Annotated in this window: 40 protein-coding genes and 1 pseudogene (1 of these 41 running past the window's edge); 29 read left to right on the top strand and 12 right to left on the bottom strand. The window is 68.6% G+C overall.

The genetic code is table 11. The features are described 5' to 3' along the window. From LI94_RS02615 to LI94_RS02605, 3 genes are all read right to left on the bottom strand, one after another. Positions 1 to 681, bottom strand: the 5' portion of a protein-coding gene (locus LI94_RS02615; protein ID WP_024440713.1) for a hypothetical protein. The gene continues 240 nt to the left of window position 1, outside the view; only the first 681 of its 921 coding nucleotides appear in the window; it begins with the start codon at positions 679 to 681; the stop codon falls past the left edge of the window. Positions 682 to 691: 10 nt separating this feature from the next. Next, complete coding sequence (locus LI94_RS02610) at positions 692 to 1,558, bottom strand: SDR family NAD(P)-dependent oxidoreductase (RefSeq protein WP_046300207.1); 867 nt, start codon at positions 1,556 to 1,558, stop codon at positions 692 to 694. A gap of 142 nt (positions 1,559 to 1,700) precedes the next feature. After that, complete coding sequence (locus LI94_RS02605) at positions 1,701 to 2,612, bottom strand: hypothetical protein (RefSeq protein WP_046300206.1); 912 nt, start codon at positions 2,610 to 2,612, stop codon at positions 1,701 to 1,703. Between the two features lie 155 nt (positions 2,613 to 2,767). On the opposite strand from LI94_RS02605, the pseudogene LI94_RS02600 reads away from it, so the two are divergent. From LI94_RS02600 to mbtN, 3 genes and pseudogenes are all read left to right on the top strand, one after another. After that, positions 2,768 to 3,043, top strand: a pseudogene (locus tag LI94_RS02600) (acyl carrier protein); the annotation flags it as partial. Beyond that, a complete protein-coding gene (gene mbtM, locus LI94_RS02595) occupies positions 3,040 to 4,620 on the top strand; it encodes a long-chain-fatty acid--ACP ligase MbtM (RefSeq protein ID WP_046300205.1) in 1,581 nt (526 codons plus the stop codon). The pseudogene LI94_RS02600 and the gene mbtM, both read left to right, overlap by 4 nt. Before the next feature lie 10 nt (positions 4,621 to 4,630). Next, a complete protein-coding gene (gene mbtN, locus LI94_RS02590) occupies positions 4,631 to 5,797 on the top strand; it encodes a mycobactin biosynthesis acyl-ACP dehydrogenase MbtN (protein WP_164517924.1) in 1,167 nt (388 codons plus the stop codon). On the opposite strand, the gene LI94_RS02585 is transcribed toward mbtN, so the two are convergent. Beyond that, positions 5,758 to 6,387 carry a GNAT family N-acetyltransferase gene (locus LI94_RS02585; RefSeq protein ID WP_024440707.1) on the bottom strand — a complete coding sequence of 210 codons (630 nt, stop codon included), beginning with the start codon at positions 6,385 to 6,387 and terminating at the stop codon, positions 5,758 to 5,760. The two genes, mbtN and LI94_RS02585, sit on opposite strands and share 40 nt — an antisense overlap. 128 nt (positions 6,388 to 6,515) lie before the next feature. Between LI94_RS02585 and LI94_RS02580 the strand changes: the two genes are divergently transcribed. Genes LI94_RS02580 through LI94_RS25030 form a run of 3 tightly spaced genes read left to right on the top strand, consistent with a single transcriptional unit; the run spans position 6,516 to position 11,488 of the window. Continuing rightward, on the top strand, positions 6,516 to 9,095 hold the full coding sequence (locus LI94_RS02580) for an ABC transporter ATP-binding protein/permease (protein ID WP_046300203.1): 2,580 nt from the start codon (positions 6,516 to 6,518) through the stop codon (positions 9,093 to 9,095). Beyond that, on the top strand, positions 9,092 to 10,831 hold the full coding sequence (locus LI94_RS02575) for an ABC transporter ATP-binding protein (RefSeq protein ID WP_046300216.1): 1,740 nt from the start codon (positions 9,092 to 9,094) through the stop codon (positions 10,829 to 10,831). The genes LI94_RS02580 and LI94_RS02575 overlap by 4 nt, the downstream gene beginning before the upstream one ends. 36 nt (positions 10,832 to 10,867) lie before the next feature. After that, entirely contained in the window at positions 10,868 to 11,488 is a 621-nt protein-coding gene (locus LI94_RS25030) for a DUF3060 domain-containing protein (protein ID WP_046300202.1), read from the top strand. A gap of 15 nt (positions 11,489 to 11,503) precedes the next feature. Here LI94_RS25030 and LI94_RS02565 read toward each other — a convergent pair whose 3' ends face one another. Beyond that, positions 11,504 to 13,042, bottom strand: coding sequence for an AMP-binding protein (locus LI94_RS02565; protein WP_082105635.1), 1,539 nt, complete (start codon positions 13,040 to 13,042; stop codon positions 11,504 to 11,506). Between the two features lie 86 nt (positions 13,043 to 13,128). Here LI94_RS02565 and LI94_RS02560 point away from each other — a divergent pair, with 86 nt between their 5' ends. After that, positions 13,129 to 16,554, top strand: coding sequence for a non-ribosomal peptide synthetase (locus tag LI94_RS02560; RefSeq protein WP_046300200.1), 3,426 nt, complete (start codon positions 13,129 to 13,131; stop codon positions 16,552 to 16,554). A 24-nt stretch (positions 16,555 to 16,578) separates the two neighbouring features. On the opposite strand, the gene LI94_RS02555 is transcribed toward LI94_RS02560, so the two are convergent. From LI94_RS02555 to LI94_RS02545, 3 genes are read right to left on the bottom strand one after another with little or no spacing between them, the layout of a single operon-like run. After that, positions 16,579 to 17,829 (bottom strand): HNH endonuclease signature motif containing protein, encoded by a 1,251-nt coding sequence (locus LI94_RS02555; protein ID WP_046300215.1) that lies wholly within the window; start codon positions 17,827 to 17,829, stop codon positions 16,579 to 16,581. A 59-nt stretch (positions 17,830 to 17,888) separates the two neighbouring features. Beyond that, positions 17,889 to 18,992 (bottom strand): 5-methylcytosine-specific restriction endonuclease system specificity protein McrC, encoded by a 1,104-nt coding sequence (gene mcrC / locus LI94_RS02550; RefSeq protein WP_046300199.1) that lies wholly within the window; start codon positions 18,990 to 18,992, stop codon positions 17,889 to 17,891. Beyond that, positions 18,989 to 20,824 (bottom strand): AAA family ATPase, encoded by a 1,836-nt coding sequence (locus tag LI94_RS02545; protein ID WP_239651139.1) that lies wholly within the window; start codon positions 20,822 to 20,824, stop codon positions 18,989 to 18,991. Before LI94_RS02545 ends, mcrC begins: the two co-directional genes overlap by 4 nt. A gap of 290 nt (positions 20,825 to 21,114) precedes the next feature. Between LI94_RS02545 and LI94_RS02540 the strand changes: the two genes are divergently transcribed. Then, positions 21,115 to 21,804, top strand: a complete 690-nt coding sequence (locus LI94_RS02540; protein WP_024440701.1) for a cutinase family protein — start codon at positions 21,115 to 21,117, stop codon at positions 21,802 to 21,804. 8 nt (positions 21,805 to 21,812) lie between these two features. On the opposite strand, the gene LI94_RS02535 is transcribed toward LI94_RS02540, so the two are convergent. Next, complete coding sequence (locus LI94_RS02535; protein ID WP_024440700.1) at positions 21,813 to 22,184, bottom strand: nuclear transport factor 2 family protein; 372 nt, start codon at positions 22,182 to 22,184, stop codon at positions 21,813 to 21,815. Between the two features lie 211 nt (positions 22,185 to 22,395). Here LI94_RS02535 and LI94_RS02530 point away from each other — a divergent pair, with 211 nt between their 5' ends. From LI94_RS02530 to LI94_RS02495, 8 genes are read left to right on the top strand one after another with little or no spacing between them, the layout of a single operon-like run. Beyond that, positions 22,396 to 23,142, top strand: a complete 747-nt coding sequence (locus tag LI94_RS02530) for an alpha/beta fold hydrolase (RefSeq protein ID WP_046300198.1) — start codon at positions 22,396 to 22,398, stop codon at positions 23,140 to 23,142. Beyond that, positions 23,135 to 24,460 (top strand): polyketide synthase, encoded by a 1,326-nt coding sequence (locus LI94_RS02525; protein ID WP_046300197.1) that lies wholly within the window; start codon positions 23,135 to 23,137, stop codon positions 24,458 to 24,460. The genes LI94_RS02530 and LI94_RS02525 overlap by 8 nt, the downstream gene beginning before the upstream one ends. Next, positions 24,454 to 27,402 carry an SDR family NAD(P)-dependent oxidoreductase gene (locus LI94_RS02520; protein WP_046300196.1) on the top strand — a complete coding sequence of 983 codons (2,949 nt, stop codon included), beginning with the start codon at positions 24,454 to 24,456 and terminating at the stop codon, positions 27,400 to 27,402. The genes LI94_RS02525 and LI94_RS02520 overlap by 7 nt, the downstream gene beginning before the upstream one ends. Beyond that, a complete protein-coding gene (locus LI94_RS02515) occupies positions 27,395 to 34,009 on the top strand; it encodes a non-ribosomal peptide synthetase (RefSeq protein WP_082105634.1) in 6,615 nt (2,204 codons plus the stop codon). Before LI94_RS02520 ends, LI94_RS02515 begins: the two co-directional genes overlap by 8 nt. After that, entirely contained in the window at positions 34,006 to 38,409 is a 4,404-nt protein-coding gene (locus tag LI94_RS02510) for a non-ribosomal peptide synthetase (RefSeq protein WP_046300195.1), read from the top strand. Before LI94_RS02515 ends, LI94_RS02510 begins: the two co-directional genes overlap by 4 nt. After that, on the top strand, positions 38,406 to 39,698 hold the full coding sequence (gene mbtG, locus LI94_RS02505) for an NADPH-dependent L-lysine N(6)-monooxygenase MbtG (RefSeq protein WP_046300194.1): 1,293 nt from the start codon (positions 38,406 to 38,408) through the stop codon (positions 39,696 to 39,698). The genes LI94_RS02510 and mbtG overlap by 4 nt, the downstream gene beginning before the upstream one ends. Then, positions 39,679 to 39,909, top strand: a complete 231-nt coding sequence (locus LI94_RS02500) for an MbtH family protein (protein WP_024440694.1) — start codon at positions 39,679 to 39,681, stop codon at positions 39,907 to 39,909. The genes mbtG and LI94_RS02500 overlap by 20 nt, the downstream gene beginning before the upstream one ends. Positions 39,910 to 39,945: 36 nt before the next feature. After that, the gene (locus LI94_RS02495; protein ID WP_152664734.1) at positions 39,946 to 40,464 is read left to right on the top strand and encodes a hypothetical protein; all 519 of its coding nucleotides are present in this window, start codon (positions 39,946 to 39,948) and stop codon (positions 40,462 to 40,464) included. A gap of 17 nt (positions 40,465 to 40,481) precedes the next feature. Here the strand turns inward: LI94_RS02495 and LI94_RS02490 are convergent, their stop codons facing one another. The 3 genes from LI94_RS02490 to hisN all read right to left on the bottom strand — a co-directional run bounded on the left by LI94_RS02490 (position 40,482) and on the right by hisN (position 44,567). Then, the gene (locus tag LI94_RS02490; protein WP_046300193.1) at positions 40,482 to 42,026 is read right to left on the bottom strand and encodes an FGGY-family carbohydrate kinase; all 1,545 of its coding nucleotides are present in this window, start codon (positions 42,024 to 42,026) and stop codon (positions 40,482 to 40,484) included. Beyond that, positions 42,023 to 43,417, bottom strand: coding sequence for an aspartate aminotransferase family protein (locus LI94_RS02485; protein ID WP_046300192.1), 1,395 nt, complete (start codon positions 43,415 to 43,417; stop codon positions 42,023 to 42,025). The genes LI94_RS02490 and LI94_RS02485 overlap by 4 nt, the downstream gene beginning before the upstream one ends. 370 nt (positions 43,418 to 43,787) lie before the next feature. Continuing rightward, the gene (gene hisN, locus LI94_RS02480; protein ID WP_046300191.1) at positions 43,788 to 44,567 is read right to left on the bottom strand and encodes a histidinol-phosphatase; all 780 of its coding nucleotides are present in this window, start codon (positions 44,565 to 44,567) and stop codon (positions 43,788 to 43,790) included. A 233-nt stretch (positions 44,568 to 44,800) separates the two neighbouring features. Between hisN and LI94_RS02475 the strand changes: the two genes are divergently transcribed. The 13 genes from LI94_RS02475 to LI94_RS02415 form a co-directional block, all read left to right on the top strand. Beyond that, positions 44,801 to 46,213 (top strand): ethanolamine ammonia-lyase subunit EutB, encoded by a 1,413-nt coding sequence (locus LI94_RS02475; protein WP_046300190.1) that lies wholly within the window; start codon positions 44,801 to 44,803, stop codon positions 46,211 to 46,213. After that, positions 46,210 to 47,025 (top strand): ethanolamine ammonia-lyase subunit EutC, encoded by an 816-nt coding sequence (gene eutC, locus LI94_RS02470; RefSeq protein WP_046300189.1) that lies wholly within the window; start codon positions 46,210 to 46,212, stop codon positions 47,023 to 47,025. The genes LI94_RS02475 and eutC overlap by 4 nt, the downstream gene beginning before the upstream one ends. 44 nt (positions 47,026 to 47,069) lie before the next feature. Further along, positions 47,070 to 48,008 carry a LysR substrate-binding domain-containing protein gene (locus tag LI94_RS02465; RefSeq protein WP_046300188.1) on the top strand — a complete coding sequence of 313 codons (939 nt, stop codon included), beginning with the start codon at positions 47,070 to 47,072 and terminating at the stop codon, positions 48,006 to 48,008. A gap of 45 nt (positions 48,009 to 48,053) precedes the next feature. Next, entirely contained in the window at positions 48,054 to 49,097 is a 1,044-nt protein-coding gene (hrcA, locus tag LI94_RS02460) for a heat-inducible transcriptional repressor HrcA (protein WP_024440686.1), read from the top strand. A gap of 33 nt (positions 49,098 to 49,130) precedes the next feature. Continuing rightward, positions 49,131 to 50,288, top strand: coding sequence for a molecular chaperone DnaJ (gene dnaJ, locus LI94_RS02455; RefSeq protein WP_046300187.1), 1,158 nt, complete (start codon positions 49,131 to 49,133; stop codon positions 50,286 to 50,288). 7 nt (positions 50,289 to 50,295) lie between these two features. Continuing rightward, positions 50,296 to 51,045 (top strand): 16S rRNA (uracil(1498)-N(3))-methyltransferase, encoded by a 750-nt coding sequence (locus LI94_RS02450; RefSeq protein WP_046300186.1) that lies wholly within the window; start codon positions 50,296 to 50,298, stop codon positions 51,043 to 51,045. A 137-nt stretch (positions 51,046 to 51,182) separates the two neighbouring features. Beyond that, on the top strand, positions 51,183 to 52,235 hold the full coding sequence (locus LI94_RS02445; protein WP_024440683.1) for a PhoH family protein: 1,053 nt from the start codon (positions 51,183 to 51,185) through the stop codon (positions 52,233 to 52,235). Beyond that, positions 52,232 to 52,768, top strand: coding sequence for an rRNA maturation RNase YbeY (gene ybeY, locus LI94_RS02440; protein WP_024440682.1), 537 nt, complete (start codon positions 52,232 to 52,234; stop codon positions 52,766 to 52,768). Before LI94_RS02445 ends, ybeY begins: the two co-directional genes overlap by 4 nt. Then, positions 52,765 to 54,063, top strand: coding sequence for a hemolysin family protein (locus LI94_RS02435; protein ID WP_024440681.1), 1,299 nt, complete (start codon positions 52,765 to 52,767; stop codon positions 54,061 to 54,063). The genes ybeY and LI94_RS02435 overlap by 4 nt, the downstream gene beginning before the upstream one ends. A gap of 90 nt (positions 54,064 to 54,153) precedes the next feature. Further along, the gene (era, locus tag LI94_RS02430) at positions 54,154 to 55,062 is read left to right on the top strand and encodes a GTPase Era (RefSeq protein WP_046300185.1); all 909 of its coding nucleotides are present in this window, start codon (positions 54,154 to 54,156) and stop codon (positions 55,060 to 55,062) included. 85 nt (positions 55,063 to 55,147) lie between these two features. After that, positions 55,148 to 55,822 (top strand): DUF5642 family protein, encoded by a 675-nt coding sequence (locus LI94_RS02425; protein ID WP_024440679.1) that lies wholly within the window; start codon positions 55,148 to 55,150, stop codon positions 55,820 to 55,822. Positions 55,823 to 55,825: 3 nt separating this feature from the next. Further along, a complete protein-coding gene (locus LI94_RS02420; RefSeq protein WP_024440678.1) occupies positions 55,826 to 56,692 on the top strand; it encodes an SDR family oxidoreductase in 867 nt (288 codons plus the stop codon). After that, positions 56,679 to 57,671: NAD(P)/FAD-dependent oxidoreductase (locus LI94_RS02415; RefSeq protein WP_046300184.1), on the top strand; the 993-nt coding region annotated here is incomplete at its 3' end. The genes LI94_RS02420 and LI94_RS02415, both read left to right, overlap by 14 nt.

Below are 57,671 nucleotides of genomic sequence, written 5' to 3'. Positions count from 1 at the left end.
ATCCAATCCCATACCGATCACCTCGTTGCGAATCCGGTTGAGCAGCGGGATCGAGATCAGGGCTCCCACGATCAGCGACGGGGAGGCGACGGTACCGACGAACTCGATGGCCAGCCGACGGGCATCGGCATGGCCGATCATCTCGAGCACCTCGAAATCAACGGCAATGTGGCGGGATTCGTCATTGTTGATCTTCTCGAACACCTGGTGACAGACCGGGTCTTCGACCTCGTCGAGCAAGAACTTGAGCAACGCTCCGTCGAGTGCGACTTCGAGCATCGGGATCACCGTGCCCAGCACCGACAGCGGCAGGTCGTCGGAGTAGTCGTCGAGCCATTGCATGGCCAGCCGGATGTTGACATTGGGTTCGGGCATTTCGCCGTCTTCGAGCATGCCCCAGCGCTTCATCAGCGCCAGCTCGGCGTTGGCGTGACGTTGCTCCTCGGCATGGAAGTAGCGGTATATCTCGGCCAGTGTCGCGGTGGGCGCCTTGCGTGCCATGGCCGCGAAGCCGCGGGCGCCGATGTTTTCGATCCAGCACAGGTCGGCCATGAACTTCTTGAGCTTGGGTTTCATCTCGGGGCGGATCAGCTCGGCTCCCGGCGCGTCCCAGTCGATATCGGCCAGCGCCCATTGCCGATTCTTGATCTTGGTGAGCATGACGTCCATGTCGAGAGCCATCGTGATCTCCTTAGTCGGACCTACCTGGCAATGCCGCACTGGCACGGAATGCCAGTCCGATGGTTCGGGTGAAGGTCTCCGGTGCGAAACGTTTGATGTTCCAGCCGATCTTGGCGTCCAGCTGGGGCATGCAGTAGAGGCCGCCGCGATCGTGGGTGTCCAGGCAGTCACGGGCGACCCGTTGCGCAGAGAGCCCGGTCCAGCGCATGAGTAGGTTCGCGGCCTCACTGGATTGAGAGGTGATCCGGCCGGATTCGACGATGTTGGTCTTCACGAAAGTCGGGCACAGCACCGTGACCCCGATACCGGTACCGGACAGCTCGGCGGCCAAGGTCTCCGACAGCGACAACACGCCGGCTTTGCTGACGTTGTAGGCGGCCATGTCGGGGGCGGCGCCGAACGACGCGGCGGAGGCGACGTTGATGATGCCGCGGGGCTGACGGGATTGCTCGGGGCTACCGTCCCGCAGGATCGGAGTGAAGACGTGGCAGCCGTGAATCGGGCCCCACAGGTTGATGCCCAGCGTCCAGTTCCAGTCCTCCAGGGCCATTAAGCCGATCGGCTGCCCGCCGGCGCCGACACCGGCGTTGTTGATCACCAGGGTGGGGGCGTGGCCGAACCAGGACTGCGCGGCGTCGGCCAGCGCGCTGACCTCGTCGATCGTTGAGACGTCGCAGTGCACGGCGGTGGCGCGACCGCCCGCGTTCTCGATGGCCTCGACGGTGCTGCGGGCGGCGTCATCGTCGATATCGCTGCAGACCACGGCGCTGCCGCGGCGGGCGAGTTCGATGGCGAACGCGGCTCCGATGCCGCTTCCGGCGCCGGTGACGACGGCGGAGGCCCCATGGCTGCGTTTCGGCGATCGGCCAAGGATCATGTGACTGAGTCAACAGCTAATGGTGCCATTAGTCAATGGCAATGTTTTGAGCCGGGCCCGCGTCGGTGGCGGCGCGAACCCGGCCCTGTCTCGTGCGGGCTGTGGTTGCCCGCAGCCCGCACGAAACGGTTGTGCGGTCCTGCTAGTTGAACATGCTGTCGAGCCAACCGAAGTCGAGCAGGCTGGCGGCCGCGGCTGCGTCGCCGGGGTCGACGTCCACGTCGGGCACCGGGATGGTCGAGGTCAACGCCTCGGCGATCTTGCCCGGCAGGATGTCGAACAGGTAGGCGAAGGTGCCGTTCTCGGTGAGCAGACCGGTCCACGGTGCGCGGGGAACGCCGCCGTCCTCATCCCACACGATGTAGCCGTTGAGCAGTGCGTCGAACGGGTCCTGAGCCACGTGGTCAGGGTTGTTGGTGAAGTTCTCCGCCAGCGCGAACTGGAAGCCGAGGAAGGGCTCCCACACCGACTTGGCGGCGCTCTTCCAGAAGCTGAAGTCGTCGAACAGGTCCTGCACGTTGGTCCAGACCTGGCTCATGTCGGTGCCGATTCCCATGATGCCGGTGATCTCTTCGCCATCGACCACGCGGTTGAACAGCGGCTGGAAGATGTACTGCGCGCCGAACACCATGTCCCAGTTGATCAGGTTCCAGGCGTGGGTGACGTCACCCTCCTTGAGGAAGTCGATGATCTCCGGGAGGGTGTTCTCCAGGCCACGGATCGGGCCGATGCCCGACCACATGCCCTCGATGCCATCCCATGACCCCTGCAGGCTGTCGTTCGCGACCTGGCCGTAGTAGCCGGACAGCTCGCCGATGGCGGAGAAGATCGGGTTCGGGCCGGAGAGCAGCTCCATGAGCGCGTCGAGATTCTCCGTGGTCGTCGCCGTGAGCTCGACTGCGGCGTGGTGGCTGGCCGAGGCGGCCGTCGGAGCGGTCGGCACGGCGATCAGGCCGGCGCCGGCTAGGGCGATCCCGGCGGCCAGGAGTCCGGTGGCCCGGGTGGTGGATACAGTGCCGGGATCGGTCGATCCTGCGGCCAGGGCGAGCTGCATTGCATCTCCTTATCGTGACCTCAACGTTTATGAGGTTTTTGTCATGCGGAACGCGGGTTGACATTAATCGCGACTTTAGATGCGAGGCAAGCCTAACCTAACGTTGTGTTGGACGTCACAGGTAGGGCAAGCCTAACCTTACTTCGAGCTTTGGTGTAGCGTCGCTCACCATGAGCGTTTCCGTCCCCGATGCCATCAACGTCGCTCTGCGAGAGATCCTGCGCGACGACCTGAACGTCGATCTCAACCGGGTGACGCCGGAGTCGCGCCTGGTCGACGACGTGGGCCTTGATTCGGTGGCGTTCGCGATCGGCATGGTGGCCATCGAGGACCGTCTCGGGGTGGCGCTGTCCGAGGAAGACCTGTTGACGTGCGACACAGTCGGGGATCTCGAGGCCGCCATCCGGGCGAAAGCCCCTGCCGACGCGTGAGCGTGCTGGCCGACGCCCTGACCCGGGCGATGACCGGGTCGGCGCATGACCTGGTGGTCTTCGACACCGACACGGGCGTATGGCAGCGCCATCCGTGGCAGCAGGTGCACGCCCGCGCCGAGAGTATCGCGGCCCGCATCCTCGACGGCGACGACGACGGGGCCGTGGGGCTGGTAGGCGAGCCGACCGCAGACATGGTCGCCGCCATCCAGGGCGCCTGGCTGGCCGGCCGTAGCCTGTCGATCCTGCCGGGACCGGTCCGCGGCGCGGACCCTGGGCAATGGGCGCAGGCCACGCTGGATCGCTTCCACGGCGTTGGGGTCAGCACGGTGCTCAGTCACGGTCCTGTGTTGGACCTGCTGGGGGCGGAGGAGGCCGGCCGCGCACTGGCGGTGGCTGATGTCGCAGCGGCGGCCGGCGCCGGACGCTCGGTCACACCGGTGACCGCGGACGCCGATATACCCGCGGTGTTGCAGGGCACCGCCGGGTCCACCGGCACCCCGCGCACCGCCCAGCTGTCACCGACCGCGGTGCTGGCGAACGTCTCCGGCTTGAGCAAGCATGTCGGTGTCGATCCGGCCGCCGATGTCGGCTGCAGCTGGCTGCCGCTCTATCACGACATGGGACTGACCTTCCTGCTCAGCGCGGCACTGACCGGCTCGGAACAGTGGCTGGCGCCGACGGCGGCCTTTGCCGCTTCGCCGTTTCGTTGGCTGAGCTGGTTGCACGACAGCCGGGCCACCATGACCGCCGCACCCAACTTCGCCTACAGCGTGATCGGCAAATACGCCCGGCGTGTCCCCGACGTGGACCTGAGTCGGCTGCGGGTCGCCATCAACGGCGGCGAACCGGTCGACTGCGAGGGACTGGAGCGATTCGTCACCGAGCTGGCCAAGTTCCGTCTGGACCCCGGTGCGCTGATGCCGTCCTACGGCTTGGCCGAGGCCACCTGCGCGGTGACGGCGCCGCGACCTGGCGCCGGCTTGGTGTACGACGAGGTGACCAACCCGGCCGGCGAGGACGCTGCGACCACCCGCCGACACGCGGTGCTCGGCGAGCCGATCCCCGGGATGCAGGTCCGGATCCGCCCGGTGGTCGACGACCACGAGGAGCTGCCGCAGCGCGAGGTCGGTGAGATCGAGATCCGCGGAACCTCAATGATGTCGGGCTACCTCGGCCAGCCGACGCTGGACCCGGACGCCTGGTTTGCCACCGGCGACCTCGGCTACCTCACCGACGCCGGCCTGGTGGTCTGCGGCCGGGCCAAAGAGATCATCTCAATCGCAGGTCGCAACGTTTTCCCGACCGAGATCGAACGGGTCGCGGCGCAGGTGCGTGGGGTCCGGGAGGGCGCGGTGGTGGCAGTCGGCACCGACGGGATCCGTCCGGGACTGGTGATCGCCGCGGAGTTCCGTGGCCGCGACGAAGCCGCAGCGCGTGCCGCCCTGATCTCCCGGGTGGCATCGCAGTGCGGGGTGGTGCCCGCAGAGGTGGTGTTCCTGGCACCGGGCGCACTGCCCCGGACGTCGTCGGGAAAGCTCCGGCGGCTGGATGTCAAACGCAACCTGGAGGCCTGAAGTGACCGACGTGACCGCCGGATCCGATATCGACAGCTACCGGGTCTTGCTGGATCAGGTCTTCGACCAGCAGGTAGTGGACTGGACCGCGGAAGCCGAAGCGACCGAGCGTTTCCCGCGCGCGCTGATCGAACACCTGGGGCGCAGTGGGGTGTTCGCGGAGAAGTGGAGTAACGGTCAGCATCCCGACGTCGCCAAGCTGGTGGCCCTGGCATTCAAACTGGGCCACCTGCGGTCGGCCGGCATCGGGGTCGGGGTGAGTCTGCACGATTCCGCCATCGCGGTATTGCGCCGATTCGGCCGATCGGAGTATCTGCAGAGCATCTGCGCGCAGGCCATCGCGGGCCAGGCGGTGCTCTGCATCGGCGCCTCGGAGGAGTCCGGCGGTTCGGACCTGCAGATCGTCGAGACCGAAGTTCGTTCGGCGCGAGATGGTTTCGAAGTGCGTGGCCGTAAGAAGTTTGTGTCCCTGTCGCCGATCGCCGACCACATCATCGTGGTGGCGCGCGGTGTGGACCATGACGCGAACAGCCGGCACGGCAACGTCCTGGTGATCGCGGTCCCGATTTCCCAGGTGCACGTCAACGAGCCCTATCGCAAGGTCGGTGCCGGGCCGCTGGACACCGCCGCGGTCGACATCGACACCTGGGTGCCCGCTGATGCGCTGATCGCCCGCCCGGGCACCGGGCTGGCCGCCATCTCCTGGGGGCTGGCGCATGAGCGCATGTCGATAGCTGGGCAGGTCGCGGCATCATCCCAGCTGGTGCTGGGGCTCACCCACGCCCGGATGATGCGACGCCGGCAGTTCGGCGCCACTCTGTTCGAACATCAGGCGTTGCGGATGCGGGTGGCCGACCTGCAGGCCCGGGTCGACATGCTTCGCCACGCGCTCAACGGCATTGCTGCCGACGGCCGGCTCGATCTGCGTGCGGCCGCGGCCATGAAGGTCACCGCGGCCCGGCTCGGTGAAGAGGTGTTCTCCGAGTGCATGCACATCTTCGGCGGCTCCGGCTACCTCGTCGATGAGACCCCGATCGGACGCTGGTGGCGGGACATGAAGCTGGCTCGCGTCGGCGGCGGCACCGACGAAGTGCTGTGGGAGTTGGTCGCGGCCGGCATGCGACCCGACTACGACGGCTATGCCGAGCTGTTCGAGAGTGGATCGTCCTCGGGGTAGCGCAGCACCCCGTAGAGCGCCATGCGGCGGTAACCCATGTCGTGCTCACCGAGAAAGGTCCCGCCCACATACTCGGCCAGCCTGCGCATCGCCGTGTTGCGGTACTCGGGCTCGAACATCATTCGCCGGCAATGCGGTTCGAGCTCGAACACGCTTTTCATGACGCGCGGGAGCAGGATCGCCGCGAACCCCCGATTGACCGCTGCGAGGTCGGCGACCGCCCCGTGCATACCCAGGTCGTAAGGGTGGGCGGCGTAGTACTTGGCGATGGAATCCTTTGACGCTCGGTACAATTCGATGTAGCCGCTGTCCTGCCCGTGCCGGCTGACGATCAAGGGGCGCGTGAAGCTGCCTTCGACCAAGGCGCTCAGGTAGGCGTGCCAGCGCTCCGGCGGCCAGGCGGACTCCCATGTCTCGGCCAGATGTGGCCGGTTCATCCACTCGGAGATCATCTCCGCGTCGCCGTCCGGGTCGGCGACCCGGATCGAGTAGGGAGCGGCGAGAACCGGGATCGGCGGTGCGGGAACGCGGCGAACGTCCTCGGGGACGTCCGTCAGTTCACGGTGCACAATGTTGGCGGCGTCTGTCATAACGAACGGTCAGCCTACCCCGAGCCCCCCTGCCAATAAGTGAGGGTAGGGTAACCTAGGTTCCACTTTGGCGGCGGGGCGCCGAGCTCCACTCCGCGGGGTGGGCCACCGTCGGCGAAAGGACCGGGATGGCGCGCGGCTTGCAGGGGGCGATTCTGCGGGGCTTCGGTGCTCGCGACCACACCGTAACGGTGCTCGAGACCGCCTGGATCGCTCCACATTGCATCCGGGTCTGGATGCATTCGTCCACCCTGTTCACCGACGCGGCCGTCGAACCCAGTGCCTGGCTGCGATTTTGGTTCCCGGACCCGGATGGATCGGACACCGAGTTCCAGCGCGCGTACACGATCGCCGAGGGCGACGCGGAGAGCGGACGCTTTGCGGTCGACATGGTGCTGCACGAACCAGCCGGGCCGGCCACCCGCTGGGCCCGCACCGTGGAACCCGGAGCCACCATCGCGGCGATGTCGCTGATGGGCTCGTCGCGCTTCGAGGTGCCCGATGCCGACGCCCAGCCCGCCGGCTACCTACTGATGGGCGACTCGGCGTCGATTCCGGGAATCAACGGAATCATCCGCACCGTCGCACCCGATGTACCGATCGAGCTCTACCTCGAACAGCACCACGACGACGATCTGTTGATCCCGTTGCAAGCGCACCCCCGGTTGCGGGTGCACTGGGTGCCCCGCCGTGACGCGGGCTCGCTGGCCGCGGCGATCGAGGCCCGGGACTGGTCGGACTGGTACGCCTGGGGCACGCCGGAAGCCGCGACGCTCAAGGCGCTGCGTACCCGGCTGCGCGACGAGTTCGGCTTCCCCAAATCCGAAATCCACGCGCAGGCCTACTGGACCGCCGGACGTGCCATGGGCACTCAGCGCGGGCCGGAGCCTGCGCCGTTGACGCTGCCGTCACCAGACAACACTGCGAGTGAGACGGCTGGGGAGCGCACAGCCAACGCAAAGGGAGCGTGGCGTGCGCAGGCCGCGGGTCGGCTGCTCGGTCCGCTGCGGGGGCCGCTGATTCTCTCCGGTGTCCTCCAGGCCCTGATCACGTTGCTGCAGTTAGCCCCGTTCGTGCTGCTGGTGGAGCTGGCCCGACTGTTGGTTGCCGGCGCCGACGAGTCACGGCTGTGGACGGTGGGAATCACCGCACTCTCGTTGCTGGGTTTGGGCACCTTGCTGGGCGCGGGGCTGACGCTGTGGCTGCACGTCGTCGACGCCCGCTTCGCGAGCGCGCTGCGGACCCGATTGCTGAGCAAGCTGTCCCGGCTGCCACTGGGCTGGTTCACCGCCCGCGGATCCGGCTCGATCAAGCAACTGGTCGCCGACGACACCCTGTCGCTGCATTACCTGGTCACCCATGCCATCCCGGACGCCGTCGCCGCCGTGGTGGCACCGGTCGCGGTGTTGGTCTACCTGTTCGTGGTGGACTGGCGGGTGGCACTGGTGCTGTTCGTGCCCGTGCTGGTCTACCTGGTGCTGATGTCGGTGATGATGACCCAATCCGGCCCCAAGATCAGCCAGGCGCAACGCTGGGCTGAGCGGATGAACGGCGAAGCCGGCACGTACCTCGAAGGTCAGCCGGTGATCCGGGTGTTCGGCGGGGCCACCGCCTCCGTCTTCCGCCGCCGCCTCGACGACTACATCAACTTTCTCGTGGACTGGCAGCGACCCTTCATCGGCAAGAAGACGCTGATGGATCTGGTCACCCGCCCGTCGACCTTCCTGTGGCTGATCATGCTGACCGGCACCCCCCTGATCATCTCCGGCCGAATGAACCCGGTGAACCTGCTGCCGTTCCTGTTGCTGGGCACCACTTTCGGCGCCCGACTGCTGGGTATCGGCCTGGGGGTCGGCGGTATTCGCGGCGGCATGCTGGCGGCACGGCGGCTACAGATCGCCCTGGACGAGCCCGAGCTCGCCGTCGAGCAGCACGATCCCACACCGGTAGACGCGCCTGGGACGGTGCGCTTCGAGGCAGTCACCTTCGGCTATCGCCCCGGTGTCCCGGTGATCCGCGACGTGTCGTTGACGCTGCGGCCGGGTACGGTGACCGCGCTGGTGGGCCCGTCGGGTTCGGGCAAGTCGACCCTGGCGGCACTGCTGGCCCGGTTCCACGACGTCGAGTCCGGATCGATATCGGTTGACGGTCACGACATCCGGTCGCTGACCGCCGACGAACTCTACCGCCGGGTGGGATTCGTCCTGCAGGAAACCCAACTGGTGCACGGTAGCGTGCGCGACAACATCGCGCTGGCGGTTCCGGATGCGACCGATGCGCAGGTGCAGGCCGCCGCCCGCGAAGCCCAAATCCATGACCGCATCTTGCGGCTGCCCGACGGCTACGACACCGTGCTCGGCGCCGCCGCCGCGCTTTCGGGCGGGGAACGCCAGCGGCTGACCATCGCCCGCGCCATCCTCGCTGACACGCCCGTGCTCATCCTGGACGAGGCCACCGCGTTCGCCGATCCAGAATCGGAATACCTGGTGCAGCAAGCGCTGAACCGGCTGACCCGGGATCGCACCGTGCTGGTGATCGCCCACCGGCTGCACACCATCACCGGCGCCGACCAGATCGTCGTGCTCGACCACGGGGGGATCGCCGAACAGGGCAGCCACGACCAATTGCTGGCAACCGGCGGTCGCTACCAGCAGTTGTGGCAGACCGGCCGCGCCGCGGTCACCGTCGGGGCGGAGGCCGGCCGGTGATCCGCACCCTGATCCAGCTGATTCCGCACGACCGCCGTGGCCGGATGTATGGCTACGCCGCGCTGACGGTGCTGTCGGTGGCGGTGCGGGCAGCGGGGACCGTGCTGCTGGTCCCGCTGGTGAGCGCGCTCTTCGCCAGCACGCCGAGTCAGGCGGTGGCCTGGCTGGGTTGGTTGACCGTGGCGACCGTCGCCGGTTGGCTGATCGACTTCGCCTGCGCACGAATCGGATTCGGCTTGGGATTCGCCGTCCTCGATCACACCCAGCACGACGTGGCCGACCGACTGCCGGGCATCCGGCTGGGCTGGTTCACGCCCGCCAACACCGCCGACGCGCGACAGGCGATCGCTGCCACCGGCCCCGAACTGGTGAGCCTGGTGGTCAACCTGCTGACCCCCCTAATCAGTGCGATCTTGCTGCCGCCGGCGATCGCACTGGCCCTGCTCGGGGTGTCCTGGCAGCTGGGTCTGGCCGCCCTGGGCGGGGTACCGCTGCTGCTGGGGGCGCTGTGGGCGTCCAACCGGCTCAGCGCCCGCGCGGACGCCGCGGCCGGCGACGCCAACACCGCTTTGACCGAACGAATCATCGAGTTCGCCCGCACCCAGCAGGCGCTGCGCGCGGCGCGACGCGTCGAACCCGAGCGCAGCACCGTCGGGCAGGCGCTGAGCGCCCAACACGGCGCGGCGATGCGGCTGTTACTCATGCAGATTCCGGGGCAATTGCTGTTCAGTCTGGCCAGCCAGGGCGCCCTGATCCTGCTCGCCGGCAGCACCACCGCGTTGACCGTGACCGGCACGCTCAGCGTTCCCGAGGCCATCGCCTTGATCGTGGTGGCGGTGCGCTACCTGGAACCGTTCACCTCCATCAGCGAACTGGCGCCCGCGCTGGAGTCGACGCGGGCCTCCCTCGAGCGGATCCGTGCTGTGCTCACCGCGCCGGAGGTGACGGTCGGCCCCGGTCATGCCCCCGAGGCCCCCGGCGCCACCCGAATCGAGTTCGACGATGTCACCTTCGGCTACGACTCCGCGGGCGCCCCGGTGCTCGACCGGGTGAGCTTCACCCTGCAGGCCGGCACCACCACGGCCATCGTCGGACCGTCCGGCTCGGGCAAGAGCACCATCTTGTCCCTGATCGCCGGGCTGCATGAGCCCACCGGTGGGCGGGTGTTGCTCGACGGGGCGGACGCCACCGAGTTGGACGCCGCGTCACGGCGCGCCGCCACCAGTGTGGTGTTCCAGCATCCGTACCTACTCGACGGCACGATCCGCGACAACATCCTGGTCGGAGACCCCGACGCCGATCAGGAAGCTTTCCAGCGGGCCGCCGCACTGGCCCGCGTCGACGAGCTGGTTGCCCGACTGCCCGACGGCGCCGAAACCCGGGTGGGTGAAGCCGGCGCGGCACTGTCTGGCGGGGAGCGCCAACGGGTCAGCATCGCCCGGGCGCTGCTCAAACCCGCACCGGTGCTGCTGGTCGACGAGGCGACCAGCGCACTGGACACCGAGAACGAGGCCGCGATCGTTGCCGCGTTGAGCTCCGAGCCGCGCCAGCGTACCCGGGTGATCGTCGCGCACCGGCTGGCCAGCATCTCCCAGGCCGACCGAGTGCTGTTCATCGACGACGGCCGCGTCATCGAAGACGGGACGATCGACGAATTGCGCGCGGCCGGTGGGCGTTTCGACGAGTTCTGGCGGCAGCAAAATGATGCCGCCGGATGGCAGATCCACGCCGGCTAGCACGCAACGGGCCACTTTAGTGCGATCATCGAAGGCGTGAACGCCGACGATGACCCCGAGGCCCGGATCCGGGAATTGGAACGCCCGGCGTCGGACTTCGCCGCGCCCGTGGAACTGACCTCCCCGTCGATCGGTACCGAGGGGCGCACGTTACCGCCGCGAGGCCGGGGGATCGCCGTCGTCGCGATTGCGGCGGCCCTCCTGATCGGCGTGGCCCTGGCCATGTTCCTGATCGTCGGAGGCCAGACGACTACGACGCAGGGGCATCCGACCGCTACTCGCGGTGCCGCGCCGGAACCGTCCACGGAGCCGGTCGAGGTTCCAGCGCCCGAACCAGCGCCCATTCCGGCGCCGCCGGTCGCAGCTTCGCCTGCTGTGCCGGCGCCGGACAGCAGCGTCACCCTCACCATCTCCGGGGCCGGGGAGAACAAGACCTTGGTCTGCGACGGCCGCTACGTGTCGGTGAGCGGGGTCAGCAACACCGTGGAACTCACCGGCCAGTGCGCCGGGCTGACGGTGTCGGGCATCGGCAACGTCATCACCGTCGAATCGACGCCCAAGATCACGGCATCCGGTCTCAACAACCGGGTCACCTACCGCTCCGGGAACCCGGACGTGAGCACCTCGGGGTTCGACAACGTCGTCGAGCGTGGCTAAGTCCGCGAACTCGGTTCAGCCGAGCTGGCGGACCAGCGCTTTCTTGTCGATCTTGCCGACCGCCGTGAACGGCAGCGCCGGCAGCGCCGTCAGCTGATCGATCCGGACGTGGGTGGCGACCCCACACTCGTCGAGGTGGCGGTTCAGCTCTGCCAGCGTCAACGGTGCTCCGTTGAACACCACTGCAGCGCAAACCTTTTCGCCCAAATATTGATCCGGTTGGCCGACCGCGGCAGCCGATCGAACCGCCGGATGGACCAGCAGGTGCGCCTCCAGTTCGTCGGCAGCGATGTTCTCGCCGGCGCGCACGATCACGTCCTTGATCCGCCCGGTCACCTCCAGGTAGCCGTCTGCCAGGCGGCGGACCCGGTCCCCGCTGCGGTAGAACCCATCCGGGCTGAAGGACCGCTCATTGGCCTCGGCCGCGTTGTAGTAGCCGTTGATCGTGTAAGGCCCGCGCACCATCAGCTCACCCTCGGATGTCTCGGTGCCGTCCTCGTCGACCACCCGCAACTCGTCGTCGGCGCACAACGGCCGGCCCTGGGTGGTGTCGAGCAACTCCGCCGAATCGCCTGGGCGGGTGTAGCAGAGCAACCCCTCGGCCATGCCGAACACCTGCTGCAGCCCAGGGGTCAGCGTCTCCCGAATCCGGCGGGCGTCGCCCGCGGCGAGCTTGGCGCCACCGACCTGCAGCAACCGCAGCGTCGTCGGCTTCTGCGGCTCCCAGTCGCAAGCCTGCGCCCACAGCGTGGCCAACGCCGGCACCAGCGCGGTGACCGTCACCCGGTGCCGGGCGATGGTGGCGAAGGCCGCCTCCGGGCTGGGGTCGGCACCGAAGACGGTGGCTGCGCCCACCGACATGGCGCCCAGCAAGCCGGGGCAGGCCAGCGGAAAATTGTGGGCGGCCGGTAACGCCGCGAGGTAGACGTCGTCGCAGGTCAGCTCGCACAGCTGAGCGCTGGCGGTGGCGTTGTAGACGTAGTCGTCATGGGTGCGGGGGATCAGCTTGGGCATACCGGTGGTCCCACCGGAGACCAGCAGCAGTGCCGGTGCGGCCGGATCGGGGGTGCCTCGCGGCGCGGGGGAGTCCTCGGGCGCCTCGTCGATGACGAGCCGCCGCAGCCCCAGTTCGGCGGCCATCGCCGGATAGTCGAATCCCGCAGTGGCATCAGGGATCACGATCCCGACGGCTTCGCTGACCACAGCCAGATGCCCGATCTCGGCAGCGCGGTGCCCGGGCAGGCACAGCACCGGGAGGGCACCTACCCGCAGCAGCCCGAACAGCGTGACAGCGAACGCGCAACTGTTGGGCAACTGCAGCAGCACCCGGTCACCGGCACCGACACCCAGCCGGTGCAGGCCCGCCGCTGCGCGATCGGCGGCCGCATCCAACTGCGCGTAGGACAGCGTCGCGTCTGTATCGATCACCGCCGGACGCTCGGGCCAGCGGGCCGCGCCGTCGTCGAGCAGCGACGCCAGCGGCCGCCCGCTCCAGTAGCCGGCCGCACGATAGGCGGCGGCCCGCTCGTCAGGAAACGGTACGAACCCGTGCATGTGTACTCCCTGGCTTGCCGACGACCGAACCTGGATAGAGTAGCTTCGAGAAATTAGGGCAGCCTAACGAAGGGTGGGGTCACGCCGTGGGGCCGGACGAGATACGCGCGCAGGTCGCTGACCTGCTCGGCGCCGACACCAACGCCGTCGATCCCGACGCGGACTTGGTCGGGCAGGGTCTGGATTCGATCCGGATGATGAGCCTGGCCGGTCGCTGGCGCAAGCAGGGCATCGACGTCGACTTCGCGGCACTGGCCGCTGACCCCCGTATCGCCGCCTGGCAGGAGCTGTTGGGCGACCGGGGCGCACCGGCGCCGGACACCGCACCCGCGGTCGACCCAGCCGATGCCTGCGCGCCCTTTCCGCTGGCACCCATGCAGCACGCCATGTGGGTGGGACGCGACGACGACGTCGCGCTCGGCGGGGTGGCCGGGCACCTGTATGTGGAGTTCGATGGGCGTGTTGTCGACCCGGACCGGTTGGCCACCGCCGCGGCCGCACTGGCCGCCCGCCACCCGATGCTGCGGGTGCAATTCTCACCCGACGGCACCCAGCACATCCGGCCCGATGCCGAACTGCCCGTCGCGGTGCAGGACCTGCGTGGCCTGGACGCCACGCAGGTGGCCCAGCGGCTGGACGCCACCCGGGTGGCGAAATCGCATCAGCAACTCGACGATGCGGTCTTCGAGCTCACCGTGTCGTTGCTGCCGGACGGCACCGCACGCTTGCACGTCGACCTGGACATGCAGGCCGCCGACGCCATGAGCTACCGCACCCTGATGGCGGATCTGGCCGCCGCCTACCGGGGGGAGACGCTGCCGGAGCTGGGCTACACCTACCGGCAGTACCGCCAGGCCACCGCCGACCGCCAACCGGATGAGAACCACCGCCAGTGGTGGGCGCAGCACATCCCCGACCTGCCCGACCCGCCCAAGCTGCCGCCGCCCGCCGGCGCCCCCACCGACCCGCGCCGCAGCACCCGGCGGTGGCACTGGCTGGACCCGGACACCCGCGACGCGCTGTTCGGTCAGGCCCGCGCCCACGGCGTCACCCCGGCCATGACCCTGGCCGCTTCGTTCTCCCACACCCTGGCCAGTTGGTCGGACGTACCGCGCTTCCTGCTCAATGTGCCGCTGTTCGGCCGCGAACCGTTGCACGACGACGTGGACCGGCTGGTCGGTGACTTCACCTCGTCGCTGCTGCTGGATGTGGATCTGAGCCAGGCCAGCACCGGCGTGCAGCGCGCGCACGCGGTGCAGGACGCCATGCGCACCGCGGCCGCACACGCGGACTACCCCGGCTTGGCGGTGCTGCGTGATCTGAGCCGCCACCGCGGCACGCAGGTGCTGGCACCGGTGGTGTTCACCAGCGCGCTGGGACTCGGGGAGTTGTTCGCCGATGAGGTCACCGCCGCGTTCGGCACCCCGGTCTGGATCATCTCTCAAGGCCCCCAGGTGCTGCTGGACGCGCAGGTCACCGAGTTCGACGGCGGCATCCTGGTGAACTGGGATGTGCGCGAGGACATGTTCGCGCCGGGCGTGATCGACGCCATGTTCGCCCACCATATCGCCGACCTGACTCGGCTGGCCGGCCGTGACGGCTGGGCGGAACCGGCGGCGGCAGCATTGCCCGCCGACCAGGCGCAGGTGCGCGAGTCGGTGAACGCGGGCACCGCCGAACCCAGCGGGGAAGCCCTGCAGGACGGGTTCTTTCGTCAGGCCGACCGCGATCCCGGGGCGGTCGCGCTGCTGCACGGTTCGGGGGAGCTGAGCTACGGCCGGCTACGTGATCAGGCGTTGGCGGTGGCCGCTGCGTTGCAGCAGCGTGGTGTGCGACCCGGTGACACCGTGGCGCTGCTGGGGCCCAAGGGGGCCGAGCAGATTCCGGCGTTGCTGGGCATCCTGGCCGCCGGTGCGGTCTATCTGCCGATCGCTGCCGATCAGCCGCCCGGCCGCCGAGAGCGGATCCTGACGCTGGGCGGTGCCGTGCTGGCCCTGGTGACCGGGGAGGCGTTGCCCGCGTTGGAGATTCCGGTGCTGGCGGTCTCCGATGCCGTGCAGCACTCCCGCCTGGCGGACCCGGTTCGCACCGCTCCGTTCGAGCTGGCCTACGTGGTGTTCACCTCCGGCTCCACCGGCGAGCCCAAGGGAGTCGAGGTCAGCCACGACGCCGCCATGAACACCATCGAAACCCTGAGCGCGCGTTTCGGATTCGCTCCGGGTGACCGCAGCCTGGCGCTGCTCACCTTGGATGCCGACATGTCGGTGCTCGATGTCTTCGCCATGCTGCGCGCCGGTGCGGCGATCGTGATGGTCGATGAAGCCGACCGGCGCAGTCCCGAGGTGTGGGCGCAGCTGGTGGCGCGGCACCGGGTCAGCGTGCTCAACCTGATGCCGGGGGCGCTGGAGATGTTGGCCGCCACCGGCGGGGAACTGTCGTCGGTGCGTGCGGTGTTGACCGGCGGCGACTGGGTGCGCCCCGAACTGGCGCGACGGTTTGCGGCACTGGCACCCGGGGTGCGCTTCGCCGGGCTGGGTGGCGCCACCGAGACCGCCATCCACGCCACGCTGTGCGAGGTCGAGGGTGACCCGCCGGCGCACTGGGCCGCGGTGCCCTACGGCATCCCGCTGCCCAACATCGCCTGCCGGGTCGTCGGCGCCGACGGAACCGACCGGCCGGACTGGGTGGCCGGCGAACTGTGGGTCACCGGGCGCGGCATCGCCTCGGGTTATCGCGGCCGGCCCGATCTGACCGCCGAGAAGTTCGTCGAGTACGACGGCCGAACCTGGTATCGCACCGGGGATCTGGCCCGCTACCTTCCCGACGGCACCCTGGAATTCGTCGGCCGCGCCGATCACCGGGTCAAGATCAGCGGCTATCGCATCGAACTCGGCGAGGTCGAATCCGCACTGCGCCGGCTGCCCGGGGTGGCCGAGGCGGTGGTGGTGGCGCTGACCGAGCCCGGTGGGCGTGAGGTGCTGGCGGCCGCCGTGCGCGCCGGCGATTCCGCGGTGAGCGTTGCCGGGTTGCAGGCCGAGCTGGCCGAGTCGCTGCCCGAGCACATGATTCCGCGCCAGCTGCACGTGGTTTCGGCGATTCCCTACACCGTCTCGGGCAAGATCGACCGGCGGGCGGTGACGGCGGAGCTGGCGGCGGCCGTGGCGGCCGGCGACGGCTACCGGGAGCCGGCCGGTCCGCTGCAGCGCGCCCTTGCCGCGATCATCGCCGAGGTGCTCGGCGCCGCCCGGGTCGGAGCAGACGACGACTTCTTCGGCCTGGGCGGCGATTCGGTGCTGGCCACCGCCGCCGTGTCACGCATCCGCACCTGGCTGGACGTCCCGGGCGCGGTGGTCGCCGACATCTTCGCCGCCCGAACCGTCGCCGGGCTGGCTGCTCGGCTGGCAGCGGCCGAGGCCGATCCGGGCCGACTGGACGCGGTGGCCGAGGTGTATCTGGAAGTGGCGCAGCTCGATGCCGCCGAGGTGGCCGACGCCCTGGCCGATATCGACTGACTCACTTGCCAGTTCGTGACGAATCTAGTTAGTTGCTGGTGGCGCTTGGGCTTGGAAGGGTTGGTACCACCACCATTGGGCGCGTTCGCCGGTGGGTCCGGGGCAGGGGGCGACCGCTGGTGGCGAGGTTTTCGGTGTGCGGGCTAATGATGCGGGGTGGAGTTTGTGGCCGTCGGCGTCGGTGACGACGAGGCTGCTCGCTGGTCCGGTGATGGTGATGAGGCCGCGGTGGTGCAGCCGGTGGTGGTAGGGGCAGACCAGCACCAGGTTGTGCAGTTCGGTTTCGCCGCCGTCTTCCCAGTGCCGGATGTGGTGGGCGTGCAGTCCGCGGGTGGCCCCGCAGCCGGGGACCACGCAGCAGCGGTCGCGGTGCTCGAGGGCTCGGCGTAGCCGACGGTTGATGGTGCGGGTGGATCGACCACAACCGATCACTTGGCCCTCGCGTTCGAACCAGACTTCGCAGGTCGCGTCGCAGGTCAGGTACTGGCGCTCGGCATCGGATAACAGCGGGCCCAGGTGCAGAGCGCCGATCTGCTGCTCGACGTCGAGGTGCGCCACCACGGTGGTGTGCTGCCCGTGGGGGCGGCGGGCGGCCTCGGTGTCCCACCCTGCCTCGATCAGGGCCAGGAACGCGTCGGCGGTGTTTGGCAACGGTGGCCGCTGGGGTGCTGCGGCGTCGCTGTTGTCGTGATCGCGCTTCCATGCGGCGACGAGGCTATCGAGATGAGACCGCAGGGCGGCGTCGAACTTTGCCGCGTCGACGTGGTCGAGTTTGATGCGCCAACAGCTGCCATGTTCGTTGCTGGTTTTGGTGATCGCTCTCTGTGGTTCTGGGCGGGGCTCGGGGTCGGGTCGCGGTTCGAGCTTGACCGCGGTGCGCAGTTGGGTGACAGTGGCGACGCCGGCCAGCTGCGCGTAATGCTGGTCGGATCCGTCAGCGGCTTGCTGTGCGATCACGCCGACCTGGTCCAGTGAGAAGCGACCTTCGCGCATTCCCGCAGCGCAGCGGGGGAACTCGGCAAGCCGGTGCGCCACCGTCGCGATGGTGCCGGCGTTGCTCGGTGACACCCCGGTCTTCCAGGTCACCAGCGCTGTAATTGACCGTGCGCCGGTAGCGCCCCACAGTTCGCCGCGTTCGATCTCGGCGACGATCTCCACGATGCGGCCATCGATCGCGTTGCGCTGACCGGTCAACTCCGCCAACTCGTCAAACAGCACGTCAAGGTGCTGGGCAGGAGCCGCCTCCAAGGTGCTGGCCAAGGCGGTCGTTGACATGACTTCATCATCGCAGTGGGGTCTGACAAGTCCGGGCGGGCGCGGGGCCGGGTCGATGGTCATCCTGATTTCAACGCACCGCGAAATGGCACTTCCAGAAGCGCGTCGCGGATGGCCGAAGCGCTGCCGGCCAAGTCGACAGTCAGGAAACGGTACCGATGGCCTTGAATCGTGGCCGACTCATCGAGGTGCTGGCCGACCACTGGGTATAGCAGCACCCCATCGGCGGTGGTCGACAGCGCGTCCCGGCCGTGCTGCGATTGCACATAGGCATACAGCTGAAAGATGTGATTGCGGGCAATCCGGGCCTGGCCGTACTGGTTCGGCTTGAGCGCGTCGGCGAACTTCGTTTCGACGATGATTCTGCGGTCCGCGCTCTGCAGCACGGTGTCGGTCTTCATGATCGGCAGAACCCCGACGAGCCCGGCGGTGGCGTCGGTGATCGGCCAGTGATGCCGGGTTTCGCCCGGATCGACGGTCCATTCCGAGCCCAGGGCTGTCCGGTAGAAGCCCCGTACCGCGGCCTCGTAGAGCTGCCGAATCTCGGCGGCGTCGCGTTCGGGGTCGCGGGTGCTGGTTCTGCCGGCCTCTTCGGTGGGAACGGTCATCTCGAGCAGCAACCGTGCTGCGTCCAGAGCCTCGATGTCGTCTTGTTCGTTGCGGCCCAAGGTCAGTTGGGCCGCCTCGCGCGCGGTGGTCAATCTGGTGGACACCCCATACGTGGTGAGCACTCCGGCGAGTCGGTGTGCGCGGTGCTCCAGCGTCGCGTCGCTCACATGCCGGGCCGCCAGGATCAGCGCCGTCCACAACAGTTGGTTGCGCGGGTTATCCACCGACAGCTCGTCGTAGCGGCAGGCCACCCGGCCTTGGGCGAGGAGCCTTTTCGACTCGGTGCCCAGTAGATCGATTCGCCCGCGCACCCGGGTCAGCGTGGCGGCGCATTCCCGGTATTGGCGGCCCGGGCTGCGCTGCAGACGTCGTTCGACGGCGGTGACGAGGATCTCGGTGACCAGGTTGAACAGCTCATCAGGGGTGTCTTCGACGTCACGGTCCCGGAACAATTCATTGCGCTGGTAGAGCCGGGAGGCGTACAGCATCAGCAGCCACAGGTTGCGTACCGGGATTGCGGTGCTGCCGCTGACAACGACGCCCGGAGAGCTCATCGGGATCCGGTCAGCGCGGCGGACTCGGTGCTGACCCGTGCCGGGTCGTCGAACCAGTATTCGGCCAGCAGCGGGCGGATCTCCTGTTCGACCACCTGGCGGATCCAGCCGATGGCGTCGTCGACGGCGGTGTCGTGGGCCGGGGTGAAGAAGCTGTGCCCAATGCGGTATTGCTCGCCGAGCGATCGGTCCTCGGTGATGCGCTGGTTGAGCACGCCGACCCGTTCCGCCAAGGCTGCAAGTACGTCAGCACCGATCCCGTTGCGGCGCGATACCCATTGCCGCCACCGGTCGTTGAACTGCGGTGTGAGGTCGGCGAAAGCGAACCGCCGCCGCAATGCGAAGTCGACGATCGCCAGGGAGCGGTCCGCCAGGTTCATCGTGCCGATCACGTACAGGTTCTCCGGGATATAGATCGCGTCCTCGCCGGGTTTGCGGTAGGTCGGAGTCAACGCCTCGGTCGGGTTGCGTTTGTCGGCTTCCAGGAGGGTGAGCAGTTCACCGAAGATCTGCGCGAGGTTGCCCCGGTTGATCTCCTCGACCACCAGGACATGCTTGTTGCCGGGGGCGGCTGCAGCCTTCTTGATGATGTCGAGGAACAACCCATCGGCCAAGGTCAAGGTGCCGTCGCCGCTGGGCCGCCAACCGCGGACGAAATCCTCATAGGACAGCGTCGGGTGGAACTGCACCGCCTGCAGCAGATCGGCCGGCCCCTGCCCGATCAACGCACGAGCGAGGCGCTTGGCGAGCCACGTCTTTCCGGTTCCCGGCGGCCCCTGCAGGATCAGATTCTTCTTGCGTTCCAATGCGTCCAGATAACCGCGCAATGTCGACTCCGGCAGGAAACAGCCGTCATCGAGGATGTCGGCGACGGTGTAGGCCGGCCCGACCACAGTCTCCTCTTCGGTGGTGTCCTCCTCGCCCTCCTCGTCAACCTCGGGGGCGGTGTCGCCAAACCGGTCCGACCAGTACGGGGAGTTGCGGAACCGGTCGTAGTCTTGATCGGCGTCCTCGAAGGTGAACTCGATGAGAGCCCGCGCCTCCCAACCGGCCGGCTGAACCCGCCACACTGTGCGCTGATTGGTGTAGAAGTACCACTCCCGCACTGATTCGACAGGATCCCACGCGACGTCGACGGCGTGCCCGTCGCCGTGATTTCCGGTGATGGTCCCGGTGGCTTTGATCGCCATCACCGATACCCGGTTGCCCTTCGGATCGAAGGGCAGATCATGCTTACGGGTGAACGCCGCCTTGATCGCGATGCGGTCGCCGGCCTTCATCATCTTCACCAGATCGACGTACTTGTTCGGGTTGCCATTGACCCACTGACCCTCGCTGACGAACCGGTCGGTTTGGTCAGTGTCTGCTCCGTCGTGCCCCGCGGTGCCGCCGTAGAACGCGCCGACGAACCAGTAGTTCGGCAGCTTGTCGAGATCGGCGACCGATGCGGTGCTCGACCGCTTCTTTGGGACGTAGGCGAGGTAGGCCGGGATCTCCTGCAGCGCGGCCTCGGGGATCTCGACCGGGTGATCCTGCAGCAACTGGTCGCCGAGATCGGTGATCCGCGAATGACCGTTGCGCACCTTGTGCACCGCTGTTGCTCGCGTCAAGAACGACAACGCCCAGCCCACCCGGTTCTCGGCCTGCGCCTGACCGGAGTTCAGCGTGACCGCGCGCTGGGCCACGGAGAGCCCCACGCGGCTGATCACGGCCGCAAAAATATCGCTGGTCTTCCAGATCTGTCCGTCGCTGAGCACCTCGAGCACTGGCCGCATGAACTTTGGCCACGGTGGGACCTCAACGGCGCTGTCGGGGTTCGTCATCTCTGCCATGCTCACGCCGTCACCTGCAGCCCCTTGTAGATAGTCGGCACCAGCGCACCCATCAGCTTCTGCTTGATCTCGGGACTGACTCGTTGGCCTGCGTCATTGGATAGCTCTGCTCCTGGTTATTCACGGGTCCTGTGGAAATTACCGCGACCTGGCAACATCCGAGCGCCGAACGCGCTGGCGCGGTAGTCCCATCGTGGGACGCGCGGTGAGCTCGCTGGAAGGAAACAGGTCAGCTGAACCCCGCGATAAGGGCTGGTGGAGCGCGGTCACGGTGTGCCAGCATCGGTGATATGAAAGCGCGCCGATCGCTCCTGTTGCTCGGTGTTCCGGTGGCGATGGCCTTGGCCACGCTGCCCAGCGCACCGGTCGTCGTTCCCGCCGCCTCCGCTGCCGGCTGTCCCGACATCGAGGTGACCTTCGCTCGTGGCACCGCGGAGGCGCCAGGTGTCGGCGAAGTCGGCCAGAAATTCATCGACGCGTTGCGCTCGCAGGTCGGCGGGCGGTCCGTCGGGGTGTATGCGGTCAATTACCCCGCAGGCGAGGACTGGCCGCCATCGGCGTCCGACGGCGCCGGTGACGCGAACGCGCACGTGCAATCCATGGTGGCGACCTGTCCCGACACCAAACTGGTACTCGGCGGCTATTCGCAAGGAGCGATGGTCATCGATCTGATCACCATTGCGCGGGCATCGGTGGCGGGCTTCAACGCCGCGACCTTGTCGGCGGAGGAGGCCGAACACGTGGCTGCCGTCGCGGTTTTCGGCAATCCCACCGACCGGTACCTGGGTGGACCGGTCAGCGAGATCAGCCCCTGGTACGGCGCGAAGGCCATCGATCTGTGTGCAGACGGCGATCCGATCTGCACGCCGGGAGCCCTGGCGCTGCCTTCACACGACGAGATGTTCTCCGCGCCGCACCTGTCTTACGCGCAGTCGCCGATGCCGGCTCAGGCCGCGACGTTCGTGGCGAGCCATCTCTGACGCCGCGGTTATTCGACCACCTCGGAGGCCCAGTACTCACGCAGGCTGGCGATCCGCGCACCGGCGAATTCCAGGATGGCGACTTCCCGCATCCGCTTACGCACGTGCTGGATACGGTCGTCGAACGTCGCCTCCCACTCGGCGATCACCGTGGTGCCGTCGGTGGCGGTGTAGAGGTTGAGTAACCGGGCATCGATGTTGGCCTGGCCCTCGACGACCTTGTGCTGCCAATAGTCGCGGATTCCGGCGCGGGTGCGGATCGGTTCGCCCAGCACCCGCTCGTGGTAGGTGGCGTCGTCGGTGAAGATCGTGACGATGAGCTCGGGGTCCTGTTGCCTCCAGGCTCGCAGGTAGGTATCGATCGTGGTGCGGACGTCCATCAGGGCAGTCTGGCCCAGGGCGCGGCCCCGCCTTCGCCGAACGTGCATTCCGTGCCAGGAACCGCGCAGAAAACCGGCCTCCGTGCAGCCTGGTGCGGCGCAAGGGCTGGGACAGGCCCACCGACGCCCGGATTTCCGGCCCGCCGCCGGTAGGGGTAACCTGACGCAGGGAAATTAGGGCAGCCTTTACTAATACTTGCGAGGGGATCGGATGGCCGTCGACGACACCTCGGCCGTCGCGCAGTTCCCCTCCTGGATGGGCCGCTTTCCCGGCCCCGGCGCCCCCACGCTGGTCTTCCCGCACGCCGGCGGAACCGCGGTCAACTACCGCCCGCTGGCGCTGGCCCTGGCCGCCGGTGCCGACACCTACGTCATGCAGTATCCGCAGCGTGCCGACCGTTTCCGTGAGCCGGCCGCCGAAACCCTGCCGGAGTTGGCCCGCAGCCTGTTCGACGCCGCGCCCTGGCATCAGCTCGGGCCGCTGCGCCTGTTCGGCCACAGCATGGGCGCGCTGGTCGCATTCGAATTCGCCCGGCTGGCCGAAAGCCGCGGCATCGAGATCCAGCGGCTGTGGGCCTCAGCCGCCCCCGCTCCCGGCGTGGTGGCCGGGCTGCGCAAGGTGCCCACGGGGGATGCCGACCTGCGCGCCGAACTCGCCCAGCTGGGCGGAACCGACCCGCGAATCCTGGCCGATGAGGAGTTCCTCACCCTGCTGCTGACCCCGGTGCGCTCGGATTACCTGGCGTTCAACCGTTACCAGTGCGCTCCTGACACCACCATCGGCGCCGACATCACCGTGCTGGGTGGCCGCTCCGACGACCGGGTCGGCGCCGACCTGCTGGAGCGCTGGGCCGAGCACACCACCGGCGCCTGGTCGATGTCGCTGTACGACGGCGGGCACTTCTATCACTACGACCACATCGAGACCCTGGCGAAGCGGATCATCGCCGATGAATGATCGGCGCCAGGATCCGGTCGTCATCACCGGCCTCGGCGTCGAGGCGCCCGGTGGCATCGACACCGCCGAGCAGTACTGGTCACTGCTGGCCGACGGCCGCGAGGCCCTGAGTCCCCTTCCCGAGGACCGGGACTGGGCGGTGCGCGAACTCATCGAGGGATCGCACCGCGACGGGTTCAAACCGATCTGCAACGCCGGCGGATTCCTCTCCGGCGCTGCCGAATTCGATCCCGGATTCTTCGGTATCGCACCGCGCGAGGCCGTCGCGATGGACCCGCAGCAGCGGGTGGCACTGCGGGTGGCCTGGCGCGCCCTGGAAGACGCCGGCATCAACCCTGACGAACTCACCGGCCACGACGCCGGCGTGTATCTGGGTGCCTCGGTCACCGGCTACGGCCCGGACATGGCGCAGTTCAGCGCGCACAGCGGTCACCTGCTGCCCGGCACCGCACTGTCGGTGATCTCCGGCCGGATCGCCTACACCCTGGGCCTGGCCGGCCCGGCGATCACCGTCGACACCTCTTGTTCGTCGGCGCTGTCCGCGTTGCACCTGGCGGTGCAGGCGATCCAGACCGGTGACACCGATATGGCACTCGCCGGTGGGGTGTGCGTGATGGGCTCGCCCGGCTTCTTCGTGGAGTTCTCCAAGCAGCACGCCCTCTCCGACGACGGTCATTGTCGGCCCTACAGTGCCGCCGCCACCGGAACGGTGTGGGCTGAAGGTGCGGGAATCTTTGTGCTGCAACGAAAGTCGGCTGCGTTACGCGACCGTCGCCATATCTACGGCGAGATCATGGCCAGCCGGCTCAACCAGGACGGTCACACCCCCGGTCTGCTCACCCCCAGCGAAGCGGCCCAGCAGCGCCTGTTCCGGCGCGCTTTGGCCGACGCCGGCGTACATCCCAGCCAAGTCGGGATGATCGAGGGCCACGGAACCGGAACCCGGGTCGGTGACCCGGTAGAGCTGCGCTCGCTGATCAGTGTTTACGGCACCGACACGACGGCCGGCATCGGACCCCGGCTGGGCTCGGTCAAATCCAACATCGGGCATACCCAGGCCGCGGCCGGGGCGCTCGGGTTGACCAAGGTGCTGCTGGCCGCCGAGCACCAGGCGATCCCGCCCACCCTGCATGTGCGCGACGGCTGGCACGACGGCATCGACTGGGACGGTCACGGAATCGCGCTGGCCGAGACCATCACCCCCTGGCCGGCGAGTAACGGCCGCCGGATCGGCTCGGTGTCGGCGTTCGGGATGAGCGGCACCAACGCGCATCTGATCGTCGGGGTGGACGACGTTTCCGGGGTCGCCTCGTGCTGAACAACCACCCGACCACGCTGCCCGACGCCCGGATCCCCGTGCTGATCTCGGCACACGCCCGCGACCTGGTGGCTGCCGAGGCCGGCGCCCTGGCGCGCTACCTGCACACCCACCCGGCGGGGGTCCCAGCGGTATCCCAGACCCTGCGGGCAACCCGCCCGGTGCGCCGCTACCGCGCGGTGATCCGCGCCCGTGACGCCGCCGAGCTCCTCGCGGGCCTCGAGGCTCTCTACCGCGGCGTCGAACACCCGCTGGTGGCCCAGTCGCATCAACCCGAGGCCGCGCGCACCGCTTTCGTGTTTCCCGGCCAGGGGAATCAATGGCCGGGCATGGGAGCCGAACTGCTCGGCGTCGCGGCATACCGCGCTGAGGCGGACCGCTGCCATGAGGCCTTCCTGCGCGCCGGTCACGCCTCGCCGCTGAGCTATCTGCGCGGCATGGAGGACAGCGATCCCGTGGTGGTCCAAGCCGCCCAATTCACCCACGCCGCGGCGCTGGCCGCCACCTGGCGGCATTTCGGTGTGCTGCCCGACATCACCGTCGGCCACAGCCTGGGCGAGGTGGCCGCCGCCTACATCGCCGGCCTGGTGGACTTGGACGCCGCCGTGGCGGTGGTGGCCGCGCGGGCGCAGCTGACCGACCTGCTGGCCGCCAACGCACCGGTCCGATTCGGCATGGCGATGCTCGCCCTGAACGCCGACGCCGCCGCTGACCTCATCGCCGCCACCTCCGACTGGCTGGAGCTCTCGGTGGTCAACGGCCCCGAGTCCGTGGTCGTGTCCGGCGAATGGTCGGCCATACAGCAGATTCTGGAAGCCGCCGGCCGGCGTGGCGTGTTCGCTCGCGAACTGCCGGTGCGCTACCCGGCGCACACCAGCGCCCTGGAGCCGCTGCGAGACCAGCTGACCGAGCAGCTTCCCGATGCGCAATTCCACAGCGCTCCGGTGGAATTCATCGGATCGGTGTACGGCGGGCCGATCCCGCCCGGCACTACGTTCCGGCAGTACTGGTTCGACAATCTGCGCAGGCAGGTCCGGTTCGACTTGGCCGCCGCTGCCGCGGTGGCGCGCGGTGTCACGACGTTCATCGAGATGTCGGCACACCCGACCCTGCTGGTGGCGCTCGGCGACTCCGTGGGTGCCGCCCAGGTGCTGGGCAGCGCCGACCGTGACCAGCCGGCCAATGAGGCGCTGGCAGCCAACGTCGCCGCGGCGGCGATCGCCGACCCCGGCTACCGCTGGCGCGATTTCGCCCCGGCGCAAACTTCCGCGCCGCTGCGGCACTTCCCGCACGCACCGATGCACACCAACCGGCTGTGGGCCGGCGCGGAGACGTCGGTGCCGCGCCATCGGATGCCGGTGGTCATGACCGAAAGCTGGCTGCCGGTCACCGAGCCGCAACAGCGGCCCGCGCGGATAGCCGTCGTCGACTATGCCGGGCAATCGGGTGAACTGACCGCGCAACTGGCGGCGGAACTGGATGCCCTGGACGCCGAAGTGGTCGACCCCGCCGACGCCGAATTCCTGGTTCTGGTGGCTCCGCTCGCCGATGCGGTCGACATCGCCACCGCAACAACCGAGTTCGCCGGGTACGCCGCCAGCCAGACCGTGGTTCAGCCGGGACCGAACTGCCGCCGGGTATGGCTGGTGACCCGCGGCGCTGAGCAACTTGCCGGTGATCCGTCGCCGCGGCCAGGTGCAGCCGCCCTGGCCGCGCTGCACCGCAGCATCGGATTCGACTACCCCGATCACACGTTCGCCCATCTGGACCTGCCGGTGCAGCCCACCGCTGCAGACCTGCGAGCCGCCGGTGCCGCACTGTGGCTGACCGACACCGAGGTCGCGGTGCGTGCGGGGAGCCTGGCGACCCGCCGATTCGTCGAGTCCAGGGCCGCCGCAACCGTGCCGACGGTCCCGGAGACCGTGGTGATCAGCGGCGGAACCGGTGCGATCGGATTGGCCTATGCGGCGTTCTGCGCCGAACACGGCGCCCGCGACATCGTCCTGCTCAGCCGCAGTGGGGCCAGCGATGCGAGTACGCCGCAGTTGGATGCGCTGCGTGCGCGTACCGGGGCGCGTATCACCGTGATCCGCTGCGACATCACCGATGACGCCGCGGTCGCGGCGGTCGTTGCGCAATATCGACCGGCACGGGCGGGACTGCTGGTGCATACGGCGTCGGCCGAGGCCGTGGCCAGGTCGAAGGTGACCGCTGCGGCAGTCCGGGACGCGTTCGGCGCCAAGGTGATCGGACTGGGCAACCTGGCACGGCATTGGCCGCTGGACGCCGGCGCACGCGTGTTGGTCTGTTCCTCGGTGCTGGCGCTGTGGGGCGGGTTGGGACACGGACTCTACGCGGCGGCCAACCGGATGGCTGACACGCTGGTGGGACAGCTTCGGGCGCAGGGCTTGGGCGCCACCTCCATCCGCTGGGGGCTGTGGCGCAGCGTGGCCGTGGTCAGCGGCGAGGAGAAGGACCGGATCGCCCGAACCGGCCTCACGCCGATGGCCCCGGAAGCCGCTATCGCCGCCGGACTTCTTGCCGCGCCGCACGACCCGGCGATCCTGGCCGCCGATTTCGATCGACTGGCGGTGTTCTTCGACAGCCAGGGCGTGCCCTCGCCCTTCGACGCAGCACTGACCGGCGCAACGGTGGACGGCCAGGCCGACCGCCCGATCGGCGAGGTGGTGGCCGACGAACTGGTGACGGTGCTCGGCTTGGAAGGCCCCGACGACATCGACATGCACCGGGCGCTGGTCGACCTCGGCCTGGATTCACTGCTTGCGCTGGACCTGCGCAAGCGCTTGGGGCGGGCCACCGGTTTACGAGTGGCGCTCGGTCCACTGCTGGCCGGAATGACCGGAGCTCAGCTGACGGCGACGCTGACCGATGACGCAGCACCGGCCGCGGCTACGGAAAGGACTGTGTTCACCCATGACTGACACCGGCGGTTTAGCGAGGCTCGACGAAGGAGAGGCGAAGCTGGAATCGCCGCAGGGCACCGTCGAACAGGCGACCGACGCCAACGAGCTGCGGCTGGAACTGCTGCGCCGCAGACTCGCCGAACGGGGTCTGGCCACTGCATCTTCGGAGCCGCAGTCCGGGCCGGGCAACGGGTCTGCGCCGCCGGCCATGAGCGACGGACAGCGCCGTATGTGGTTCGTGCAGGCGCTCGACCCGGACGGCGCCCTGGCCAATATTTCGGTCTCCTACCGTCTCACCGGCCCGCTGGACGGCACCCGATTGCGGGCCGCGCTGGCCGCGGTGGCGGCGCGCCACCCCGTGTTGCGCACCGTCTATTCCGTCGATGACGCGGGCGAACCGCACCCGGTGATCTCCGAGGTCACGCCCGGCTTTGCCACACACGACCTGTCCGACCTCGCCGAACAGGCCCGCGCGCTGCGCCTGGAAGTCCTGGCTCAGCGCGAATTCGCCACCCCGTTCCGGCTGGATTCCGATGCCCCGCTGCGACTCACCCTGGTCCGGGTCGCACCGGACGGACACATCCTGCTGCTGGTGGCCCACCACATAGCCTGGGACGACGACTCCTGGGCGGTCTTCTTCGCCGACCTCACGGCCGCCTATGCCGACCCCGATCAGTTCGCCACCCGCGCCCCCGTACCGCACCCCACCGTTGCGGCCGGCTCGGGCCAGGACGCCGAGCTGACCTACTGGCGCACCCTGCTGGCCGACCCGCCGGACCCGCTGGAACTGCCCGGCCCGCACGGCTCGGCGATACCCAGCACGTTGCGCGCCGGACTGTGTACCCGCACCCTGCCGGCGGAGTTGATGTCCGACATAACCGAGCTGGCCCGCAGCAACGGCGCGACGCCCTACATGGTGATCGCCGCGGCCCTGTCCGCCCTGATCCACCGCTACACGGCCACCGATGACTTCCTCATCGCCTCACCGGTGCTCAACCGCACCGCCGGCACCGAAGGAGCCATCGGTTACTTCGGCAACACCGTGGTGCTGCGCGCGAAAGTGGACGCCGCCACCCGATTCAGCGAACTGCTGACGCACACCCGCGACGCTGCCCTGGGGGCGTTCGGAAACCAGGGCATCAACCTCGACCGGGTGGTGCGCGAACTCAACCCGGATCGCCGGCACGGGGGTGTGGAACGACTCACTCGGCTCAGCTTCGGTTTCCGCTCGGCCCAAGGGGGCGGCTTCCAGCCGGACGGGATCACCTGCAGCCGAGCCGATTACCGCGGCAAGGTCGCCCAGCTGCCGCTGGGAATCATGGTGGAGGCCGGGCCGGACGGCGCGCTGATCGAGGCCGAGTACCTGCACGACGTGCTCGACGAGGCGTTGGTGGAGCAGTTGCTGCGCCACTTGGTGCAGCTGTTGTCCGCCGCCGTGGCACAGCCGCAGACAACCGTCGGCGAGCTGGACATGCTCGGCGATGACGACCGGGCCTGGTTGGACGCGATCTCTCGCGGACCCGACTTCGTCCCGCCACCGGGGGCGCCGGCCACCCTGGGCGCGCTGGTGGCCGACCGGGCCGCGGCCACCCCGAACGCGATCGCCGTTGTCGACGATCACGGCCGGTACACCTACGCCGAGATCAACGCGCGCGCCAACCGGATCGCACACCACCTGATCGCCGCGGGCATCGGCACCGAAGACAAGGTCGCGGTGCTGTTCGGCCGTTCGACCGATCTGGTGGTCACCGCCCTGGGTATCGCCAAAGCCGGCGCGGCCTACGTTCCCGTCGACCCCGAGTATCCGCTGGATCGCATCGAATTCATCCTCGGTGACGCTCGACCGTCGATCGTGCTGCGGGAACCGCTGACCGAAGACGAGCTGGCCGGCCGGCCCGACACCGACCCGACCGACGCCGACCGGGTACGCCCGCTGCGTCCGGAGAATCTGGCCTACCTCATCTACACGTCGGGTTCGACAGGATTGCCCAAGGGGGTCGAGGTCTCCCACGCCCCGATCACCGAGTACCTGGTCTGGTTCGGCGGCGAGTACGGAATCGACGACACCGACGTCCTGCTGCAGGTCGCATCACCGAGCTTCGACGTGTCGGTCGGTGAACTGTTCGGAACCCTGGGAAGCGGTGCCCGGCTGGTGATTCCGCGCCCGGATGGTCTGCGCGACATCGGCTACCTGACCGACCTGCTGCAGCGCGAAGGCGTCACCGCCATGCACTTCGTGCCGTCGCTGCTCGGCCTGTTCCTGTCGCTGCCCGGCGTGAACCAATGGCGCACCCTGAGGCGCATCCCGATCGGTGGCGAACCGTTGCCGGGCGAACTCGCGGACAAGTTCCACGCCACCTTCGACGCCCTGCTGCACAACTTCTACGGCCCCACCGAGACCGTGGTGAACTCGTCCCGACACAAGGTGGAAGGCCCGCAGGGCAACCGGATCGTGCCGATCGGCAGCCCGAACATCAACACCACCATGTGGCTGCTCGACGACGCGCTGCAACCGGTCCCGGTTGGGGTGATCGGCGAGATCTACATCGGCGGAACACATATGGCCCGCGGCTACTTCGACCGCTCCGGTCTGACCGCCGAGCGTTTCGTCGCCGATCCGTGGACGCCCGGCCAGCGGCTGTATCGCACCGGTGATCTTGCCCGCCGCAATACCGCCGGCGAGCTGGAATTCATCGGCCGCGCCGACGACCAGGTCAAGGTCCGCGGCTTCCGGATCGAGCTCGGCGAGGTGGCCTCGGCCATCTCGGTGGATCCCAGCGTCGGCCAGTGCGTGGTCGTGGTTTCGGACCTTCCCGGGTTGGGCCGCAGCCTGGTCGCCTACCTGACCCCCGCCGGCCCGGGCGCCGGAGAAGACACCGTCGAGATCCCGCGGATCCGGGCCCGCGTGGCCGCGGCATTGCCGGAATACATGGCGCCGGCGGCCTACGTGGTGGTCGACGACATCCCGATCACAGCGCACGGCAAGATCGACCGGGCCGCGCTGCCCGACCCGCACCCGATGGAGAGCACCCCGTACCGGGAGCCGCAGACCGACACCGAACACGTGGTGGCGCAACTGTTCGCGCAACTGCTCTCCCGCGACCAGGTGGGTGCCGACGACTCGTTCTTCGACCTCGGCGGTCACTCGCTGCTGGCCACCAAACTGGTCGCGGCGATCCGCGCCCGCTGCGAGGTGGAGATCGGCATCCGGGAGATCTTCGAGGCCAGCACGGTGGCCCGGCTGGCCGCCGCGATCGACCGGGCCCCGGCCGCGCAACCCGGCGAGAACGGGGCCGGTCGACCGCCGCTGGTTGCCGTACCGCGCTCCGGCAACCTTCCGGTCTCGGCGTCGCAGCTGCGAACCTGGTTCGCCTACCGACTGGACCCGGGTGCCACCGGCGACAACATTCCGCTGACGGCCCGGCTCACCGGCCCCTGTGACACAGCCGCCCTGACCGCCGCCATCGGTGACATGGTGGGCCGCCACGACAGCCTGCGCACCACATTCCGCGAGATCGACGGGTTGCCACATCAGGTGATCAACGCCGGCGCAGCGGTGCCGGTGACCGAACTGCACTGCCCCGAAACCGATCCGGGTGCGGTCACAACATGGACGCGGGCCCGACTCGACGAGCAGCGCAGCATCGCGTTCGACCTGGAACGGGATTGGCCGATCCGGGCGGCGCTGCTGCACCTGCCCGGCGACGAACGGGTGCTGTCCCTGGTGGTGCACCACATCGCCGCCGACCACTGGTCGGTCGAGGTGCTCTTCACCGACCTGCTGATCGCCTACCGGTCCCGCGCCGCCGGCTCCCCCCCGGCATGGGAGCCGCCGGCGTTGCAGTACGCGGACTTCGCGCACTGGCAGGGCGAGTTGCTGCGCGACGAGTCCGGTCTGATCGAGGCGCAACGCCGTTACTGGATCGAGCAACTGGCCGGGCTGGCCGACGACACCGGGCCGCGGCCGGACTTTCCGCGGCCCGCCACCGCGAACGGCTCCGGCGACTCGGTCGCCTTCACCGTCCCCCCGCAGGTGCGAGCAGGGCTTGCGGCGCTGGCCCGCGAGACCGGCGCCACCGAGTTCATGGTGGTGCAGTCCGCGGTCGCGATACTGCTGCACCTGGCCGGCAGCGGCGACGACATCCCGCTCGGGGTGCCGATCGCCGGACGCACCGACAACGCACTGGACAACCTGGTCGGGTTCTTCGTCAACATCGTGGTTCTGCGAAACCGGTTGTCCGGCAACCCGACACTGCGCCAGGTGGTGGCCCGGGCGCGGGAAACCGCACTGGGTGCCTACGCGCATGCCGACCTGCCGTTCGACCGGCTGGTGGAGGCGCTCAACCCGGTCCGCACGCTGTCGCGCAACCCGCTGTTCCAGGTGGTGGTCCACGTCCGTGAGGCGGCCGACGTCACCCACGTCATCGACAGTGGGCGCAACGACGTTGAAGGCGACCTGGTATTCCGCACCGTGATGCCCACATTCGACATCGCGCACGCCGACCTGTCGGTGAATCTGTTCACCTCAACCGGCGACGACGGCGCCGGTTATGACGGGCATCTGATCTACCGCACCGACCTGTATGAGCGCGCCACCGTGCAGCGACTGGGCGACTGGCTTGGCCGGGTGCTGGCAACCATGGCGGCCGACCCGGGACGGGCGCTGCGCGACATCAGCCTGATCGACGACGAGCAGCGCGAGCGCATCCTGCAGCAGTGGAGCCGCGGTGCCGAGATTCCGGCGGACGACCCACAAACGATCGCCGACGTGCTGGCCCCCAGCCGCGGCTTCGACGGTGTCGCCGTGCGCTGCGCCGGAGCCGAGCTCACCTACCGGCAGCTACATGCCCGCTCCGACCGGCTTGCCGAACTGTTGATCGGCGCCGGCGTGAAACCCGGAACCCTGGTGGGCCTGTCGGTGCGCCGTGACCTGGATCTGCCAGTCGCGTTGGTGGGCATCATGAAGGCTGGCGCCGGCTACTTCCCGCTGGACCCGAGCTATCCGCGTCAGCGCCTCGAGTTCATGATCGAGGACGTTTTCGCGTCCGGCGGGGCCAAGGTGATTCTGGTCAGCGAGGCCACCCGCGATGCGATTCCGGCGCCGGACGGTGTGTCGCTGCTGTGTCTGGATGACGCCGACGTGCAGGTGGAGCTGACCAAAGACATTGTCGGGGTGAACCTTCCGGTGCCGCACCCGGAAGACCCGATGTATCTGGTGTTCACCTCCGGTTCCACCGGTCTGCCCAAGGGTGTGCTGGGCACCCACCGGTCGATGAGTGCACGCCTGAACTGGCAGATCGCCCACTACCCGGTCAGCGGTGCGGACATTCGGCTGGCTCAGTCGTCGATGACGTTCCTGGAAGGCGGCATGGAGATGCTGGCCGGGCTGGCCGCCGGGGCGACGCTGATTCTGGCCGATGACAACGACTTCCGTAATCCCGAAGCCCTGGCACGGCTGATAGTGGACGAGCGGGTGGCTCAGGTGACCGCGGTGGCCAGTCTCATCTCGGTGCTGGTGGATTCGGCCCCCGAGGCGGTCCGCGGTCTGCGCCGCCTGGTCTGCAGCGGCGAGCCGGTCTCGGCGGACCTGCTGGCCCGACTCGGCAGCGCACTTGATCCGCATGCGCAACTGCTCAACAACTTCGGTGCCACCGAGACCTCGGGTGCGGTGGTACGCGGCGAACTGGAGCCGCCCACCCCGAAACTGGGCCGGCCCACCCCCGGATCGCAGGCCTACCTGCTCGACGATGCGTTGCAGCCGGTGCCGCCGGGGGTGGTCGGCGAGGTCTATTACGCGGGCCCGCAGATCGTCCGCGGCTACTGGAAGCGGCCGGGACTGACCTCGACCCGCTTCGTCGCCAACCCCTTCTCAGACGAACCCGGTGATCGGCTCTACCGCAGTGGCGACCGGGCCCGTTGGACCCACGACGGGGTGCTGGAGTTTGTGGGTCGCACCGACCACCAGGTCAAGGTGCGTGGCTTCCGGGTGGAGCTGGCCGAGGTGGAGGCCGCGTTGCGTGGCGCACCGGGCGTGTCGACGGCCGCTGCCCGCACCTGGGAGCAGCGCGGTGTCACCACGCTCGCCGGCTACTTGGTGCCCGCGGCCCCGGTCACCGACCCGGCGGAATTCATCGCCTCGGTGCGTGCGGCCGTGGCCGCGACGCTGCCCGGCTACATGGTGCCGTCATCGTTGACCGTGCTCGACGCGATGCCGTTGACCGACTCCGGGAAGCTGAACCGGCCCGCGCTGCCGCAGCCGGCAGTGGCCACCCGCGGGGAGTCGGACCCACCGGTCACCGCCACCGAACAGACCCTGGTCGGAATCTGCGCCGAGCTGTTGGGCGTCGCGGCCATCGGGCGCAGCGACGGTTTCTTCGAACTCGGCGGCGACAGCATCCTGTCGGTGCAGTTGGCCGCGCGGGCGCGCGCGGCCGGGCTGGACGTCGACCCGCGGATGATCTTCGAGCATCCGACGTTCGCCGAACTGGCTGCCGCGGTCGACGCCGCGGCCGCGGCCGGTGGCACCCCGGAGGCCGCTGACACGGCGTTTGAGCCGATGAGCGTCTCGGGTCTGAGCAGCGACGCACTGGCCGGTCTGACCGCGGCATGGGGTGATTCGCCGTGACCGAGACCAGCCAGCGGGTTACCCCGGCGATCGAGGACGTGCTGGCACTCTCCCCGCTGCAGCAGGGACTGTTCTCGCTGGCCAAGCTCGCCACCGATGACGGAGGCGGTGTCGACGGCATCGATGTCTATACCGTGCAGTTCGTCATCGACATCGTCGGTCCCGTCGACGCAGGGCTGTTACGCCGCAGTGCCGAGACGATGCTGGCCCGGCATGCGAATCTGCGGGCATCGTTCTGGGACGTCGACCTGCCACACCCGGTCCAGATCATCCCGGCGACAGCGGTTCTTCCGTGGCGGGAAATTGAGGCTGCACCAAGCGAGTTCGATGAGCTTGCGCGCATCGAACGCACCACGAATTTCGACTTGGCCCGCGGACCGTTGCTGCGCTTCGTGCTGGCCCGGTCTGCCCCCGAGCAGTACCGGCTGGTCCTCACCGTGCACCACCTACTGATCGACGGGTGGTCGATGGCGGTGTTCTTCGACGAGATGGTGGCGATCTACCGCGCCGGCGGTGTCGACCCGCTGCCTGCCCCGCGCCCCTACCGCGACTACATCGGCTGGCTGACAAGCCAAGACACTGCCGCCGCGACACAGCGGTGGCGCGACTACCTAGCTCCGCTGAGCGGCCCGACCATGCTGGCCGGCGGAGAACGGCTCGCGGTGGGCAGTGCGCTCCCGCAGACCCACGAGGTCGCGCTGGACAGCGAGGCCACCGCGCGGCTGACCGAGTGGGCTCGCCGCCACGGCCTGACGCTGAACACGGTGCTGCAGTTCGCCTGGGCGGTGCTGCTCGGCCGGCTCACCGACCGGACCGACCTGGCGTTCGGCGCGGTGGTGTCGGGCCGCCCGCAACAGCTCACCGGCGTCGAGACCATGGTCGGTCTGTTCATCAACACCGTCCCGGTGGCCGCGTCGACGCCGCCGCGCGCCGAGGTGGTCGCCACCTGTCAAGCGCTGCAACGCGATACCGCTGCCATGCGCGACCTGGGCTATCTGAGTCTGTCGACGGTGCAGCGGGCCAGCAGCAACGCGGTCTTCGACACTCTGCTGGTATTCGAGAACGCGCCCATCGGCTCGGCGACAGCCGGGGTGACCACTGCGGACGGGGTGCGTTTCATCCCGGTGACGGTGGAAAGCCTCACGCACTACCCGCTGACGCTGGTCAGCTACCCGCCCCGCGACGGCCGGCTCACCGTGCTGCTCGAGGCGGTCCCGGATGCGCTGGGGGAGTTGTCAGTTCCCGATCTGGGGCAGCGGTTGCTGCAGGTGCTGCGCCAGCTTCCCGACCCGGCGCGGCCGCGCGTCGCCGACCTGGACGTGCTGCTGCCCGTCGAGCGGAGCCGCATCACCGATCCGGCGGACCGCCACATCAAACCCGAGTCCTCGGTGCCCGCGCTGTTCGCCGCGGCCGCCGCAGCGCATCCGGACAGTCCAGCGCTCACCGGCGAGGACCGCAGCCTGACCTACGCCGAGTTGGCGGCCGAATCCGCCGCACTGGCACGAACATTGGCCGCCCGCGGGATCGGCCCAGAAGACCGGGTCGCGATAGCGCTGCCGCGCTCGCTGGACTCGGTCATTGCGATTCTGGCGGTGCTGCAGGCCGGGGCGGCCTACGTTCCCGTCGACATCGGCCTGCCCGAGGTGCGCATCGACTCGATTCTGCGCCAAGCCGGCCCGAAGCTGACACTGACCGTCCCACTGCTGTCCGAGTTGCGCGCCGAAGACGCGGTGCAGATGCCGACTCCGGTGGTGATCCACCCCGACTCGGCCGCCTACGTGATCTTCACCTCCGGATCCACCGGAGAACCCAAGGGCGTTGTCGGCACCCACCGCGCGCTGGCGTCGTACTTCGCCGACCACCAGCAACGCATGTACGCGCCCGCCGTCGCGCGCTTGGGCCGGCCACTACGGGTCGCGCACGCCTGGTCACTGAGTTTCGACGCGAGCTGGCAGCCGCTGGTCGGTCTGCTAGGTGGTCAGTGCGTACATCTGTTCTCCACCGACGAGATGCGTGACGCCGAGGCGATCATCGACGGCATCCGCCGGCACCGGCTGGACATGATCGACACCTCACCGTCGATGTTCACCCAACTGTTCGACGCCGGCCTGCTGGATGCCGGCTCCGACCACCGCCTGACTGTGCTGGCGCTCGGCGGCGAGGCGATCGCACCGCACACGTGGGCACGACTGCGTGCGGCGCCCTCGACTGCGGTCCACAACTGCTACGGACCCACCGAGACCACGGTGGAAGCCGTTGTCGCCGACGTCGCCGACACCGATGTGCCGGTGATCGGAGAAGCGGTGCGCGGCATGAGCGCCCACGTACTGGACTCCGCCCTGCGCGAAGTGCCCGATGGGGTGGCCGGCGAGCTGTACCTGGCTGGAGTGCAGGTCACCCGCGGCTATCTGGGCCGCGCCGGGGCGACCGCGGCCCGCTACGTCGCCGACCCGTTTCGCGCCGGCGGCCGGATGTATCGCACCGGGGATCTGGTCCGGCGCCGAACCGATGGCCGCCTGGTCTATCTCGGCCGCGCCGACGACCAGGTCAAGGTGCGCGGGTACCGGGTCGAGATCGCTGAGGTCGAGGCCGCGCTGGCCGCCGTGCCCGGGGTGACCGCGGCGGCGGTTCTTCCCGTGCAGGGGCCGGCCGGCACCCAGCTGGCCGGTTTCGTCACCGGCGCGCAGGTGGACATCACCCGGGTGCGCGCCGAGATCGGTAGCCGCCTGCCGTCCTACCTGATGCCTGCCCGAATCACCGCGGTGGAGTCGATGCCGTTGACCGCGAACGGAAAGCTGGACACCGCGGTGTTGCTGGAGCTCGCCGGTCCCTTCGTCAGCGGGGGGGTAGCGGCGGCCACCGACACCGAACGGGTCTTGGTGGAACTGCTTGCCGAGGTGTTCGCCGGCCCGGAGGGCGCCGACGCGGTGGCAGGTGCGGCGCCGGGAGTCGAGACCGATCTGCGCGAGCTGGGTCTGGACAGCATCGTCGCACTGTCGATGGTGCGGGCGGCCCGCCGGCGAGGCCTGCCGCTGCGTCCGCGGACTATCTTGAGCTGCAACACGATTCGGGACGTGGCTGCCGACTTGGACCGCGAGATGGCCGAAGCCGGCGAAGCGGCACAGCGCGACGGATCGCAGGCGCCCGACGGGCCGATTCCGCTGCTACCGGCGGGCCGCTGGCTCTATCAGTACGGCGACCCGCGCCGGTTGGGGCAGGTCGAAGCGATTCGCCTGCCCGACGACACCGCGCCCGAGCAGCTGCGGGCCGCCCTGGCCGCGATCGTCGCCGCGCATCCGTTGTTGCGTGCCCGACTCGACACCGCGGAGCTGACGCTGTACCCGATCGAGCCCGTCGACGTCCTGACCGAGGTCACGGTCGCGGCGGCCGACCTTTCGGTGGTCACCGCGCACGGCACCCGACTGTTGGAGAGCCTGGATCCGGAGAACGGAGTCATGCTGCGCGCAGTGTGGCTGCGCGCGCCGGACAGTGCGGGAGTGCTGATGTTGTGCGGGCACGTGCTGGCACTGGACCCGGTGTCGTGGCAGGTGATCCTGGGTGAGCTGCACGCCGCGCTGACCGGGGCGGAGCCGCTGCCGGAGCGCAGCGGCTACCGGCGCTGGGCGGCGGCGCTGCAGGAACGTGCGCAGACCCTGGACACCGTCGACTTCTGGGCCGCCCAGCTGGCCGGCGGCGACCCGGATCTGGGTGCTCGGCGGATCGACCCCGCGCGTGATCGCGCCAGTGATCTCACGGTGTCGGTGACCGTCGCCGACCCGGGGCTCACCGCCGCGCTCTCGGCCTTGCCCGTTCCGATGCACGACCTGCTGGTCGCGGCGATCGCGCGGATGGTCACCGCCTGGCGGGCCCGCCGCGGACAGGCCGGGCCGGTCCCACTGCTGGCCTTGGAGACCCACGGACGTGCCGAGGAGGTCGTGACCGGTGTCGACACCGCCGACATCGCCGGATTGCTGTCCGCCATTTATCCGCTGCGGGTGCCCCAGGCCGACCCGGCCGGGGTGGCGGGCGCACTTGCCGGCATCCCGGGAGGCGGAATCGACTACGGACTGCTGGCCTACCTGCGTGCCGACACCGCCGAGCGGCTGGCGGCTCAGCCGGGGCCGCAGGTGCTGCTGAACTACCTGGGCCGGGTCGACCGTGCCGGGGGCGGGCCAGCCGTGGCGCCCGACCTGATCGCCGGTCTGCCGTCGGTGCCCGAACCTGGTCAGGCGGTACGTCACGAGCTCAGCGTCTTCGCTGCGGTGGCCGACCTCGGGGCGGGACAGGCGTTGATGACCCAGTGGCGCACACTGCCCGATATCCTCGGCGACGCCGAGATCGTGCAACTGCAAGAGCTGTTCACCGACAGCCTGGGCGACCTGGTGGAGGAACTGCGATGAGCACACTTGCGGTGGTAGGGGCCGGGGCCAAAGCGGTCGCGGTGGCCGCCAAGGCCGCCGCACTACGCGAGATGGGTGTCGCTGCACCGGATGTGGTTGCCGTCGAGCGCACCGAGGTCGCCGCCAACTGGCGCGCGACCGGAGGCTGGACCGACGGCGCGCACCGGCTGGGCACCAGCCCGGAGAAGGACGTCGGCTTCCCGTACCGCTCGGCACTGGTGGCCGGCCGCAACGCCGAACTCGACGAACGCATGACCCGCTACGGCTGGCAGTCCTATCTGATCGCCACCGGCCAGTTCGCCGAGTGGGTCGACCGCGGCCGGCCGGCCCCCACCCACCTGCGGTGGAGCCAGTACTTGCGCTGGGTCGCCGACGCGGTGCAACTCAACGTGATTCCCGGCGAGGTGGAGCGGCTGGGGGTGAACGGCGCAGCCTGGGTGCTGCACACTAGGGAGGCCTCCCGGGAGACTACAGTCGCCGCAGACGCGGTGATGATCACCGGCCCGGGGCAGGCCGAGAAGTCGATCCTGCCCGGCAACCCGCTGGTGCTGTCCATCGCGCAGTTCTGGCATCGCGCTGCGGCCGACCGGATCAGCGCCGAGCGCGTGGCCGTCATCGGCGGCGGTGAGACAGCCGCATCGATGCTCAATGAGCTTTTCCGGCACCGGGTTTCGACGATCACCGTGATCTCCCCACAGGTGACTCTGTTCACCCGTGGCGAGGGATTCTTCGAGAACGCCCTGTTCTCAGATCCCACCGACTGGACCGCGCTGACCTTGGCGGAGCGTCGAGATGCATTGGCCCGCACTGACCGTGGGGTGTTCTCGGCCCGGGTGCAAGACGCGCTGCTGGCCGACGACCGGATCCGCCACCTGCGGGGCCGGGTCGCGCACGCGGTGGCTCGCGATGGCCGAATCCGTTTGACGCTGAGCACCAACCGCGGCGGCGAGAATTTCGAGACCGTGCACGGTTTCGATCTGGTGATCGACGGCTCCGGCGCCGATCCGCTGTGGTTCGTATCGCTGTTCGGCCAGGACACCTTGGACCTGCTCGAGCTGGGCTTGGGCGGACCGCTTTCCGGCGACCGGCTGGCCGAAGCGATCGGGCACGACCTGGCCATCACCGACGTCACTCCGAAGCTCTTCCTGCCGAACTTGGCCGGGCTCACTCAGGGGCCTGGTTTTCCCAACCTGAGCTGCTTGGGACTGCTGTCCGACCGGGTGCTGGGCGCCCACCTTTCCGCTGCGCCACCGATACCGAGGAGATCCGATGAGCACCAATCCCTTTGACGACGAAAGCGGCAGCTTCTACGTGCTGGTCAACGACGAGGAGCAGTACAGCCTGTGGCCGACGTTCGCCACTGTTCCCGCTGGGTGGTCAGTGGTCTACGGGGGTGAACAGGGTGCCGACCGCGCGGCCTGTTTGGACTACGTCGAGCAGCACTGGAACGACCTGCGGCCCAAGAGTCTTCGTGATGCCATGGCGGCCGAACGGGGGTAGCCTGGCTCCGGTATCCGTCGTTGAAAAGGGGGAACCGTGACTGGAAGACTTCTACTCCTGAGCGCTGCGGCGCTGGCTGCGGTCGGAGTGTCCGGGTTGTTCGGGGGAGGTGTGGCGTCCGCAGAACCGGCGGCACCGCAGGACTCGGTGACTGGTGGTCCCGCCCCGCTGGAGCCCGCGCCGGCCCCGCCGCAGCCCTCGGGTGTGCCGCTGCCCACGACCGGTGAGGTGTCGGGCATGCTGACCAGGCTCAGCGACGCCGGCATCGGCTACAAGGAGAAGGCCGACCTGGTCGAGAACGGCATCACGCAGCACGAGGGCCACGGGCTCGACAGCGAGCTGCGCAAGGCTTATCGCGACGGAGAGCTGCCCTACAACTTCGACGTGATCAACGTCGTGCAGACCGGCGAGGGCCAGGGGCTGGCCAACGTCACCATCACGGGTCCCAAGATGCCTGCGCCGCAGACCATCCCGCTGCAGCTCGTCGACCAGGGTCGTTGGGTGCTGTCGCATGACTCGGCGGCACAGCTGATGCAGATCATGGCGGCCCACTAGCCCGCAGAACGGGTCGGTCAGCGGTTGAGGCGGCCGAACATGCCCTTCTGTGCCTTGTAGAGCCCGGGGAACTCGGCGAAGAGCCGGTCATAGACCTCGCGATTGGCGGCCACGGGCTCGAATACGCCGTCGAGCGGGATCAGATCACGCAACGCGTCGCGATCCAGCTCGCCCATCCCGATCCCGGCGAACAGGGCCGCGCCCCGCAACTGAGCGTTCATCGGATCGGCCACTCGCTCGCAGGTGCGGCCGGTGACGTCGGCGATGATCTGGCACCACAGGTCCGAACGCGCCCCGCCGCCGACGATCCGGATCGGTCCGGCGCTGGGAGTGAACCGATCCACGAACTCGAGCAGCCAGCGGCTGTTGTAGGCGACGCCCTCAAGCACCGCACGCACCAGGTCGGCTCGGGTGGTGGACAGCGACAGGTTGTGGAACCCGCCGCGGGCGCGGCGGTCGTCGACGGGGGAGTGCTCGCCTTTGAGCCAGGGCGTGAAGATCACTCCGTTCGAGCCGGCCGGTGCGCCCGCCGCCACCGCGGTCAGATCGTCGTAGGTGAGGTCGTCGAAAACGGTGTCGCGCAACCACTGCAGCGCCCGGCCCGCGGTGTCCTGGTTGTTGACCAGCAGATAGGACGCCGGGTCGAGGCCCGCAACGGTAGCCAGCTGGTGGAACGCATCGGTCTTCTTGAACGCCACCGGGCAGCTGATCCACGATGTGGTGGAGATGGTCAGGTGCAGCTCACCCTGGCGCACCGCACCAGCGCCCACCGCCGCGCTGTGCAGATCTGGCGTGCCGGTAACCACCTGGGCCGCGGGTGATATGCCGAGTTCGGCGGCGATCGACGGTGCCACCGGGCCGATGATGGAGCCGGTCGGCAGCAACGGCGGCAGTTTGGCCCGGTCCACACCGGACAGCCGCACCAGCACGTCGTCGTAGTCGAGCACGCCCAGGTTGCGGTTGTTGGTGAGCCAGGTGCCCATCATCGAGGCCCGCGAGGCTGCCGCCCGTCCGGTGAAACACATGCCGAGGTAGTCGACCGGCTCCAGAAGCCAGCGGGTTGCCGCGAAGACGTCCGGGTCGCCGTGCTGCAGGTACAGCATGTGGCCGACCGGGTCGTCGCCGCTGGGCGAGGGCACGCCGCCGTTGCGACGAAGCCAACTGAGCAGGACCCGCGGCCGGTAGCCGGCCACCCGCCCGCCGAATGCCTTGCGGCTGTAGGGCGCACCGCGGGTGTCCATCCACATCACGCACGGGCCCACCGGCCGTCCCTCGGCGTCGACCGGGATGGTGCTGGCCCACTGGCCGGTGATCGACACCCCGGCCACCTGCTCGCCGCGTATTCCGCTCTCCGCCAGCCCGCGTTTGGTGGCGTCGCGGATGATCTCCCACCACAGGCCGGCGTCCTGGATGGCGGCCCCGTCCGGCCCGTACTCGGTCGCGACCGCGATGAGGTCCGACCACAACACCGTGCCGTCCAGCGACACGAAACCGACTTTGGGGCCACCAGTGCCGAGGTCGACGGCCAGAACGACGCGATCGACGTGCTGCGCACTGCTCATAGGGGCGGCAAGGACTGCTGGGTGTCGAGGATGTGCTCCATGAACCCTTCGATGAACTGGGCCGCCTCATCGGTCATTCCACCGGGTACGCCGCCATAGATCGCGGCGCTGATCGGCGCCTCGCCGGCGGCGGTCTTCTTCTTGGCGTACTCGACCGCGTCGTCGAGGTCGGCGGCGAATGCCTCTGCCACCCCCGGCTGGGTCTGCGGCCGGGTGACGGCCATGTGGATGGCGTTGGGGTATTGCTGGCCGTTGAAGCGCCAGCCCTTGGGCTTCATCGCGTCCGCGACGTGGTAGACGTCGAATTCGTCGGAGCGGAAACTGAAGCAGAACGTCGGTGCGCCCAAGATCGTCAGCTCGGGGTGGCTGCGCACGGCGTCCTGCATGGTCGATGCCGTCTCGAGGATCGCCTTGGCGTAGGTCCGGTAGCCCTCCCGGCCCAGCTGCACCATCGATGCCCACGCGGCGGCGATCAGCCCACCCGAGCGGGAGCCCTCGATCCCGGGCGAGTGGTATTTGCCGCCGGACCACTCCGGCAGGTAGAAGTACTGCGCGTTGCGGTAGGCCTTGTCGCGGAAGAGCAGCGTGGAGGAGCCCTTCAACGCGTAGCCGTACTTGTGGTTGTCCGCGGAGATGCTGGTGACTCCGGGCACCCGGAAGTCGAACAGCGGGACGTCGTAGCCCAGCTCCTGGGCGAAAGGCAGGACGAACCCGCCCAGACAGCCGTCGACGTGCAACCCCACCCCGCGCTGCAGGGCCAGCTGGCCCAGTTCCGGGATCGGGTCGACGGTGCCGTAGCCGTAATTGCAGGCCGAGCCCATGATCGCGATGGTGTTCTCGTCGATGTTGTCGGCCACCCAGTCGACATCCACCTGGGTGGTCTGCGGATCGATCGGCGCCGTGCGCAGCTCGATGCCGAACAGATGGCAGCCCTTGTCGAAGGCCGGGTGACCGGTTTCGGGTTTGATGAAATTGGGACGCGTGAGGCCCCGGTGTTTGGCGGCGTGCTCCCGGTAGGCCAGCAGCGCATGGATGATGCTGCCGGTACCGCCGGTGGTGACCATTCCGACCGGCTCGGTGTCGGTGACGGCCTCCGCGTGCATCAGGTCCAGGGCCATCGCGATGATTTCGCCCTCGAACTTGGTCGCCGACGGGCAGATGTCGCGTTGCAGCACGTTCACGTGGGCGAACAGTCCGAATGCCTCATCGAGGAAGCGGTAATGCTCGTGGTCACCGCAGTACATGGTCCCGGATACCTTGCCGGTTTCCCAGGTGGGGTCTTCGGCCTGCGCCATCTCACGCAGTTCCGCGAGCACTTCGTCACGCGGCCGGCCCTGCTCGGGCAGCGTGCGGTTGACGGTGAAGCGGTCCGTGTAGGGAAAGTCGGACATGGTGAGAGCAGATCCTCCATCTTGAGGACCCCTCCGGGTCAGAAACCCCGAGGGATCATCGTGTTGTTGTTCGCACGCGCAGTAGCTGAGCTAACCATGGTCGCCCGACGTGGTGTCACGTCACGTCGCGCCCACTCCGGGGGTAGCACCCGGGCTGTCCCACCCTGGTCCCGCAGCGAAATAGGTGAATTCATGATCTCCTGCACGTCCGAATATCGTTTGCGGGCGGGGGCAGTAAGATTGCCGCGCCATTTGTTGAATAGCCGCGGGCCTATAATGTCAAATTGCAGGAGAATATTCCAACACCAAAAAGCGAACGCATTAACAAGATTTTGTTGTTAATGCGGTGCCGGGGGAGTGCTTGCCAGGGCTAGGCTACGCCGAGACGGTCCAAGACCGCCGCGTGCAGCTTGGTGTTGGTGGCCACCGCGCTGCCGCCGTGGGGGCCGGCGGTGCCGTTGAGATCGGTGAAGGTGCCACCCGCCTCGCGGACCAGGATGTCCAGAGCTGCCATATCCCACAGCGACAATGAGGGCTCGACCACGATGTCGAGCGCTCCCTCGGCAAGTAGGCAATGGGCCCAGAAGTCGCCGTAGCTGCGCGTTCGCCATACCGAGTCGGTCAGATCCAGGAATCGCTGACGCAGCCCGAGGTGCGCCCACTGCGTGAGCCCGGCGAACGACAGGCTCGCCGAGCCCAGATCTGCCACCGCGGAGACCGACAGCCGTCGCGGCGGCGCCCCGTTGGCCACGGCGAACGCGCCCAGCCCATCGCCGGCCCACCACCGCCTGCCCAACGCGGGGGCGCTGATCGCACCGACGCGCGGCACCCCGTCGTCGAGCAGGGCGATCAAAGTGGCCCATACCGGCACACCGCGCACGAAGTTCTTGGTTCCATCGATCGGGTCGATGACCCACTGGCGGCCGCTGAAGTTCGCGCTGCCGCCGAACTCCTCGCCCAGCACGTCGTCGCCGGGCCGGTCGCGGGCCAGGGCGTCGCGCAGGGCGACCTCGACCGCGCGGTCGGCGTCGGTGACCGGAGTGAGGTCCGGCTTGGTGTCGACCCGCAGGTCCAGTGCCCCGAACCGGTCCATCGTCATGGCGTCGGCCAGGTCCGCCAGGCTCAGCGCCAGGGTCAGATCGTCATTCATGGATTCCGCTGCAATTCCCACAAGCGGGGGACAGTACCACCGAGTTGCGGCTTTTCTCTGCTCCCCGACGAAATAGGCGAATTATGGGATCGCGTCGCCGATATGTAAAACTGGGGCAGCGGGTTGCAATTCTTGCCCGCGATTCATATCGGCACCACGACATTTCCTCGTCACACCAGCGTGCCGTCGTCGACGCGATCTGGGGAATCCCGGCACAGCGGAAGGGGCCAGCGGTGACCACCTACACCCAGACGCTGGCCGGCGCCACCTACCAGTTCGACGGGCTGATCGACCTGCTGGCCAAGGCCTCCCCACGCCGATCCGGTGACGAGCTGGCCGGCTGTGCCGCCGTCAGCGACGCCGAACGGGCCGCGGCGCAATGGGCATTGGCCGAGGTCGAGCTGGACACCTTTCTGCGCGATCTTGTCGTGCCCTACGAGACCGACGAGGTCACCCGGCTGATCGTCGATCGCCACGACCGTGCGAGCTATTCCGCGGTGTCGCATCTGACCGTCGGCGGCCTGCGGGACTGGCTGCTGGAGGTGGCCGCGACGCCGACCGCGGCCGATACCCTGCGCCGGGTCGCGCCCGGGCTGACCCCCGAGATGGTGGCCGCGGTCAGCAAGCTGATGCGCAACCAGGACCTGATCGCGGTGGCGAGATCGGTGACGGTCACCAGCGCGTTTCGCACCACGCTGGGTCTGCCGGGCCGCCTGGCGACCCGGCTGCAGCCCAACCATCCGACCGACGACCCTCGCGGCGTCGCCGCAGCCACGCTAGACGGGCTGCTGCACGGCTGCGGCGACGCGGTGATCGGTATCAACCCGGCCACCGACTCACCGCAGGCCACCGCCGATCTGCTGTATCTGCTCGACGACATCCGGCTGCGCTACCAGATCCCGACGCAGTCCTGCGTGCTCTCGCACGTGACCACGACCATCGAGCTGATGGAGCGCGGTGTCCCGGTCGACCTGGTGTTCCAGTCGATCGCCGGTACCGAGCGGGCCAACCGCAGCTTCGGGGTGAGCCTCGATCTGCTACGGACCGCCCACGAGGGCGGGCGTGCACTGCGGCGCGGGACCGTCGGGGACAACGTCATGTACTTCGAAACCGGCCAGGGCTCGGCGCTGAGCGCGCACGCCCACCTTGGCAGCGGACGCCGGCCGGTCGATCAGCAGACCCTCGAAGCCCGGGCCTACGCGGTGGCCCGCGAATTCTCGCCGCTGCTGGTCAACACGGTGGTCGGGTTCATCGGACCCGAATACCTCTACGACGGGAAGCAGATTGTCCGGGCCGGGCTGGAGGACCACTTCTGCGGCAAGCTGCTGGGCCTGCCGATGGGTGTCGACGTCTGCTACACCAATCACGCCGAGGCCGACCAGGACGACGTGGACACCCTGCTCACGCTGCTCGGCGTCGCCGGCTGCAACTTCGTGATCACGGTCCCCGGCGCCGACGACGTGATGCTGGGCTACCAGAGCATGTCCTTTCACGACGCGCTCTATGCGCGCCGGGTGCTGGGCCTGCGTCCAGCTCCCGAGTTCGAGACCTGGCTGCAGGGGATCGGTATCGCCGATGAGTCCGGCCGGGTGCTTCCCAATGCGGTGGAGCGCTCACCGTTGCGTTCGCTGGCGGCGCCGGCATGAGCCTCGTCGCTGAACCGGAGGAGGACATCTGGCAGAGCCTGCGCCGCCACACCCAGGCGCGAATCGGGCTCGGCCGCTCCGGTGACGCGCAGCCGACCCGCAGCGTGCTGGAGTTCCGGGCGGCGCACGCCGTGGCCCGCGACGCAGTGCGTCAACCGTTCGGCGTCGAGCACCTGGCACGGCAGGTGGCCGCGGTGGGACTCGGTGAAGCCGTGGCGGTGACCAGCCGAGCGAGCAGCCGTGAGGAATACCTGCGGCGCCCCGACCTGGGGCGCCTACCGAGCGATCTGAGTGAAATTCCTTGTAGTGCAGCGCAGGTGGGCTTCGTGCTGTGCGACGGGCTGTCTCCGGCGGCGCTGACCGAGCACGGTGTTCCGCTGTTGCGCGCGCTGACCGATGTGGTGGGCGCGCACCGCACCGTCGCCGCACCGGTGATCGCCACCGGAGCCCGGGTGGCGCTCGGCGACCATATCGGCGCGGCGATGGGCGTGCAGACCGTGGTGGTGCTCATCGGTGAGCGGCCGGGATTGTCGGTGGCCAGCAGCCTCGGGCTGTATCTGACGCACCTGCCGAGGCCGGGACGCACCGACGCCGAACGCAACTGCGTGTCCAACGTGCACCCGCCTGACGGTCTCGGCTACTTCGAGGCCGCGCGCGTCATCGATGCCCTGATCACCGGCGCACGGCAACTGGGCCGATCGGGCGTCGACTTGAAGGCGCCGTCGGTGGATGCGCTGCACGGGCCGGGACCGCGTCCATGCGGCGGTCCCAGCTTCGCCTCTCCTTCGTCGAGCCTCGCTGAACCGCCGTAGCGAACCACGCTCGATCCGCGCGTGGTGTCTTAAGATCGACCGCCATAGACATCAACACGCGAAAGCTGCGCCACTTCTTGGTGGCTGCTGAAGAACTGCACTTCAGTAGGGCCGCGGCGCGGGTTTTTCTGGCGCAGCAGGCACTGAGCCGCCAGATCAAGGACCTCGAAGAAGAACTCGGCGTCAAGTTGTTCGAACGCAGCACGCGCAACGTGACGCTGACCCCCGCCGGCGAAGTATTCCTGGAGGGCGCGCGCGGCGTCTTGGCCGCCCTGGACAGCGCCGTCGCCGCAGCGGAACAAGCCGCCCGCGGGGTAGTCGGCACGCTGCGGCTGGGGTACGTACCGGGTGCCGCCCTGGAACTGACCGCACCGATCATCGCCGAGTTCCGGGAACGTCACCCCGACGTCACCATCGAGATGCGGGAATTCCAGGTCAGCGATCCGTCGGCCGGGCTCGCGTCGCGGGCCACCGACGTGGCGTTTCTGCGGCTGCCCCAGAGCACCCCGAACATCAACACCGAGATCCTGGCGGTCGATCCCGTCGTCGCCATGGTGTCGGCCTCGCACCGCCACGCCGGACGCACATCGGTGTCGGTGCGCGACCTTCTCGACGACCCGATCACCCAGTCGTCCAGCGTCGACGAAGTCCACCACGCGTTCTGGAGCCTGGCCTCGGCGCGCACCGATGCGGCCAAGGTCGATGTGGTGCGCGCCGATTCGGTCACGGAGGAAGCGCAGGTGGTCGCCGCCGGGGCGGCCATCGCAGTCACCAGCGCAGCGGCCGCGCATTTCCTGCCGGTGACCGGGGTCCGGTTCCTGCCGATCGAGGACTGGCCCGGATCGGCGATCGCGGTGGGCTGGATCGAACACGAACCGTCCCAGCTCGTCTCCCGCTTCGTCGACGTCGCCCGCTTGGTGCGAGATCGCGAGCCGGGCATCGTGCACGGCATCGAACACCGGCTGCTGGCGGCTTCACCGTAAAATCGAGAGCGGCCGTAGCTGTTCCGAAGTAGGAGGTGAGCATCCATGGGCGTGGCCGATGACCGCCGCTTCGAGGTACTGCGTGCCATCGTCGCCGACTTCGTCGCCACGAAGGAGCCGATCGGCTCCAAAGCGCTGGTCGAACGGCACAACCTAGGGGTCTCTCCGGCCACCGTGCGCAACGACATGGCGGTGCTGGAGGCCGAGGGCTACATCGCCCAGCCGCACACCAGTTCCGGGCGGGTGCCTACCGAGAAGGGCTATCGGGAGTTCGTCGACCGAATCGACGACGTCAAGCCGCTGTCGTCCGCGGAGCGCCGGGCGATCCTGTCGTTCCTGGACTCCGGGGTCGACCTCGACGACGTGCTGCGCCGCGCGGTGCGCACGCTGGCGCAGCTGACCCGCCAGGTGGCGGTCGTGCAATACCCGACGCTGTCGGTGTCCACGGTGCGCCACCTCGAGGTGATCGCGCTGACCCCGGCGCGGCTGTTGCTGGTGGTCATCACCGACTCCGGCCGGGTCGATCAGCGCATCGTCGAGTTGGGTGAGCCCATCGACGACCACCAGCTCAGCCAGCTGCGTGAGATCCTCGGCGCCGCACTGGAGGGCAAGCGGATCTCGGCGGCCTCCACCGCCGTCGCCGAACTCGCCGGGCATCTGGACGGGCGCAGCGGGCTGTCGCCAGGCCTGGCCAACGCGGTGGGGCGCTCGGCGACCGTGCTGCTGGAATCGTTGGTCGAGCACCGCGAGGAACGTCTGCTGCTCGGCGGTACCGCCAACCTGACCCGCAATGCCGCGGACTTCGGCAGCTCGTTGCGGTCGGTGCTAGAAGTGCTCGAAGAGCAGGTTGTGGTGCTGCGGCTGCTCGCCGTGCAGCAGGAAGCCGGTAAAGTCACGGTGCGCATCGGTCACGAGACCGAGGCGCAGGAGATGGCCGGCGCCTCGGTGGTGTCCACTGCCTACGGGTCGCAGGGCACCGTGTACGGGGGCATGGGGGTGCTCGGTCCCACCCGGATGGACTATCCGGGAACGATCGCCAGTGTTGCAGCGGTTGCTATGTACATCGGTGAAGTGCTCGGGGCTCGCTAATCTCCGGTCGGCAGAAGTTGGGAAGGGTCAGGCGTGGCACGCGACTATTACGGCTTGTTGGGCGTCGATAAGGACGCCACCGACACCGAGCTCAAGCGCGCCTATCGCAAGTTGGCGCGCACCTACCACCCCGACGTCAACCCTGACGAGGCGGCGCAGGCCAAGTTCAAGGAGATCAGCGCCGCCTACGAGGTGCTGTCTGACCCGGAGAAACGCCGCATCGTCGACCTCGGCGGCGACCCGCTGGAAAGCGGCGGGGGCGGCAATGGCTTCGGCGGGTTCGGAGGCGGATCCACCGGCTTCGGGGGCCTCGGGGACGTGTTCGAGGCGTTCTTCGGCGGCGGTGCGGCCTCCCGTGGGCCGATCGGACGGGTCCGGCCGGGGTCGGACTCGCTGTTACGCATGCGCCTGGACCTCACCGAGTGCGCCACCGGTGTGACCAAGCGCGTCACCGTGGACACCGCGGTGCTGTGCGATCGCTGCCAGGGCCGCGGCACCAACGGGGACTCGCGACCCATGGCGTGTGACACCTGCCACGGCCGCGGCGAGGTGCAGAGCATGCAGCGCTCGCTGCTGGGCCAGGTCATGACGTCGCGGCCGTGCCCGGTTTGCCGCGGAGTCGGCGAGGTGATCCCGGACCCCTGTCACCAGTGCGGCGGCGACGGGAGGGTGCGCTCGCGCCGGGAGATCAGCGTCAAGATCCCGGCCGGAGTCGGCGACGGCATGCGCGTTCGGCTGGCCGCCCAAGGTGAGGTCGGCCCGGGCGGGGGACCGGCCGGTGACCTCTACGTCGAGGTGCACGAACAGCAACATGACATCTTCGCCCGCGACGGGGATGACCTGCACTGCCACATCTCGGTGCCGATGGTCGACGCGGCTTTGGGCACCACCGTGTCCGTGGATGCCATCCTCGACGGCGCCACCGACATCACCATCCCGGCCGGCACGCAACCCGGGGCGACCATCGTGCTGCGCGGCCAGGGCATGCCGCAGGTGCGCACCGGGGCGCGCGGTGACCTGCACGCCCACATCGAGGTGGTGGTCCCCGAGCGACTCGACAGCCAGGACACCGAGCTGCTGCGCAAGTTCAAACAGCACCGCGAGCGCGAGACCGCCGAGGTCCGCTCGGCGCACCCGCCGAACAGCGGCGGGCTGTTCAATCGACTGCGCGAAACCTTCACCGGGCGCTGAGCCCGCGGTGGCAGGCCTGTTCTACGTCGATGCGCTGCCTGAGGTGGGTGCGCTCGCGGTACTCGGCGGCGACACCGGGTTTCATGCCGCAACGGTGCGCCGGATCCGGCCCGGTGAGCAGCTGACTCTCGGTGACGGTGCCGGGGTGGTGGCGCAATGCCAGGTCGAGGAGGTCGACCGCGGCGGGTTGCGGGCCCGGGTGCTGCAGCGCTGCCAGCTCGAGCCGCCCAGTCCGCCGGTCACCGTGGTGCAGGCGCTGCCCAAGTCCGAACGATCCGAGCTGGCGATCGAGCTGGCCACCGAGGCCGGCGCCGACGCCTTCATTGCGTGGCAGGCTGACCGGTGCGTGGCCCGCTGGGACGGTGCCCGCGCCGATAAGGGCGTGCGGCGCTGGCGGGCGGTCGCCCAGGCGGCCGCCGGGCAATCCCGCCGGGCCCACATTCCGCCCGTTCACGGGGTGCTGACCGGCGCCGAGCTGGTGTCGTGGGTCGGTGAACAGGTGGCGGCCGCCGCGACCGTGCTGGTACTGCACGACGCGGCCCGCGTCGCAGTGGCCGACGCGGTGGGGCCCACCGCGTCGGCACTGGCCGTGGTGGTCGGCCCTGAAGGCGGCATCACCGAGGCGGAGCTGGCGGCGTTGACCGGCGCCGGTGCCGTTGCCGTCCGGCTGGGCCCCACCGTGTTGCGCACCTCGACCGCGGCGGCCGTTGCGCTGGGCGCGCTCGGGGTGCTCACGCCCCGCTGGGAGAGTGCCTAGCCCGGCGGATTCGCCCGCCCGGCAGCACCCCGTCGTGAACGAACCGCTCATCGGTGACGGTAGGCGGTAGACTCAAGCGTCCGACTCGTCGCCGTACCCACGGCACAAACCCCCAGGAAGCAGGCATCGGAAACCCCGTGACGCCCCGCGATACCCCCGCTGCCGGGCCGGCCTCGCAGGTTCGCAGCAGCGTCGATATTCCACCCGACCTGGTCGTGGGCCTGCTGGGTTCTGCAGATGAGAACCTGCGCGCCATTGAACGCCTGCTGAGTGCCGACCTGCATGTGCGCGGCAACGCCGTCACCATCTCCGGAGCGCCGGCCGATGTCGCCCTTGCTGAGCGGGTGCTCTCCGAGCTGGTGGCGATCGTGGCGGGCGGGCAATCGCTGACGCCCGAAACGGTACGGCACAGCGTCGGGATGCTGGTGGGCACCGGCAATGAGTCGCCCGCCGAAGTCCTCAGCCTCGACATCCTGTCGCGGCGTGGCAAGACCATCCGGCCCAAAACGCTCAACCAGAAGCGCTACGTCGACGCCATCGACGCCCACACCATCGTGTTCGGCATCGGCCCGGCCGGTACCGGCAAGACGTATTTGGCGATGGCCAAGGCGGTCAAAGCGCTGCAGACCAAGCAGGTCACCCGCATCATCCTGACCCGTCCGGCGGTGGAAGCCGGTGAGCGGCTGGGGTTTTTGCCCGGCACGCTGAGCGAGAAGATCGACCCGTATCTGCGCCCGCTGTATGACGCGTTGCACGACATGATGGACCCGGAGCTGATTCCCAAGCTGATGAGTTCCGGTGTCATCGAGGTGGCGCCCCTGGCTTATATGCGCGGCCGGACGCTCAATGACGCGTTCATCATTCTCGATGAGGCGCAGAACACCACCGCCGAACAGATGAAGATGTTCCTCACCCGGCTGGGCTTCGGCGCCAAGATCGTGGTCACCGGTGACGTCACCCAGATCGACCTGCCCGGCGGGGCGCGGTCGGGGCTGCGGGCCGCCGTGGACATCCTCGACGACATCGACGACATCTACGTCGCCGAGCTCACCAGCGTCGACGTGGTCCGGCACCGGCTGGTGTCGGAGATCGTCGACGCCTACTCACGCCACGAATCCGAGCAGGACCGGCCGGGGCTGGCCATGAACCGGGCGTCACGGCGCGCCTCGCAAGGCAGGTCACGCCGATGAGCATCGAGGTCTCCAACGAGTCCGGCCTCGACGTCTCCGAAGTCGAGCTGATCAGCGTCGCCAAGTTCGTGCTGGCCAAGATGGACGTCAATCCCGGTGCCGAGCTGTCGATGGTGCTGCTGGACACCGCCGCGATGGCCGACCTGCACATGCGCTGGATGGACCTGCCCGGGCCCACCGACGTCATGAGTTTCCCGATGGACGAATTGGAGCCCGGCGGCCGGCCGGATGCTCCTGACCCCGGTCCGTCGATGCTCGGCGACATCGCACTGTGCCCGGAGTTCGCCGCCGAACAGGCTGCGGCGGCGGGCCATTCGCTGGGCCAGGAACTGGCGCTGCTGACGGTGCACGGCGTGCTGCACCTGCTCGGTTACGACCACGCCGAGCCGGACGAAGAAAAAGAGATGTTCGCGTTGCAGCGCCGCCTGCTCGAGGAATGGGTCGCCGATCAGGTGGAGACCTACCGGGCCGAGACCCAGAGCGAGAAGGACCGCCGGCTGCTGGACAAGACCAGGTACTTCGACGAATCGTGACCGAAACACCGCTGCTACTCGGCGTGATTGCGCTGATCGGTCTGGGCGGGTTGTTCGCCGCGATCGACGCCGCGGTCAGCACCGTCTCGCCGGCGCGGGTCGAGGAGCTGGTGCGGGCGAAACGACCCGGTGCGGGGTGGCTGGTCAAACTGATGGCCGAGCGTCCGCGCTACATCAACCTGGTGGTGTTGTTGCGCATCACCTGCGAGGTCACCGCGACTGCGCTGCTGGTGTATCTGCTCAGCGCCGTGCTCGGCTTGGACTGGGGCCTGTTCGCCGCCGCGGCGGCCATGGTGGTGGTCAGCTTCGTGGTGATCGGGGTGGGGCCGCGGACCCTGGGCCGGCAGAACGCCTATTCGATCGCGCTGGCCGCAGCGCTTCCGCTGCAAGTCCTGTCGGTGCTGCTCGCCCCGATCAGCCGCGTGCTGGTGGTGCTGGGGAACGCGCTGACGCCGGGGCGCGGCTTCCGCAACGGGCCGTTCGCCTCCGAAATCGAGCTGCGGGAAGTGGTCGACATGGCGCAGCAGCGTGGGGTGGTGGCTGCCGACGAACGCCGGATGATCCAGTCGGTATTCGAACTCGCCGACACCCCGGCCCGCGAGGTGATGGTGCCGCGCACCGAGATGGTGTGGATCGAACGTGACAAGTCAGCAGGCCAAGCGACGTCGCTCGCGGTGCGCAGTGGGCATTCCCGCATCCCGGTGATCGGTGAGAACGTCGACGACATCCTCGGTGTGGTCTACCTGAAAGACCTTGTCCAACAAACCTATTACTCGACCAATGGGGGGCGCGACACCACGGTGGCGCAGGTGATGCGGCCGGCGGTCTTCATGCCCGACTCCAAAGCACTCAACGCGTTGCTGGAAGACATGCAGCGCAGCCGGTATCACATGGCCCTGCTGGTCGACGAATACGGCGCGATCGCCGGACTGGTCACCATCGAGGACGTCCTGGAGGAGATCGTCGGCGAGATCGCCGACGAGTACGACCAAGGCGAAGTCGCTCCGGTAGAGGAGCTGGACGGCAACAGATTTCGGGTCTCGGCGCGACTGCCGATCGAAGACGTCGGTGAGCTGTACGGGGTGGAGTTCGACCCCGGTCTCGACGTCGACACGGTCGGTGGGCTGCTCGCGCTGGAGCTGGGCCGCGTTCCGCTGCCCGGCGCCGAGGTAACCTCACACGGCCTGCGTCTGCGGGCCGAGGGCAGCCGCGACAGTCGCGGGCGAGTGCGGATCAGCACGGTTTTGGTCAGCCCGGTCGAGCCCGCCGCTGAGGAGGCCGTAGTTGAGCAGTGACGCACCAGCCGGGCGTGCATCGAACGTGCACGCACCACGACAACTCACCCGAAATCTCGCGCTGAGAACACGTCCGGCGAAAGGCGACTCGTGACTGGATCAGATTCCGGGTTCCATTCCGGCTTCGTATGTTTCGTCGGCCGGCCCAACACCGGCAAGTCGACTCTCACCAACGCCCTGGTGGGTGCGAAGGTGGCGATCACCTCGAACCGTCCCCAGACCACCCGGCACACCATCCGCGGCATCGTGCACCGCGACGACTTCCAGATCGTCCTGGTGGACACGCCCGGCCTGCACCGGCCCCGGACGCTGCTGGGCAAGCGGCTCAACGAGTTGGTCAAAGACACCTATTCCGAGGTCGACGTGATCGGCCTGTGCATCCCCGCCGACGAGGCCATCGGGCCGGGAGACCGCTGGATCATCGAGCAGATCCGGGTCGTCGCACCCAGAACCAAGCTGATTGTGGTGGTCACCAAGATCGACAAGACCACTCGCGACAAGGTCGCCGCACAACTTGTCGCGGTCGGCGAACTGGCGCCGGAAGCCGAGATCGTTCCGGTGTCGGCGGTCAGCGGTGAACAGGTCGACGTGCTGATCGATGTGCTGGCCGCCGCCCTGCCCGTCGGACCGGCCTTCTACCCGGACGGTGAACTGACCGACGAGCCCGAAGAGACCCTGATGGCCGAGTTCATCCGGGAAGCCGCCCTGGAGGGTGTGCGCGACGAACTACCGCATTCGCTGGCAGTGGTGATCGAAGAGGTGCGCCAGCGCGAAGACCGCGAGGATCTGATCGAGGTGTATGCGCTGCTGTACGTAGAGCGCGACAGCCAGAAGGGAATCGTGATCGGCCGCGGCGGCGCACGGCTTCGAGAGGTGGGTACGGCGGCGCGCACCCAGATCGAAAAACTGTTGGGTACCAAGGTGTTTCTCGACCTGCGGGTCAAGGTGGCCAAGAACTGGCAGCGTGACCCCAAGCAGCTGGGGCGGCTGGGCTTCTAGAGCCGGGCCGGCTTGCGGCGTATCGCGCCCGAATCGGGGTGGCCACCGCCCGCAGCCGGGGAATCGGCATTGGTAGATTCCTTGGATGCCCGTACGCAAGTCGTTGCTCATCTCCTCGGTTGGCCTCATCGTGTGTGCGCAAGCACTGGCCGGCTGCGGGGGCAGCCAGAAGCCGGTCGACACCACCAAGCTGTTCAACGTCCAGTCGACGTTCGGCTCGGACTTCAAGACCCAGACCAAGGGCCCTAACGACATCGACCCGAAGATCCTCGGGCCGCAGAAGATGCCCCCCGGCGTGACGTTCGATCCCGCCGACTGCGCCGATTACGCGGCCAACACCGGCCGGCCGCCGAAGGGCATCCGGGGCAAGATGTCGATGGTCTCGATCCTGGGCAACGGTAACCAGTTGGTGGCCATTGCCATGCAGTCCGACCAGGACCTGCCTTACGACGACACGGACGCCGAGAAGTGCAGGCACGTCTCGTTCAATGCCGGCAAGCTCACCGGCTACCTCGACGAGGTGGACGCGCCGCAAATCGACCACGCGAAGACGACCGGTTCGCACTCGGAGATCGAGCTCACCGGCAAGGACGGCCAGCAACAGTCCCGCGAGTCCTACACGTTCACCGCCTACCTGGGCAGCGCGCTGGTGCAGGTCACCGCGAACCCGCAGCCGGTCAAGGGTCAGCCGCCGGCGATGGTCGACGCCGACCGGGCCCGCCAGTTGCTGGTCGACGCGGTGTCGGCACTGCGCGACTGACCCATGGCGACGAAGCAGTCGGTCGGCAACGCCCGGGTGCTGATCACCGGCGGTGCCCGTGGGATCGGGGCGGCCACCGCCAAACTGCTCGCCGCCCGCGGTGCCCGGGTGTGGATCGGTGACGTCGACGAGGACACCTGCCTGCAGACCGCCGCTGAACTCGGCGTCCGCGGCGGCCGGCTCGACGTGACCAGTACGGCGTCCTGGCAGGAACTGCTTGCGCGCATCGAGGCGTCTGACGGCCCACTGGACATCCTGATCAACAACGCCGGGGTCATGCCGCTCGGAGCCTTCGACGCCGAGACCGAGCAGGTCCGGGACCTGACCCTGGACGTCAATGTCCGCGGTGTGCTCAACGGCATGAAGGCGGTGCTGCCCGGCATGGTCCGGCGCGGTCGCGGCCACGTCGTCAACGTGGCCTCGATGGCCGGCATGGTTCCGGTGCCGGGCATGGTCACCTACAACGCGAGCAAATTCGCGGTCCTGGGGGCGTCGCTGTCGGCACGGCGCGAGTACGCCGGCACCGGTGTCGCGGTCTCGGCGGTGCTGCCCTCGGCGGTGCGGACCGAACTCACCTCTGGCGCCCCGCTGGGCGGCGGCATGCCCACAGTCGATCCCGGGGACGTAGCTGCGGCGATCGTCGCGGTACTGCGATCCCGTGCCGCTCGCCGGTCGGTGCCCCGCTGGGTGGCTCCCGCGTGGTCGATGACCGCGTTTGTGCCCGAGCGGCTGCAGAGCTTGGCCCGGCGGCTGGTCGATGATCGGCGTGCGTTGACGTCCATCGACACCGCAGCCCGCAGCGCCTACCTCGAGCGGGTGGACCGGCAGGCCCGCGCGCATCAGGTGAGTCAGCCTCATGACCGAGCGTGAGCCCCGCGTCGTCATCATCGGGGCGGGCGTCGCGGGTATCACCACCGCCCACGTGCTGCGTGAGCAGGGCTTCACCGATATCACCGTGCTGGAGAAGGGCTCCGACGTCGGCGGGGTCTGGTACTGGAACCACTACCCGGGTCTGCGGTGCGACGTGCCGTCGCAGATCTACCAGTTCGGGTTCGCGCCGAAGCCCGATTGGCAACATGCCTGGGCCACCGGCGCCGCGATCCAGCGCTACCACCGCGACGTCGTCGACGAGCTCGGGCTGGCGGAGCTGATCCGGCTCGACACCGAGGTGACCGACGCCCGATGGGATGAGCAGCGGCACTGGACTATCACCACCGCCGCCGGTGAGGAGTTGGTCGCCGACTTCCTGATCTGTGCGACCGGCGTGCTGCATCACCCGTTCGTTCCCGAGATCCCCGGGCTGGCCGACTTCGCCGGCCCGGTGGTGCACACCGCCCGTTGGGACGACGAGCTCGACAGCGACGGAAAGCGAATCGCGGTGATCGGCACCGGTTCCACCGGCGTGCAGGTGGTCTCCGCCCTGCAGCCCGATGCCGCAGCGATCGACCACTATGTGCGTTCGGCGCAATGGATCCTGTGGGCGCCCACGTCGCTTCGGCAACTGCCCGGCGTCGCCGCGGTACTGGCACGCTTTCCGAAGTTGCACCGCACGCTCTACCGGTTGATGGCGTTCGGCGGGTCGCGAGTGCTGACCGACGTCACCACCCGTCCCACCTGGCGGCGCCGGGCGGTGCAGGCCTACGCTCGGGCCTGCCTGCGAATCCAGGTGCGCGACAAAACGTTACGGGCCAAACTCGAACCGGACTATGAGCCGTTGTGCAAACGCCAGGTGGTGTCGGGAAGCTATTACCGGGCCATCCGTGCCCACAACGCCGACCTGATCACCGACGGCATCGCCGAAATCACTCCGCAGGGTATTCGCACCACCGACGGCCTGTCTCTTATACAC

The sequence above is a fragment of the Mycobacterium sp. UM_Kg27 genome (assembly GCF_000972905.1).
Classification (GTDB): Bacteria; Actinomycetota; Actinomycetes; order Mycobacteriales; family Mycobacteriaceae; genus Mycobacterium.
The sequence above is the reverse complement of the archived record's forward strand: the minus strand, read 5'-3'. Positions and strand labels throughout refer to the sequence as shown.

Coding starts and splice junctions, on each gene's coding strand:
- LI94_RS02420 (WP_024440678.1), top strand. CDS start 55,826: ATGGCGACGAAGCAGTCGGTCGGCAACGCCCGGGTGCTGATCACCGGC.
- LI94_RS02485 (WP_046300192.1), bottom strand. CDS start 43,417: ATGTCCGACTTTCCCTACACGGACCGCTTCACCGTCAACCGCACGCTG.
- LI94_RS02530 (WP_046300198.1), top strand. CDS start 22,396: ATGGCCGTCGACGACACCTCGGCCGTCGCGCAGTTCCCCTCCTGGATG.
- LI94_RS02585 (WP_024440707.1), bottom strand. CDS start 6,387: ATGACAGACGCCGCCAACATTGTGCACCGTGAACTGACGGACGTCCCC.
- ybeY (WP_024440682.1), top strand. CDS start 52,232: ATGAGCATCGAGGTCTCCAACGAGTCCGGCCTCGACGTCTCCGAAGTC.
- LI94_RS02580 (WP_046300203.1), top strand. CDS start 6,516: ATGGCGCGCGGCTTGCAGGGGGCGATTCTGCGGGGCTTCGGTGCTCGC.
- LI94_RS02605 (WP_046300206.1), bottom strand. CDS start 2,612: ATGCAGCTCGCCCTGGCCGCAGGATCGACCGATCCCGGCACTGTATCC.
- LI94_RS02545 (WP_239651139.1), bottom strand. CDS start 20,824: ATGGCAGAGATGACGAACCCCGACAGCGCCGTTGAGGTCCCACCGTGG.
- LI94_RS02425 (WP_024440679.1), top strand. CDS start 55,148: ATGCCCGTACGCAAGTCGTTGCTCATCTCCTCGGTTGGCCTCATCGTG.
- mcrC (WP_046300199.1), bottom strand. CDS start 18,992: ATGAGCTCTCCGGGCGTCGTTGTCAGCGGCAGCACCGCAATCCCGGTA.
- LI94_RS02535 (WP_024440700.1), bottom strand. CDS start 22,184: ATGGACGTCCGCACCACGATCGATACCTACCTGCGAGCCTGGAGGCAA.
- LI94_RS02515 (WP_082105634.1), top strand. CDS start 27,395: ATGACTGACACCGGCGGTTTAGCGAGGCTCGACGAAGGAGAGGCGAAG.
- LI94_RS02490 (WP_046300193.1), bottom strand. CDS start 42,026: ATGAGCAGTGCGCAGCACGTCGATCGCGTCGTTCTGGCCGTCGACCTC.
- hrcA (WP_024440686.1), top strand. CDS start 48,054: ATGGGCGTGGCCGATGACCGCCGCTTCGAGGTACTGCGTGCCATCGTC.
- LI94_RS02555 (WP_046300215.1), bottom strand. CDS start 17,829: ATGTCAACGACCGCCTTGGCCAGCACCTTGGAGGCGGCTCCTGCCCAG.
- LI94_RS02500 (WP_024440694.1), top strand. CDS start 39,679: ATGAGCACCAATCCCTTTGACGACGAAAGCGGCAGCTTCTACGTGCTG.
- mbtG (WP_046300194.1), top strand. CDS start 38,406: ATGAGCACACTTGCGGTGGTAGGGGCCGGGGCCAAAGCGGTCGCGGTG.
- eutC (WP_046300189.1), top strand. CDS start 46,210: ATGAGCCTCGTCGCTGAACCGGAGGAGGACATCTGGCAGAGCCTGCGC.
- LI94_RS02565 (WP_082105635.1), bottom strand. CDS start 13,042: ATGCACGGGTTCGTACCGTTTCCTGACGAGCGGGCCGCCGCCTATCGT.
- LI94_RS02525 (WP_046300197.1), top strand. CDS start 23,135: ATGAATGATCGGCGCCAGGATCCGGTCGTCATCACCGGCCTCGGCGTC.
- LI94_RS02540 (WP_024440701.1), top strand. CDS start 21,115: ATGAAAGCGCGCCGATCGCTCCTGTTGCTCGGTGTTCCGGTGGCGATG.
- hisN (WP_046300191.1), bottom strand. CDS start 44,567: ATGAATGACGATCTGACCCTGGCGCTGAGCCTGGCGGACCTGGCCGAC.
- LI94_RS02610 (WP_046300207.1), bottom strand. CDS start 1,558: ATGATCCTTGGCCGATCGCCGAAACGCAGCCATGGGGCCTCCGCCGTC.